This window comes from Alteromonas sp. ABH2_165, from assembly GCF_056159945.1.
The window spans coordinates 57,672-115,342 of sequence record NZ_JBSWWF010000007.1 but is presented as its reverse complement, the minus strand read 5'-3'; the positions used below and the strand labels follow the sequence as shown (position 1 = coordinate 115,342).

The window sequence follows — 57,671 nt, the reverse complement described above, 5'->3', positions numbered from 1 at the left end:
ACCGAGGTTGAAACAGCGCTTTGCGGTGGGTATTGGAAATTGCAATACACCCACCTGAAGCGGCACAACCGCACCTGACCAGGCGTTACCGCGGTCAGTCATCATGGAAAGTGGCGAGAACATGCCGTGATCAACGGGTTTGTTTTGAAAAAAAGACAAGTCAAATTCATCGGCAAACAAAGAGTGGCCAATATGCCTGGCCAATTCAGCATGTCCGGCTACAGGCGGATACTCGCGGGGACCACCACCCTCATCAGCGGTTTCGTATTTTGAGTCGACACCTAGAACAAAAGGCGAGTAGTGGTCGAAAAAGAAAGAGGTGATATGGTCGTTATAAATCACAAACAGGACGTCAGGCTGTTTCTCTTCCAGCCAGGCGGTGACGGGCTCAAAAATGTCAAATGTGCCGGTCCATTGAGCGTCTGCTTTGGTGTGTCTGTCTTTTGCGAAGCCAATGGTTGGCGTGTGAGAGGCACCGATGCCGCCAATAATTCTGGCCATGATTCAGTCCTTTTTAACGGGTTGATGATTAATTTTGAGAATGGTTGCTGTGGCGACCAGCAGGGGAATACTGAAGATAATGAACATCCATCCCACGGGAATGCCTGCGCCAATCAGAACACCGGCCAATGCAGGGCCACTGACGGCACCAACGCGTCCAGCCCCGATTGCCCAACCAACACCGGTGGTTCTGATCGACGTGGGATAGAGGCGGGCCGCCACAGCATATAAACCGGTGAAACCGCCTTGCACAAAAAACATCAGAACAAAAATGGCAACGATGGCGCCGGCCACATTCATGTCGACAGTGCCATACATCACAGACGCGATGGCACCTAAAATGAAGAACACTGAAATAACCCTGATAAGCCCCATTTTTGAAGACAGCCATCCCAGCAGTACAGAGCCAAAGAATGCGCCCAGGTTTAATGAGATCCCCGCCAGCATGGCATCTTCTACGGGGAGTCCGGCATCAACGGCAAGTTTCACAACCCAGCTCAACAGAAAGTAGAGGCTGGCGAATGCCATCATGAAGGCTAGCCATAGCAGGAGCGTAGCACTGCGCAAATTGCCAGTGAGCAGAGCGGATAGTCTGGCAGAGGTTGTAGCATCGGTTTCGACACGGGGCAGCCTGGATACAACGGTATGCTTCAGGCTCAGTAAAATGCGGTTCACTTTTTCCAATGCCTTAGTTGGTTGCCGTGAAACTAAGAAATCCAACGATTCAGGTAATAAAAACAGCGCCAGCGGTAACGCACACAGAGATATCAAAGCGGTCACTTCAAACAGTGGCTGCCAGCCCCAGTGCGGCAGAATATGTGCTGCCATAAAGCCAGCGATAATTGCCCCTATGGGATAGCCGGCGTGAAGGATGAGAATCGCCTGATTCCGGTATTTATCTGGTGCATATTCCGACACCATCGAGGTGAGGCTTGCCAACATTGAGCCAATGCCGAGACCAGCCACAAAGCGGAAGAAGGCCAGTTCGGTTACTGAGTCTGAAAGGGCTGTCAGCCACATGCCTGCAGTGATGGTGCAAATGCTGCCGACGATAATTTTCTTGCGGCCCAGCTTGTCAGAGTAGGGGGAAACGAACACGGCGCCCAGTGCCATCCCCACCAGAGCGGCACTGAACACGATGCCCAGCGCACCCGGTGACACATCCCAGGCATCAGAAATGAATGGCGCGGCGAATGAAATAACCAGCACATCCATGCCGTCTAACATGTTTAACAGGAAGCAAATTCCCAGCACTCGCAGATGGAGTCCTGTAAGCCGTGGTGTATTTATAATTTTATTCAGATTCATGGCTACAACTAATTACTTGCTTTCGAAGTAGAGTGGATGTTATTAGTGTTAAGATGTTGTAACAATCTGTTCAAAAGAAACGCATTGTTCGCATTTGGGAAACAATGAAAAGTAGGTGCTGGCAGTGGAAAGAAAGTGGAATATTGAACATTTACCCGTGTTTGTTCAGGTGGCTGAAACACTGGGGATCTCTGCCGCTGCCAATCAATTGGACTTGCCTAAATCTTCAGTCAGCAAAATCATCAGTCAGCTGGAAAAAGCCCTTGGTGTAAGGCTGCTGGAGCGAAATTCGCGAAACGTACGTCTGACTACAGAAGGCGAGGTGTTTTATCGCGAAAGCATCCGTATTCTGGAGCAGGTTGATGAAGCCTCACACACCATGCAGGGACTTGTGAGCCACCCATCTGGCCGCCTCACAGTGGCAATGCCCATCGCCTTTTCCAGAGAAATTATGGCACCGCGGTTAAGTGAGTTTGCCGCGCTTTATCCTGATATCGCTCTTGAAATCGTGGTCACGAATCAGGCGCTGGATATCATCAAAGAGCAAATCGATCTGGCGGTGGTGGTCGGTGCGCTTAACGACTCAGATTTGATTGTGAAAACGCTGTACCACAGCCGGTTGTGTTGTGTTGCTTCTCCTACATACGTACAGGCAGAGGGACTGCATGACGAAATGGTTAACCTGCAGTCTCACGTCCGAATTGCAGAGTCTCGATATGCCATGCGTCGTTTCCCGATAAGAATCGATCAAACCAAAAGTCAGATCGATTTATATTCAAAGGTGTTCCGGGTGAATGATCCACTTTCGGTAAGGGATGCGGTAATTAGCGGTTTTGGCGCTGGGCTAGTGCCTTATCAGTATTGTAAAAAACAACTGGCAGATGGCACGCTGAAAGAAGTGTTCCCCAAAGTGAACTTTGATGTGACCGCCGCGACACTCTCGGTGATTTACCCTACACGCAGGCTGCTGTCTAACAAATCCCGGGCATTTATCGATTTTCTTACCGATACCTGTAACGCCATTTAGCCTTTCTCTATTTATTATCGGTTTCTAGGGCATTCATGTCTTGCTCAATCGCATTGGAGATATGAACATACATCGCCAATCTTGCGCGGGAAGGATCTCGTGCTTTAAGTGCGTGATAAATTTTGCGATGTTCGTCAACGTACGGGTGAACGCCTAAATCACGGAGCCGCTGGTGAAAGGTGGAGCTGAGCGCTGATTGGTTGCGTAATCCCCACAACCATTTCACGTAAGATTCCAGTGCACTGTTGCCCGTCGCGCTGGCGATGGTGCTGTGAAAGCGCTCGTCAGCCTGCTCTTTTTGTTTTTCGCTGGCTTCACTGTTGTCCATTGTGCAAATCGCCTCTTCTAAATCAGCAAGCTGTTCATCGCTAATCCGAGCTGCGGCTAAACTCACCACTTCCGGTTCAACTAATAAACGGGCTTCAAGTACTTCGAAGGGGCCAGGGGCATCGTCGAGTTGCGCACCATTGAGTTCGTGTTGTTCAAGGGCGTAAATACCTGAACCTGTGCGAATTTCTACCAAACCAGCAATTTCAAGGGCGATCATGGCTTCGCGAATGGTGGGGCGACTTACTTCAAAGCGTACCGCAAGATCGCGCTCAGATGGCAGACGGTCACCCGGCTTTATACTTCCTGTGCGAAGCTGCGCTTCGATTTGCGTGGCGACTTCCATGTATAAACGACGGACTTTTACGGCTTCTACTTTCATTATTAAATGTGGTCAGTTAACTAACTAGATTAACTGACAACATTCAACGAGATAGGCCAGAGTGTCAAGCCAATTCCAGTATTGGTGACACATGATAGCTTTGAGGTGTCCATCGACCATTGTCGGTATCAACGCAGGCGGAAATGCCCCATGGTTTTGTCGAGTTCCTGATTATTTTGTCTTAACTCCTCAGCTAGCCGGTTTAATGCCTCTGCCATTTTTGCTTCGTGCGTGGCAGCTTCCTGCACACTTGTTACGTTTTTAGCGATGTCGCGAGCAGTAGTAGATTGTTCCTCTGTCGCTGCAGACATTGAATTTGCCTGTTGCTCCAATTCTTCTGCACGGCGTTGAACCTGTTCTGCTGCCTTTTCACCTTCTTCTGTGGTCGCCAGTGAAGCGGTCGCACGCTCGTTATTACTGTTAATGCCACTAATCACGGCGTTACTTACATTGGTCAGGTTATCAAGCAGATCGGATATTTTGTCGGTGGACTCACGACTGGCCGTGGCGAGTTGGCGCACTTCGTCAGCAACCACAGCAAAGCCACGCCCGTGTTCACCGGCTCTCGCTGCTTCAATGGCCGCATTCAGCGCAAGTAAGTTAGTCTGCTCTGAGAGTTTATTAATGGTATTGATAATACTGCCAATTTCGGACATTTGTTGCTCCATGGTTTGCGCTTGCGCAGACACCTCGTCCATCTCTTTGGTCAGCCCTTGCATGGCAGATTTGATATTGCGATTGGCTTGCAAAGAACTTTGCGCAATGTCCTTCAATTGTTGGCTGGCATCTAAGGTGTTAGAGGTCGCTCGGGCGATTTCTTCACTGGTGGCCGCCATTTCCTCTATAGCTGAAGAGATTGTCATTGCACGGCTCGAAGTATCGTCGGCATCATGCAAAATCACTTCCGTCGACCTATATAAATCATCGCCAATCCGATTCGAAACAATCAACGATTCTTTCAGATGCACAATGAGATCTTTAATATTGGAAATGGTCTTCTCAATGTAAACAGAAATGACACCCAGCTCGTTATCACTGTTCAGTTGCGGGCGGACGGTGAGATCGCCGTCACTGGCTTTATTCAGATTGTCAGACAGACTTTGAAGTTGTTTCGACAGCATTGAAATCATATAGAAATAAATACCGCCGATTAAAAGCGTAACAATAATAGAAAGCACGATGATAGTGATAAGCTGGAAATCCGCATCGCTGGCTTTCTTTTCTGCAGTGTTTCCAATGGTGCGCCACTGTTCGTCAAGCAGGCCTTTTACCGCGCCGATTTGTTGTGTGGAAGCTTTAAACCAATCGGCTGATGATGGCAGTACGGTGTAATCCACATTGCCTTTCTGAAGTGCCGTTACAACACTTTCCATAAGCCCGCTGTTAGACGAGTCGGAGACATTTGAAAACGCGGTAAGCTCCTGGCCGGATAAAATGTTCTTAAGCTGTCGGTGAATATAGCCAATGTCATTGCTATAACTGCTGATGTCAGATAGCGCAGCCTGACTTAGCGATTGCTTAGCTAATACTCCGTTTACTTTGCCACGTACTTGGCCAAGTCGCTCTTTTAGCCAGGCAAACTGCACCGCGTTGGCCAGTTCAGACGCGGCTTGAGCGCTGGAAATATTGAAGGTAAGGGAGGTTACCGCATCCAAGGCGGATTTATTCAGCAGGCTGTAATAGGTAAATGCATTACTGCCATTGCGGTTATTAACTTCGCCACGAACCTTTCCTTTCGATTGCAGAATTTTCGACAGCACCGCGGTTTTGCTGGACACCGCAAATTCAGCAGGCCAGTCTTCTTTTAATAGACCTTGAAGTTGCGATTCCGCAACATCGGCTTTGTCTCTTTGTGCAAGCATCTTTGCCCGCGCCTCATCACTGCCAGAGCCAAGAAAGCCCGCCGTCAAGCCACGTTCAACCGCATGGTGATGTGCTGTTTTTTCAAGCGCATCTAAAAGACGAATAAGCTGAATATCGTCATGGGCACCGTTAAGTTTGATAGTTGTGGTAAGAATGTTTTTTCCTACCAAAAACAAAGCGAATAAAAACAGTAATGCGGCACTAAGCAGTGTTAACTGCACAAGCGAAAATCGTTTTAGCAAATTCACGAAACTTTCCTTATCTGGCCTCCGGCCTGTATCGATATGCAACACCACTTAATTTGCTGAAAGGTGTTTTTAGCTAAGTATAGTAAGCGTCAGGAAATCAGCGAGTTTTGCTGAAAATAATAATTCTCCTTACCAGACCGGGTGCAGAAGCGTGCTGCAGCGGTGATCTTCAAAAGATGTTCGCGGGTAAATTATTTAGTATTATTTTTTCCGCGCGAAGCGCAATGAATCAATGAGTCAACCCAACAGCACTACGCAGCCGCTAAGACGAAGCGTCGCTTTCCCATTAAATCTGCTGAACAAACGCATTTTAGTACCAGCTTTGGTATTGGGCTTTTTGTTTTGGCCGCTTACCCGTGAAGTAACGACACAGGTGCTCGCTGACGCCTTTTTTCAAGTCGGCGCCTACGTTTACGCATCTTTAGCGGTATATTATTTTTGTACCCAGCGCGTTTCCACTGAAGCAATTAATCGGTTCATAAGTCGCCACCCGCTAACGGAAGTGTTTATTGCGGCGGTGCTTGGTGCGTTGCCGGGGTGCGGTGGAGCAATAATCGTCGTCACCCAATACACTCGTGGTGTAGCCAGCTTTGGAGCCGTGGTTGCCGTGCTAACAAGTACCATGGGCGACGCCGCGTTTTTATTGTTAGCGCAACGTCCGTTAGACGGGCTGAAAGTAATGGCAATTGGTATGGTAGTTGGCTCGATTACAGGGTTGCTGGTGAACCGGTTTCATAATTATCAACCAGAGTCCAACAAGCCCAATGGGAATAGTGGAGCTGATTTACCTGAAGAACAACGATTCCTGAGCAACCGTATTACACGCGTGTCTACCAAGTTTTGGCTCATAGTCTCACTGCCCGCTCTCGCTATTGCGGTGGCATTATCGCTGCAGATTAATCCGGCAGATTTTTTGCCTGTTGATGGTGCGCTGATCACCGCTGTTGGGGCGGGCATGGCGTTAATCAGTTTGCTGCTCTGGGCTATCGACGGCGAGGGGGAAGATTACGCCTCGATGACGAGCGAAGCGCCAACTTCTCAACCGCCAGACTGGAAGCGAAAAGCCGCTTTAGATACGCAGTTCGTACTAGTTTGGGTAACCCTGGCATTTATGCTTTTCGAAATCAGTATGCAGCTATTTGAGTTTGACCTGGTAGACAGTTTCCGTTCGCTGGGAGTGGGGGCTGTAATACTTGCGGTTCTGATTGGATTTATGCCAGGTTGCGGCCCACAAATTCTGGTCACCACGCTTTATCTCAACGGCGCGTTACCGTTTTCCGCCCAAATAGGGAATGCCATCAGTAACGATGGAGACGCCCTTTTTCCTGCCATTGCTTTGTCGCCAAAAGCGGCATTACTAGCAACGGTGTATTCGGGGATTCCAGCGTTTGTGGTGGGGCTGGGCTATTACTACCTGTTTGAAATGCGTTAGTGAACTAACTATGCCCGATAGGATGATGAAATTCATCACATAGTTTAGTTGTCATCCTAGTGAGAAACTCGGTAGCATGTCTATTCTTGCTGGTGTAAACCAGCGAAAAGTCGACCGGGCATCGGCTTTTTCACCACAAGTAAACCGTTCTAACCCGCGCCGACGTATCTACTGCAACCTGCACCCTTGTCTCTGACGCAGGCAATCATTATTTCGGCTTAAGTAAAGCGGGTGAAACCTATACACGAAAGTTAATGTTTGGTAAAACAACCACAATCTTATAAATGGGAAGTAAACGATGAAAAAACTAATTGTCGCCGCAACAGTACTGTTTAGTGGTTTTGCATTCGGTGAAGAGTGCGCCGCGACTATCGAAAGTAACGACATGATGCAATTCAACATGACTGAAATGTCAGTGCCTGCTAGCTGCTCAGAGTACACAGTTACCCTGAAGCACACTGGTACTCTGCCAAAAGAAGTAATGGGCCACAACTGGGTTCTGTCTAAGACAGCTGATGCCCAAGCCATTGCTGGTGACGGCGTTGGTGCTGGCCTGGCAGCAGATTACCTGAAAGCCGGTGACGATCGCGTTATTGCATATACTAAAGTGATCGGCGGCGGTGAAGAAACGTCAGTAACGTTTGACGTAAGCAAACTGTCTGCAAGTGAAGCGTACACGTTCTTCTGCTCTTTCCCTGGCCACATCGGCGTAATGAAAGGCACACTGTCTGTTAAGTAATACTTACTGTCTGTTAAGTAATATGTAACGACGAAAGAAAGGTCAGGTCACTCATGGTGTCTGACCTTTTTTGATCCTGAACCCATTTATTATTTCTTAACTAAGGCGCATACTCTACCCTGCTATCAGCCCTATGCCATCCACCAGGCAGCAACTGCCTGAAATCTGTACTAAGATAAAAGTCTGTTAGCAATCCCGGTTAGTATTACTTCTTAAAGGTTTTTCCATGTTGTCCCGTTTAGTTCTTATTAAAGGCGCACTCCTTTGCGCGTCTGCGTGGTTGGCTGCACCGTCTTACGCGTCTGATATCAACTTTGATTTCAGTGGTTCCTACCGGTTACGCTATGAAACGCTACAGAATCCGATTTTTCCCGTTGATGCCAGTACGCGAAGCCGGTCGAATGATCGAATATCGTCTCGGGTGTTACTGAAAGGGCAGGCGAAGTGGGAGCACTGGAATGCAACGGTGGAAATTCAGGATTCCCGTGCATTTCTCGATGACAATGACCCCAGTTTAACGTCGTCGCAGGTAAATACTCTTGAACCACTGCAGTTTTTCTTGCGTTACAGTGACGTAAATGAATATGTGAAGTCGGTAACCGTAGGGCGTATGACGCTGGATCACGGCAGCCGCCGTTTACTGGCCCGGGGTGTTTATCGTAATACACAAAATGCCTTTGACGGCATTTCTGTTGATACAGAATACCAAAAATGGGCAATTCGCGGTTTCTACTTGCTGCCGGTAAGTCGTTTGCCGTCAGCGTCTGCACTCATCGAGGACAATGAACGGGCATTCGATAAGAGCTACAGTGAGCGCAAGTTTTTCGGCTTCTACGCCACATCACCAGACAAAGCCTGGAACCTGCAAAGTTACTGGTTCAAAGAGCGTGACGGAGCGGATTTAGCCACTCGCAACCGCGATTTGTATACCTTAGCGGCGGAGTATTCTACAACCATCGGTAATGGTTGGAAGGCCAATGCTGAACTGATTGGTCAGACGGGCACGACCCGGCAAACTACGGCTGCAGACGATATGACAGATTTGGATGTGAGAGCCTGGATGGCCCATGGTCATATTGGTAGAAAAGTGAACGATTCGACCTTTGTACGCGCAGAAATAGACTTCGCCAGCGGTGACAACAACAGTGATGACGATACTGTTCATTCCCCAGATAGTTTGTACGGTGTACGCCGGTTCGATTTTGGCCCCACCGACGTTTATCAAGGGTTTCGTCGTAGCAATATTATCGCGCCTGGCCTGCGAAGCGTCACTAAAGTCGATAAACACGAAGTTATGGTGGGCTACAAAGCCGTTTGGTATGACAAGGTGGAAGCGGGTGCTGATGACTTTATGGGTCAGCAACTTGAAGTTCGCTGGCGTTATAAAGCGCTACCAGATTTAAGATTAGAATTTGGTGGCGCTTACTTGCATAAAGGCGATGCCCTGGAAGCAGGTGATTATGCCGACGACAGTCAATTTGCCTACACCGCTTTTCTCTACTCGTTCTAAATTTTGTTGAGCGCGCAGCATTTGCTGGTTGTCATGCAACTGGTAAACTGCGCGCTTCTTTCATTGACCTAGTTTTCACTTCGAGCACGTACCCTTTGGCTAATCCGACTTTGCATAATTCTGTAATGGCCTTGCGCCTGGATGAACTGTCACGTTCTACCCGTCCGTTTGTTACACGTGGGAGTCGGGTTGTTCGTTGTGATGGGTGTTTACTGCCACAGAAACAGTGTATTTGCTCGGTGCGTCCCGCGCCGGTTGCTGAAAGCGCCTTTCTTTTTCTGATGGCCAAAGGCGAGTCATACAAACCTTCCAACACCGGCCGATTAATTGCGGATGTGGCGAAACACAACTTTGCCTTCAGTTGGTCGCGAACCGAGCCGCAACCTGAATTATTGGCACTGCTAAACGACAAGCGATACATGCCAGTAATCATTTTTCCTCATGAAAACGCTGCACCTGAACGGTGTATTCATATTGCCCCTGAAGCGACAGGAAAAACCCCGCTTTTTATTATGCTCGATGGTACCTGGCGTGAGGCCGGACGCATGTTCCGTAAGAGCGCGTACCTTCAGAATTTGCCTGTTTTGGGTATACAGCCTCAGGCATTGTCAGATTACGCATTGCGGGAAGCCACAAGGGATTTTCAACTGTGTACTGCTGAAGTCGGCATTGAGGTGCTAAAGCTGGCGGGCGAGCCTGCCCCAGCAGCTATTTTGCAAGACTACTTTAGCCACTTCAGAGAAAAATATCTGGCGGGTAAACCGCATAGTAAGGCGCGAACGTAAAAATAGGCGTAGCCACAGTGAATTTTTGTGGCAAACTGAAATTGTTGTCGCAGCATGGAAGAAGTATATGACGTTATATCGCCCGTTGTTCAAGCATATTCGTAATCACACTGCACTTTTCAGTGAATTGCACCGGTACCGCGATCTGGCGGTAGAGGCGCAGGGTCTGAAAAACTATGTATTCAATAAAACCCCTAAGTTTATTGCTGCCGATGGTAGTCGTCTTACCATCGAGCCCGAGCGCAGTATTGTGATGCCTAATCTACATCACTTCAAAGGTGTTAGAAGCAAGCTCGCCAATGCCATTCCGGGCCTCTCTATGGTAGAGCACAGTGAAATTGGTTATCGCTATCCCACCGCTGCTTTGGCCGGTCTTGAAGCGCCATTTATTAAACGCATGCGCTCTGAGTATTTCCATAAAGTGGATGAAGATCGCAGTATTTGTCGTCCGGTAAACCTGTCTTACGGCATTAAAAGTCGGGGCAAGGGAGACAACCGTCAGGAGTATGAAGTGTGGATGCCCGAAGAGGCGCCTGATCAATCTCCACTGCCATTGCTCATCGACCGTTACGGTGAAGATTTACCCCATGACGTAAGAGAGTTCGTTGAACAGCCTTCACGTGTGCACGGTTGGATGGGTGTAAAACGGGCGGCATTTGAAGCCCTTTATCAGAACCCAGACGTTTGCGGCGACCTGGTTATTTGCGTAGCGCTGAGTGTTGATACGTACAACATTGGTGCGCGCCCGGATTTATCGTTTTCTCCCGAGGCGGAAAGCTCTATTGCAGTAAGCAACGCCGAACTGGAATGGGAAGTAGAAGGGTACTACGCACCGCGCAATGCTGCCTTCGACCATGATGCTGTGTGGGCCGCCATTAACCATACGTTGGAAGCCGTGAATGCGCCGCTTCGTGATATGTATGGCAACGACATTATTCCGCTCACAGAAAGTAAAACAGAGCGCATATTGTCTACCATTAAGGGATTGGGCGTAACTCGTGAGGAAATCGACGAGCTGGATTTACAGCCCTGGGAATTCCTCGCGACCGAAAGTGACCGTCTGAAAGGCCATGATCCTAGTCGTACGGTAAATCTGCTTGGTCGACTGAATCGTCTCTTCTATCAGCCAGACCGCCAATTGCCATCACTGAACTGGATGCATGATTTAATTTCCTAAGACTAGTGCTTTAGCATGCGTTGGGTGAACCAGGTTTTAAAAGCCGGCAGGTTTTCCCAGCGCAGTGCAGCATTTACCTTTACGCCGTTTTCGGCAGGCTGAGTGAAGCCGTCATCGGTCACCATGAGACTTACGCTTTCTGTGGGAAGCCATGGATGGTCGGGTAGGGCGAGATACACAGCAACGGTGTCGAAAAGCACAGACGTGCGCGCATCGAGGTAATCGGCTTTGTCCCAGGTAACTCGCTCGGCCCAAATGGGGTAAATGTCGAATAATGCAGAAAGCTGTGGGTCGTGACTGTTCTTAAGCGCTTGATACTGAATACCATCGACAAGCATGTCTCGGCATGTGTCTAGCGGCGCAATACTAATATCAGCAACATTGGCGTTTAGTACGTGTTGAAAAGCGGCTACGTCGCTCTGTACATTGTATTCTGCCACCGGTTTGTCATCGTAACCTTTGTAAATGCTGCCGTGCATGCCAACAAGTCGCATTTTTGTTGCCAGTTCTGGTGCGCGCTGTAAGACTTCGGCGATATTCGTCATGGGCCCGGCCACAATAATGGTAACAGGGTTTTCAGCGGCTTTTAGCAAACTGATAATTTCTGCGATACCGTCTTTTTTTATATGGCCTGGGTAGGTTGTCGTTGAAAAATCGTTTATCCACGGGCGAAGAAACTCCGCCGTAGCCTGCGCGGGGCGGCCGGGAGCAACAGGAATGTCTGTTCTTTTGGAAATTTGCAGAAATTTTGCCGCTACCTTCGCTCGGTAGTGTGTATCGCCAGACACCGTTGTAATGAGTTTAAGATCCAGTTCCGGGCTTTTAAGTATAAGAGAGAGTGCAAATACGTCGTCGATGTCGCTGCCAATGTCAGTGTCGAAAATAACGGGCAAGGGTTTAGCGCTAATCAATGCAGAAAATAAACATAACGATAAAGTAAGATAAGCCCGTATCGTAAATATTGGCAAAATCATGACGTTAGCCTTATAGGTAATTGATCCTTTCTGCCCTAGAATAACAATATTATTTAAGTTGATTCAGCTTTGTTTACCCGAAAAAGCACCGGGTTAGCAGCAAAGCCATTTATCCGGAGTTCCCGTGCTTAGCGAACTATCTTTCGGTGGTATGCTTTTCAGCCCAATGGTCGTTATGATCCCGCTGGCGTTTGTCCTGTCTTTGCTCACCCGCTACGCCTTGTATGCTACCGGACTTTATCAGAAATTGTGGAAACCACCCTGGTTCGAAGTGGCACTGTTTGTGTGCTATCTGGCCCTCACGGTGAAATTGCTGGCAGGTTAAAATGCAAAAAATCATCAGAGTTATTATTACGTTAGCGGTTATCGTTGCGGCCGTCGTGTCCGGTCGCTGGGTGTGGGATCATTACCTGTATTCACCCTGGACCCGAGATGGCAAAGTGCAGGCTGATATTATTACCATTGCGCCGGATGTGTCTGGCTGGGTGACAAAGCTCGCCGTTCAAGACAATCAGCAGGTGAAGAAAGGCGATGTGATTTTTCAGGTCGATGTTAAACGTTATCAGGCTGTGGTGGACGAATTACAGGCCCAGGTTCGAAACGAAACTCTGGCACTGGAGCTGGCTCGGCACGAATTCAGCCGGCGGGAAAAATTGCATCAAAGCAACAGTATCAGCGCAGAAGAATTAGAAAGTAGCCGCATCAGTGCTGACATGGCACAAGCCTCACTGGATTTAGCCAAAGCCAATCTGGCCAGTGCGCAAATCGACCTGGAACGGGCATCCATTACTTCACCGGTAGATGGCACGATTGTGAATCTGACCCTACGGGAAGGGAACTATGTGTCTCAGGGCTCGCCGGTACTTTCCGTGGTCGCAGCTAACTCCATCTATGTCACCGGCTATTTTGAAGAAACCAAGCTGCCTCTTATTCATGAAGGCCAGAAAGCGACGATTACGCTGATGAGTGGCGGTAAACCCATTACCGGTACGGTGAAAAGCATTGGTAATGCCATTGCCGATACAAATACCTCTGCCAACGGGCAGTTATTGCCTCAGGTGCAGCAAACCTTTAACTGGGTTCGCCTTGCGCAGCGTGTTCCCGTGGATATCGAACTTAAGGAAATTCCAAAGGATACCCGGCTGGTGGCGGGGATGACGGCATCAATCCGGTTAGCATCAGACGGAGAGTAAATCTTGTCTCCCATTCTGGCGACTTATCTTAAGCCAAGCCGTGCGTCGTTGATTTTTGCGCTGAAAGGCGTGATCTCCATGAGTATCTCACTCTACGTGGCCATGTGGATGGATCTCGACCGCCCGTACTGGGCACTGGTCTCTGCAGTATTTCTGCAAGTGCGCCCAGAAGCTGGCATGGTGCTGGAGAAAACGGTTTGCCAAATCCTCGGAACCCTTATCGGCGGCGCGTATGCCTTACTGGTGCTGCATTACTTCAGCGGCTTCCCTGAAGTAGCGTTAACCTGTTTAGCACTCTGGCTGCTGCTGAACTCCAGTCTTTCAGCGTTCATGCGACGGATAAACTTTATCTATTTCTTTGCCATGATGTGCGTGACGCCTTGCATCATCATCCTGCTCACCATGTCACAACCGGCCACGGTAAGCAGCCAGAGTATTTTTGATATCGCCCAGTCACGGGTTGCCGAGCTGATCATAGGTTCACTGTGCGCCATGGTAGTAGCGGTATTCCTGTGGCCTCAGCGGGTAGAAAACGTGCTGGTAGTGCATGCGAAAAATGCGATTAATCAGACTATGGATTATCTTACGCTGGAGTTAGACCCCAACGGTTCCCACGAAGAGCGCCATAAGAACATCGATAGTGTTTTGCAATCACTGACAGCGCTTAACGACGACTCAAGCGCGGTGAAATTTGAAGGGCCGACGGGGCCTGGTAAGTCTCGGGCGGCCACGGTAATTTGTAATAAGGTGTTGTCGTTGATTGCGGTCGTGCAGATTTTCGGACGACTACAGCGTAATAACCCTGAACTGCTATCTGACAGCATGCAGTCGTTGCTAGGACAATTGCGTGGCGACCTTGCCCTCATCGGCAGTTTGAAGAGCTTCGATGAATGCTATGAAATTGCGCAGAAACAGCGTCGGAACTGGAGCAAACTTTTTCAGTCTCAGCCGCTGACAACGCTGGAATTCAGGCTATGTAAAACCGCTCAGGAACTGGTTTCAGATTTGGTGCTTATTCTGCGTGCCTACCGGGCGCTAGAGCAAGGTAAGCCCACTAGCCTGCGAGCAGAAAGTTTAAAACCTCACCGCGATTGGCTGGTGGCGTTGACCACAGGGTTTCGGTCCTTTTTGGTATTTAGTCTGGGCGCGGTATTGTGGGTAGGAACCGGTTCACCCGCTTCCGTTATGCTAATGATTCTACCGGTTATCTTTTCTATCATGTTTGCGCGACTTGCGCCGGTCATTGTCACCAAAGCAATAAGAGGTATTTTAATTGGTGCCTGCGTGGCCGTGCCGGTGGCTATTTTCTATGCCCTTAACCTGATAGCGCAGAGCAGTGGCGACTTTCCCATGCTCATTCTCATTCTTGCGCCGCCCTTTTTCCTGGGTTTAATGCTGCTTGCAAACCGAACTACTATCACGCTGGGCATTGGTTTTTGCATCCCCTTTGTCATTCTTGTGCAGCCCGCCAATGACATGAGTAACTCACTGTCCATTGATTTCACTGCCAGCAGCGCGCTGGCCATTTTATCTGGCATCATGCTGTTATACTGGGTTTTCAAACTGTTTGCGGGCCCTGGTGCAGAGTGGATGCAGCGGCGTTTGCTGTCTGTCACCTACCAGGATTTGCTCAAATTAGGTAGCCCTGGTCATGATGAGGAATGGTTTAACTCGCGAATGTCAGATCGCTTATTACGATTAACCAGCTATGAGCAGAATATGACTTCCGGATATCGAACCCTAACCGATCTTGGTCTTACCGGGCTGAATCTGGGGCATGTCTCCATGCGTATGCAGCGACAGTTAACTGGCGTAAGTGAGCATTCGCTTACGCAGATGAAACGCCTTTGGCAGCAAGCGTTAGCAGAATCATTTCTGGCTGCATCGAAAGGGGATAAGCGTGACCACCTTGCTGGTATTAATCAGCGCATATTGGAAAAACTGCGCTCTGAAGGCGCGCCTCAAGAAAACTTGGCTCTATTACACGGTATTTTCACCCGCCTGCATTACACGTTCCAGCGCACTGCTGACATGATCAACGACGCCAAAACGTAAATTCATTCAGAACCAAAAATGCAATTTGGTAAGGCCAAAGTGGGTTTTAGATTTGTTGGTAGGGGATTTTTGTTGTATCTTAACTAAAATTGGCATGACCAAAATGGATTGAGATATGATTGAAACATGGCGCTGGTTTGGACCATCCGACAGCATTACTCTGGAAAAAATTCGTCAGGCGGGTGCCACCGGCATTGTTACTGCGTTGCACGAAATTCCCACCGGCGACGTGTGGCCTCTGGAACTGGTTAAAAGCCGCAAGGCTGAAATCGAAGCGGCAGGCATGAACTGGGATGTTATCGAAAGCATTCCTGTTCACAACGATATCAAGAGCCGTACTGGCGATTACAAACAGCTAATCGAAAACTACAAGCAGTCTATTCGCAATGTAGGCGCAGCAGGCGTGACTACCGTGTGTTACAACTTCATGCCGGTTGTGGACTGGACCCGCACAAACCTGACTTACCAGTTACCCGATAAAAGCTATGCGCTGCGTTTCGAGTACTCTGATTTTGCCGCCTACGACGTGTTCGTGATGCAGCGCAAAAATGCAGAGAAAGACTACACGCCGCAAATGCTGGAAAAAGCCAAAGCGCGCTTCGACGCCATGAGCGAAGAAGAGCGTGAAGGTCTTGAGAAGAACATCATTGCCGGTTTACCAGGTGGTGAGGGCTCTTACGACCGCGAAGGTATTCGCGATACCATTCAACAGTTTATCGACATGGGGGAAGACGGCCTGCGCACCAGCCTGTGCGAATTCCTCGAAGCTATCATCCCAATAGCGGAAGAAGCCGGTGTGAAAATGTGTATTCACCCTGATGATCCGCCGTTCTCACTATTTGGCCTGCCTCGCGTAGTGTCCACTCAAAGCGATGCAGAACGTTTACTTAAAGCCGTAGACAGCCCGGCAAATGGCCTGACCATGTGCGCCGGCTCTTACGGTGCCCGTGGTGACAACGACCTGATTGCCATGGTAAATGCGTTCAAAGACCGCATTTACTTTGTCCATCTGCGCAATGTGACCCGCGAGGAAGACGGTTCTTTCTACGAAGCCGCTCACCTCGACGGCGACAACGACATGGTAGGGCTGGTACAGGCACTGCTTAATTGTGAATCGTCCATTGGTTGCCAAATTCCTATGCGTCCTGACCACGGTCACACGTTATCTGATGAACAGGGAAAAGAAGGCTTGAAGCCGGGATATTCGTATCTTGGCCGTCTTAAAGGTTTAGCAGAGTTGCGGGGATTGATTAGGGCGGTTTCTTATATGTCGGCCCGCTAAGGGCTGATGGCTGATGAGCTGCTGCGCTCGAGATTACGGCATTAAAAATAAAAACGGCACCTTTCGGGGTGCCGTTGCAGTTTGGTCTGAATACTTATCTGGACACTACCATTTCGTCAGTCGGCATCCTTTAACAGCATAAAACAGAATGAAGGCGTAACAGGGAATGGTCATCCAGTAGGCGTTAAGCACGCCAGAGCCGTCGGCAATGGCGCCGAATACCATTGGCAGAATCGCACCACCGGCAATACCCATGATCAGCAGGGCTGAACCGCGCGCGGAAAAATGGCCCAGACCTTCCAGAGCCAGCGGCCATACTGCAGGCCATACAATTGCATTCGCCAAACCCATCAGGGCAATCAGCGTAATTGGGTCAGGCAATGTGCTTATGCCAGTCCAGCCCCATAAAATCGCTGCGAGGGTGTCGCTTTCAGGGCTGGTGAACGGGATCAACGCAGCCAGAATAATCCCCAGCGCCGCAGATAGTGTCAGTAATTGGTGTTGCGTGAGTACGCGGGGGATAAGCAGCAGACCCAAGGTATAACCAATCACCATAAAAAGCATCGTGTAGGACGTCAGGCCAATATGACCGTCGACGTTCAGCGCTGCACCAGCAAGACCAATCGTATCTCCGGCAATTACCTCAACGCCTACATAGCAGAACAGGGCAACTACACCTAGTACCAGTTGTGGGAACTGCAGAATAGAGCCCTCCGCTGCACCGGTTGCATCAAGCTTGTCGTCTTCTTTGTGCAAATCCAGTTCCGGCAGACCAGAGAAACGCAGTGCAACCGCTAGAATGAGCAGGGCAACGCCCATACCGATGTACGGTGATACCAGGCTGTCGGCGAGTTGCTGGATTTGTACCTGCTGTTCGGCAGCAGGCAGGGCAGCAATACTCTGTGCAGACACGTCGGCGAAACTACCCAGCACCAGTGCGGTAAACACGATTGGTGCCAGCCAGCCTGCACCTTTGTTCAGCAAACCCATAATTGATATGCGCGCTGCGGCGGTTTCAGCTGGGCCAATCTTTACCAGATAAGGGTTTGACGCTGTTTGAAGAATGGTCAGTCCCGAACCTACAATGAACTGGGCGGTTATGAACAGTAAGAAAGTCTGCGCTTCGGCGGCAGGTACAAACAGGAAGCAGCCAACGGCGATCATTACCAAACCCAGTGACATGGCATTCTTATAGCCAGTTTTATTGAGTACGAAGGACATTGGCAACGCCATCACCACGTAGGAAATGTAAAAACTGAACGAAATCAGCAGGGCTTCTGTACCGCTTAGCTGACAGACAATCTGCAGAAATGGAATAAGTGCACCGTTCAGCCAGGTGATAAAGCCGAATACAAAAAACAATGTACCGATGATGAACATGGGTAAAAGTGTGGAACTCTTTGGAGTCGCTTGCTCAGTTATTGTCATTATTTTTCCTTTGAACGTGTTATCGGGGCGACGCCCAGAGTGTTAAGACATGTCGTGGCCGTTACGCCAGTATCCGGTTACGCAGAGTTCATCGTCTACCGTAATGAAATTGGCTACTACACCGGCTTTCAGTGTGCCGAGTGAATCTGACATGCCGAGAAATCGAGCAGGGGTAGCGGTGGCCATTTTCAGCACGCTTTCCAGCGGGAAGCCTAAATCAAAATGAGTATGCTGAATGGCTTCTTCCATGGTCAGAACCGAACCGGCCAGCGTGCCGTCAGCAAGCTTCAGGGTAGGGCCCTGACGTAGTATTTTAATGCCTTGATACATGAAATGGTCTGCATCGCTGGCAGCCGGTGCCATAGCATCAGTGATCAGCATCAGCTTGTCATCGCCTTTCAGGCGAATTGCCAGCGAAGCGCTGATAGGGTGAACATGCTGATGATCTACAATCAGACCACAGTAAATATCGTCGCGGTAAAGGGCACTGCCGACAACGCCCGGCTCACGGCTGTTCAGCGCTGACATGGCGTTGTACAGGTGAGTGGCCGAGGTCGCGCCAGCGTCAAACGCACGCATGCAGGTTTCGGAATCCGCATTGGTATGACCCACAGATACGATCACTCCGGCTGCAACCAGGCGTGATATGTCTTCCGGGGAAACCATTTCAGGCGCTACCGTTACCAGCACTACGCCTAAATCCTTACGGGTAAAAACAGCAAACTCTTCGTCGCTTAGCGGACGAATAAAGCTGCTGCTGTGCATGCCTTTTTTAGCTTGCGACAGGTGCGGACCTTCAAAGTGCACGCCGGGAATCGCTGCAGGATTGTCGGCATGGGCAATGGCGATGGCATCAGCGCCGCGTTTCATCACTTCCAGATCGTCGGTAATAAGCGTTGGCATAATGCTGCCGGTACCAACAGTAAGGTAAGCCGCGGCCATTTGCTCCAGGGTTTCTGGCGTTGGTGCTTCGTTAAACTGAACGCCACCCCCACCGTTCACCTGAATATCCACCATTGCTGGCATTACTAACCCGTCGAGAACGGTGGCATCACCGGCTTCAGAATCCGGGGTCAGAGACGCTACCTTACCGCCTTCAATGTCAAAGCTGACATCGGAAATCAGTGTGGTGCCGTCGAACAACTGTGGAGCAAAATAGCGCATGATAATTAAACCGTTTCAGTCACTTTTTTCAGGCCAACTGGATTATCGGGGTCCATATCCAGTTTTCTGGCCGCGATTTCTATATCGAGATAAAAACGCTGCATGATAAGCAGTGGCGATACCAGCGGGTGAATATCACCCGGGGGAGTAAGCAGCGGAAACACAGTTGCACCGCGCTTTTTCACTTCGGCAATTTGCGCCTCGTGGACCGGGCTACTGGCGTCAGGGATATTCACATCCAGAATGGCCACACCACGGTTAAGCAGTGAAATAGGGCCGTGCAGGAATTCAGCACTACTGAATGCTTCTGCTTGGATGCCGCATACTTCTTTCATTTTTAACGCGATTTCTCGTGAAACAGCATAACCGAAAGCACGACCCAGCACTACGCATCTGTCCATCGGGCCGAGTGCTTCTGCGTTAAGTACCGGTGCTGCCGCAATAGTCTGTTCCATTTGAGCTGGTAAAGCCGCCAGCGCTTCAGCAAGCACTTTGTTGTCGGCATAGTTGGAAACAATGTGCAGCAGCGCAAAAAGGCTGGCCAGATAACTCTTGGTGGCGGCTACTGCCACTTCAGGACCTGCTTTGAGCGGAATGAAAAAATCAACTACATCAGCCAGCGGTGAACTTTCATCGTTTACCAGCGCCACACACAGCGCCCCCTGGGCTTTGGCCATTTTCGCCTGGGCAATAATGTCAGGACTGCGGCCAGACTGTGAAATCACAAACACCAGTGCTTCTTTCAAACGCAGTGATTTACCATAAACGCTGTTTACCGAAGGGGCAGCGGCAGCAACAGATAATCCCAGTTCGGTTTCAATCAGGTATTTACCAAATACACCGGCGTGATCAGAAGTGCCACGACCAATCATGTACACAAATGCGGGATCACGCTGTTTAATTGCTTCAGCAAGCTCAGTGACACGCGTGCTGTTCTCTTTCAGTTGGTTACGGAATACCTGAGGGGTTTCTGTGGCCTCGGTCGCCATTTTTGTTACAAGTGCCATTGTCAGGCCTCCTTAAATGCTTGTCTGGCTAACGCGACTGCACCGTACTCCGGTGAACAGAGCGCTGGACTCAGAAGGCGCTGTATATTATCGGGCAGATGGTCACTCCAGTATGAAGCCAGGCCGCCGATCATAGTCAGTCGATGTGGATTTAATTCAGAAAGACGCAGTAAAACTGCAGTCAGATAGGTAGCGCCGTCTTCAATAATCGATGTTGCGAGTGATTCGTTTTGTTTTGCCTGAGCTACCACTAAAGGGGCTAGAACGGCGTAATCAGATGAACGAAAATGAAGGGCCTTTGCAACAATGTCTACAGATTTATAGGCTTGTAGTTGTTCGCAAACTGCGTCTGTCAATGGTGTTGAAGGCACAAGGTTGTCCATGGATTCCAGCGTGGCTGAGAGCGCGCGCCATCCCAACCAGGCACCGCTGGCTTTGTCTCCCAGCGGAAAACCGTGACCGCCCATTATAGTATGCACGTTATCAACGCTGGCAAAGGCTGAACTCCCTGTGCCGGTGATCATAATTGCGCCTTCCTGGCCACCGTGAGCGCCTGTACAGGCGATATGTAAGTCGGTGGTCAGAAGTGTATTGGCGAAGGGCAGTTTCCAGGCTTCAGCTAAACCCCGGTAAGCGGGAATATTTACCCCGGCCAGACCAAGACACACATGTAGTGTCTTAATCGTTTCTGTTGGCAGATTTGCCGAGGCTACAGCCTGTGCAGCGGCATCAATAATGCTGTTGAAAGCGATGTCAGCAGACTGCGCAGGATTCGCCGGGCCAGCCAGGCCCTCGCCCAACAGCTCACCATTTTGTGACTCAAGTCGTGCCTTACACTTTGTTCCGCCACCGTCGATGCCGAGAAAATACTGTTGATGAATCAAAAACTATTCCTTACTGAATCTCTTAAAACACGTGAAAAAGTTAAAGTACAGCGTTAAATTTTGATGAAAATCTGCTTACGCCAGAGCCAGTAAACCGGAATGAAACACACGCCCACAAACATCAGTACCCAGATGGTTGCGCTGATAAATTCACTCATACCTGCCTGCAAAGACCAATCAACCCAGATCTGATGAACCGATGTTCCGTTTATTTCCCAGTCGAGGCATTTTTCGATAATGACATGCAGCACATAGGCGGTAATTGCGTTGGCGCCAAAAATAACCGGTAGCGTGGTGCCCGCCCGGTAGCCGCGTATATCGGTGTACCACACCATACAGGCCAGAATCATTGCGCCAACACCGCCGGTGGCGAGGACAAATGAACTTGACCAGATTTGTTTGATGAACGGAAAACCCAGGCTCCAGATACAGCCAAAAGCGAAGCACATAAAGCCAAACACAGAAAGGTGCATCACTGCTTCTTTCAAATCTTCTTTCGCACTAATGATAATCTGACCCATCAGCAGACCAATAATGCCGGTGACAATTGACGGGAAGGTGCTGAGCAGGCCTTCTGGATCCCACTCGCCACGCCACAACATGCCGGGCATGAATCGATCGAACCAGTTAATAATGTTTTCGCCGCGCTCAAGGTGACCCGCAGGTAAACCCGGTGCCGGGATAAACAGAATAAATAGCCAGTAAAGTACCAGAATTGCGATTCCCGTCTTAACAATGGTGCGAGGTGTGCAGTAAATAGCAAAGTAGCAACAGGCCAGATACACAAGCGCAATACGTTGCAGAACACCAAGAACACGCACTTGCTCGAAGTGGGTATAAAACAGATTTACTGCCATACCCAACGCGAACATGATAAATGTTCGCTTCCACACTTTTTGCAAAACCGCTGAGAGATTTGGTGAGTCTGGAGTGACGTTCTTAAAACCCAGCGCAATGGCCACACCAACGATAATGATGAAAAACGGAAAAATGAGATCGGCAAAGTAAATGCCTTCCCAGTACGCATGGGAAAGTTCGCCGTATGTGTTAGGACTGTTCACCACGATCATTGCCATCATGGTCAGGCCACGAAAAACGTCGAGGGACAGTAATCGCTTTTTGTTATTTTCAGCTGTCATCTGTGAACTGCTTCTTTTGTAATCATAGTTTTTACGTTAACCTTCTATTGTCAACGTTGTCAAATCTATTTTCATCGTTGAAAAAGACTAACGGCTTTTCTAAAGGACAGACAGGAAAGTTGCGGGGCCGTATTAATGTTATTATGCTGCTGAATGTCATACATTTTTTCATCGCCATAGGAAAATATGAAGAAACCAACCATAAAGGACGTCGCCAAGCTGGCAGGGGTGTCGTTCAAGACTGTTTCACGTGTTGTGAACAAAGAAGCCAGCGTAAGCGATGAAGTACGAGCAAAAGTGCTCGAATGTATCGAAAAGCTCAATTATCAGCCTAATCATACTGCCCGGGTTATGCGTAAGGCCCCGTTTTCTCTTGCATTTGTTTACGATAACCCAAACAGTCACTATGTGATTGAAATGCAGAACGGCATTATCTCTGAGTGCCGAGAGCGGGGTTTTGAATTAGTTATCCATCCTACTGACTCCCGTTCTGAGGACGTGGGTAAGGAGTTGGCGGCCATGATTGGTTCAAATCAGATTGGTGGTGTAATTCTCACTCCGCCATTATCTGAAAACCGCGAACTGGTTACCTTTCTTCTGAACCGCGACGCCAAGGTAGTTCGTATTCTTTCTGGCGCAGAAGCACCGGACACACTCGCGCCGGTTATTCACGTGGATGACGTGGGGGCAGCCCGCAAAATGACAGATTACCTTCTTGATCTCGGCCACAAAAAAATTGCATTCCTTGGTTATCATGCGTCTCACGAATCGAGTCTCGGCCGGTTAGAAGGTTTTCGAACTGCGTTGGAAAGCCGGGGATTACCGGTAGATAAAAATCTTATCATTGATGGTGAGTTTACCTTCGATTCAGGTATGGCCATGACTCGCGAAGCCCTGAAAGGCAAGCCCACCGCTATTTTTGCCTGTAACGATGAAATTGCCGCTGGTGCGGTATTCCAGTCTCGATTAAGTGGATTCAATGTGCCGGAGGATGTATCCATCGTAGGTTTCGAGAACAGCCCTTTCTCAGTTCAGACCTGGCCGCACCTGACAACGGTGAATCAACCTAATTTTGATATTGCTGCCAGCGCTGCCGCTATGGTAATAAAAATGATGCAGGAAAAGGATGTGCATTCCGTCGAATCTGAAGGGTTTTCACTGAATTTAGTAGTACGCGACTCGGCAATCAAACCTGCCTGATCCTCTGCTCCCGAATAGTTTTACTGTAATATTTTTTTAACCTTCATGTTTGACAACGTTGACAAGTGGTGATAGCGTCGAAAACAGAGTGATGAAAAATTCACCGTGAAAACGATTGGGTATTCTCTTTAATGTTTTCACTAAGAGCTGAAGGACATGAAAAAGTTGAACTGATAGATGCGAAATAACAAGTAAACGCATCTGTCTAAAACTTCTATTGCCAATTATACGCGCTGCAAAACCAATGCGGCGTTTAACTTCTCAAGTAGGAAATATTAATCGTATGAGCAAAGCGAAGATCGGATCTGTCAGTGCATTGTATTTTGCTGTGATGATGACGCTGAGCGGTTGTGATAAAGCTGTTGAAGCGCCGAAGACAGCCAGCTCTGAAAGCGAAAGTGCCGCTGTTTCAGATTCTGTCGCTAATCACTCTGCCGTTGAGGCCGTCCTGGCCCGCGTGACCAACAGTAAACTGACTAACCTGAGTGCCCGTAAGGTGTCTGACGAAAAGCCAGAGTGGTACGAAGTGGACGTTCGCAACGGTAAAGCGGAAATCAGCGGTAACAGCGATGCTGCCATGGCGTACGGTGCTTACCAGTTCCTTCGTGAACAGGGTGCGCTGTCGGTTAGCTGGGAAGGTAACCGTGTTGATTTACCTGCTTCATTTGCGGATTTCGACGGTGAACCTGTGGCGACATCGTTTGTTCAGCGTGCTTATCTCAACGTATGTGCTTATGGTTACACCACCCCATGGTGGAACTGGGAGCGCTGGGAACAGGAAATTGACTGGATGGCACTTCATGGGGTAAACAACCCGGTAGCCATGGAAGGTCAGGAATACGTCTGGCAGGCACTGTGGCGTGAGTTTAACGTCAGCGATGACGAGCTTTCCTCGTATTTCTCCGGTCCGGCTTTCACGCCTTGGCAGCGCATGGGTAATATTGAAGGTCATGCTGGTCCGCTGCCGCAAAGCTGGATCGATAAAAAGCACAGTTTGCAGAGGCAAATTCTTGCCCGTATGGATGAGCTCGGTATGAAGCCGGTGGTTCCTGCATTCAGCGGCTATGTACCCAAAGCATTTGTGGAACTGTTCCCAGATGCAAAAATCTATGAAATGCCTACCTGGTCCGGTTTCGAGCGTGAAACATACTGGCTGGACCCGGCTGATCCGCTGTTTAATAAAGTGGCCAAACGCTTTATTGAAATCTACAGCGAGACCTACGGCGAACAGGAATACTATCTGTCTGATGCCTTCAACGAAATGCTGCCGCCGGTATCAGAAGAAACCCGCTACGACGACTTAGCGTCGTACGGAAAACGTATTTACCAGTCAATTGAACAGGCAGCCCCCGAAGCGACCTGGGTAATGCAGGGCTGGATGTTCGGTGCTGATGAAGAATTCTGGGATCTACCGTCTATTGAAGCCTTCCTGCGGGACGTACCAGACGCCAAATCCATGATCCACGATATTGGCAACGACCGCTACCACGTATGGCAGCGTACTGAGGGCTTTAAAGGCAAGCCATGGATTTTCGGTTTTATTCATAACTACGGTGGCTCTGACCCTGTATATGCTGACTTTGGCAATTACGTAGAACAGCTCGACGTGGTAACCCATTCAGAAAACAAAGGCGCACTGTCTGGCTTCGGTGTATTCCCGGAAGGGATTAACAACAACTCGGTAGCTTATGAATTCCTGTTTGATCTGCCGTGGGAAGCCCAGCCGGATATGCAGAGCTGGGTGTCTGAATACACCAATGCCCGTTACGGTAAAACCTCTCCAGAGCTACAGGCAGCCTGGGACAGTCTGATTGACGGCGTATACTCGGTACGTTACTGGACTATGCGCTGGTGGGAAGGTTCTGCCGGTGCCTATGTGCTTTTCAAGCGTCCTACCTACAAACTCACTGAGTTTGAAGGCAGCCCCGGCGATCTGGAAAGTCTGGATTCTGGCATTGAGCAACTGCTGGCGGTAGCTGACGAATTCAAAGATGCGCCACTGTTTGTTTATGACTTAGTGGATATGACCAAACAATCGGTATCACTGCACGCAGATCTGAAACTGCAGGCCGCGATTCAGGCCTATCAGAACAAAGAGTTTGATAAGGGCGATGCGCTGGTAGCGGAAATTACCGATTTAGTTACCCGACTGGATGCGCTTATGGGCTGGCATCAGGAAACCCTGCATTCGTGGCTGAGCGATGCGTCTGCTTACGGTGAAAGTGCTGAAGAATCGGCGTTCTATATCACCAATGCCCGTCAGCAAATCACCCAGTGGGGCGGTTCCTCGCTGAAGGACTATGCTTCCAAGGCCTGGCAGGGCATGTATGCCGATTTTTATCTCCCGCGCTGGACACAGTATTTGTCTGCGTACCGCGATGCCATGCAGCGGGGTAAAACGTTTGACGACGAAGCCCAGCAGCAGGCACTGATCAAGTGGGAGCGTGAATGGATTGAACAAAGTGATATCCCGGCGCTGAATAAACCCGAAAACCCTGTGTCTCTCGTTAGCGAGCTAATGGCAACCATCAAGGCAGATGGAAACCGTTAATCGTTAGCAGACCCGTGTTCGCCTGTGGTTGGGCAGGCGAACACTCCCTCCACGTTTTAGCGCTTAGCTCGTGTTTCGTTCAAATCCTAAAGTTCTATCAGTCGAATAGACTCGTCAGGCGCTTATGGATCCGCAACATATTCCTGGAAATACTCGACACGACATCTTCTGAGAACTCTTTGGGTAACGCTCGTCTGGCCCTTTCCAGAGCGCCAGGAACGTTAGAGTAAAAATACTGAAGAATTTCAAGCATATCATCTTCAGAAAATCCGACTTCTTTTGCCGTCAGCAAAAAGTGCCGTGGTTGTATGTACTCACATTGATATTTCTTGCCTTTTGTTCCACTTACACCCATTGCGAGTTTCAGTTCCCGAATATTCAGCCCCTTACCACCGGTAATCGGGTGCGCGGAAATGATGTCGTAAAGTGGGGTTAACTGAAATCCACTATCCGCTTTAATGAAAAGTGAGAAATTCTTCGCGTGTCCGTCAGTTGCACCAAGCAGCCAGAATAAAACCTGAGCCCGCATGAAAGTATTTCTACCTTTCTGTGGCTCGGAAGAGCCGAGGAGGAAGGCCATAATTTGTCTGGTTCCAGGTCCTCCCTGGGATTCGTACTTATTACCAGGGCTAACACCGAGTGCCTGACAAAAGTCTTCCTGAGGTAACCGCATCAGTCAGCTTTTATCTGATGAAAATTTTCGGTCGAAGCGTTCTACAGCCAGAGCTTTGATTTCACCAACAACAATAATTCGGCTGTCAGGGACATCGAAGTCTAACTCTCTGGCAATGAGTAAGCAAAAGTGTTCATTCTCGACACTTTTTGATAGATCCAGTGTATTAAACGGAGTCTTGATTTCGCCAATTGGCAATTTGAATATATGGGTGGTCGGCGTTGTGCCTTTTGGCAGGCACCATTGGTTGTTCGCAAAAAGAAGTGCTGTCTTTTCCTGTGCTCCAGCGATAGAAATACGAAATTCTTCATCACCTTTATATACGCTATACCGGATATCTTTAAAATATACTCTGTAGCGTATAAAAGCAATTTTACCTGTTAAAGACGGTATTCACTATGAAAGATACAATTGTAGGCCTTCTCACACTACTGCTGCTGCATCAGCGCCGTATAAAACTGCGTTGCTCTTACTAAATTCTCAATACTTACCCGTTCATTGGTGCCATGAAAACCCGCTAAATCGTCGTTGTTGATCACCATTGGGTTGAACCGGTAAGCATTAGTGATATCGCCATAAAAGCGGCTGTCGGTGGCAGCAATAGTTAGTCCAGGAGTGATAATTGCCTCGGGATAGACCGCGCGGGTGGTTTGTACCAACTGGGTGAATCCGGCGTTGTCGGTGGCGGCAACGGGTGAGGCTTCGATGAATTCGCCTACCTCTAATTTTACACGCTCGTCGTCAATCGCGGCAGTAACCCAGTTCACTACATCCTGAACCGTATCACGGGGATGCAGGCGGAAGTTAATAGTGGCGGTTGCTGTTGCCGGTAACACGTTAGATTTCACGCTACCAGAGAGCATGGTAGGGGCTGTTGTGGTGCGCATCATAGCGTTACCGCTTTTAGTATCGTCAAGCACGCTGCTCAGCAACGGTTTAAATAGCCATAGATTTGCAAAGAGTAAGCGCTTACTAAAGTCCATATTACGGGCGATATCGCCGTACATTTTTTCGCTGATCCCTTCAAGGCCGCCGGGTAACGGGGCGCTTTTCAGCTTCACCAATGCTTCTGCAAGTACCGTTACTGCCGTATCTACCGGCGGCATAGAACTGTGTCCACCTTCACCGTGGGCGGTAAGCTTCAGCGTCAGATAGCCTTTTTCAGAAACATTAATGCTCGCAATACCTTTATCTACACCGGGCACAATGCCATCGAGTACAAACGAACCTTCATCCAGCGACCACGCTGGGCTGATATTGTTATCACGGAACCATTGCGTCACCGCCACCGCGCCGTCCTCGCTGCCGAGTTCTTCATCATGGGTGAGGGTGATATAAATATCCTGTTTCGGCGTAAAGCCGGTTTTCAGTAGGCCAGATACCGACGCCATCAGAGAAATTACTGCACTTTTGTCGTCGAGAGCACCACGGCCCCATATGTACCCTTCGGCAATATCACCGGCGAATGGGGAATGAGACCATTCATTCTCGGTACCAGGATTCACCGGCACCACATCATAGTGAGCGGAAAACAGAACCGGCTGCGCGTTTCCTTCTTTTCCGTTCCAGCGAAGTAATAAGGTGTGAGTGTTGATACGGGTAAGGCTGAGCTGTTCAAACACATCAGGGTAAGTATGCTCGAGCCACTGCTGAAATGCCCTGAAGCCAGCGTAATCATCCGGGTTACCGTTTTCCCAGGAAATAGTTTTAAAGGTAATGGCTTCGGAAAGCTGCTTTGCCAGCGTGTCGGCGTCAGGCTGAATGAGCGCCATTGGCTTTAACGGCGCGTTCTCAACGGGAGTATATCGCACGGCATTGAAGATAAGAATGCCAAGCAGGCCAACCAGCAAAACCCCGACAATTTTAAAAAAACGCAGCATAAATAAATCCTTTCAATGGCGTCCTGCAAGTTACGTCATTCAATAGTAAATGTTTTGAAAAAAGCCGTTAACGCAGTCATTCAGCGCGCCATATTCGTTACAAGAGTGAATCAATAACCATTTTCACAGCCTGCCGCAGAGAAGGAAAGGCAATATCCTGTAGCTTAACCTGCTCAGGTTGCAACCACTTTACAGCGGCAATTTCTGCTGCCTGTAGCATAAACTCAGGCTTTTTATCCAGCTGCGCAATATAGAAGCCATCACACGTGTGATAGCGCACTCCGGCATAATCGTAGACGTTTGGCGCTGACATCAGATATTTCCAGTCAGTAATATGAATACCCAGTTCTTCGCGGGTTTCGCGTACTAAGGCTTGTTCAAGCGACTCGTCAAAATCGACAAAACCTCCGGGTAAGCCCAGTTTTCCTTTGCCCGGTGCTTTTCCTCGCACAGTGAACAAAAGTTTGCCGTCGTGAACCAGAACTCCTGCCACCGCTGTTGCTGCATTAATAAAATAGGTGAAGTCACAGTGGTCGCAGTTATAGCGGTTTTCGGTTAGCCGAAACGCATCACTGGCACAGGAAGGGCAGAACGTAAAAGGCTTTGGATTCATCGAGCAGGAATATCGGAAAATAATTTCCGATAGCATGCCATAAAAGGGTACCCGAGCGCCAAAAAACGACAAAACACCCGGGTACCAACGGAGACTGGTCGGAAATGAGCGGCGTTGCACCGCGCCATCCGATTAGTTTGATATAGCGCTAAATGCTGGTTTAAGCAGTGATGAGCCAGTGGATACCGGGCCAATCACAAAGCTAAACGAGTAAGCAGTGTCATTCAGTAGGTAGGCGTCGTAAGGTTTTTCCCCCCAGCTATTATCGCCGCCCACACCCATTTGTCTGTAGTCGATGTTCAGATCCACAAAGTCCTGCTTCCTCACGTCAATAGTGTGTCGCTGCTGCTTGGTTTCACCGGGATCAAGCTGGTCGATACCATAGTGGTGCGCGGAGAATTCAAACACCGGGGCGCCGTGAATCAGCAAACCCTGTACATCGTTGGTTAGTGTGAGCCAGCGGGTGTCGGTACGATTACCGTTTTCCTGAGGACGGGTGTAGGCGTATCCCAAATCTTCCACGTCACCTGCAAACAGACCAATGAACGCTGAAGCTTTGCGGTCTGCATAGTTCTCGTGTGGACCACGACCATAGTAATGCACGTTGGAATAGGCCAGTGGCAGGCGGGTGTTAAAACCGATACGCGGAATTTCCAGTGTTTCGTCAGTCGGTGACACATTTAATTGCGTGTCTACGGTGAGTGTACAGTCTGATGCCACCGAATAAGTAATATCAGCCAGCGCGCCGGTTTCAGCCAGCGTTACGTGCTGCTTAATCACTACAGATTGTCCGCTCTTGTTCACTTCTTGCAGCTCGCCATGCTGATTGCGGGTCGCCGCTTTCCAGCTTTTACTGCGCACCGGCATCTTGTTGCCAAAGTCATTATCCGTAGGCGCACGCCAGAAGTTAAGTTTCAGCGGCGATGACAGAATGGCATCACCATCGCGACTCAGCGCAGTTACATAGCCCTGTTCGTCAAAGCTCACTTCACACTGCTTGCCGGAAACCGTGGTGCTGTCTGCCGATTTGAGCACTTTCAGCGAGCCGGTGGCTACCGGAGTGTAGCTGGCGAAACTGCCTTTTAGCGCTATCTGATCGGCAGCCATCACGTTACTTTTATCGGTGAATGCAAAGTCGTGGGCAGGTGACACGGTGAAATTTATCAGATACTCGCTGTCCCCCTTCAGTGAAGACGCCAGCTGTGGCAGTGTAAACGCACTGGTTTGCTGGGCATCAACGCCAATGTCCAGTTCACCGGTTTTTACCACGGCGCCGTCTTTCAGCAGCGACCAGCTGAAATCGTAGTCGTCACTGCCGGTGAAGAAATTCTCGTTATAAACCGAGAAACCGTCTTCCATGTTGCCGCTGAAATGGAAGTTCTGATAAATATGCTTCACTTCATGCAGCCCGGGATGGGCTGTGCGGTCGGCGTTAATCAGTCCGTTCAGCAGGAAGTTGCTGTCATTGTGCACGCCTTCCGGCTCGAAGTCGCCGCCGTAACCCCAGTAGCTTTCGCCGTTTTCGTTTTCAATCAGTAAGCCCTGATCCACCCAGTCCCAGATAAAGCCACCCTGAACCCGTGGCTCGCTGCGCACCATGTCCCACAGCTCTGTGAGATTGCCGGTACTGTTTCCCATAGCGTGAGCGTACTCTGCCCAGATGAAGGGGCGGGTTTGGTCTTTTGAAAGGTGGCGCTGTTTAATCTCATCAATCGATGCATACATCCAGGTCACAATATCGGTGTGTCGTTCGGTAAAGACATCATCACGGCGCTCAGCTTTGTCGTACAGCGTTACCCGTGAGTCATCAAAATCTTTTACCCACTTGTAAGCATCAATAAAAGTAGGGCCATCACCGGCCTCATTACCTAGTGACCAGAACACTACCGATGCATGGTTTTTGTCTCGCTCGACAACGCGCTTAATACGGTCGTGATGCATCCCGGCAAACTCATGCATGTTCGCCGGTGTGGCATCCGGTTCAAAACCGAAGCCGTGAGATTCAATATTGGCTTCATCCACTACATATAAACCGTATTCGTCAGTGAGCTTGTAGAAATGCGGGTCGTTGGGATAGTGAGAGGTGCGGACTGCGTTTATGTTGTTCTGCTTCATCAGCAGCACGTCCTGAAGCATACTTTCCCGTGATACCACGTGGCCGGTACGCTCATCATGCTCAATACGGTTCACGCCCTTGATCAGAATGGGCTGGCCGTTAACGTGCAGCTGTCCATCTTTAATCCGCACATCGCGGAAACCAATGCGGGTGGAATAAAATACCGGTTTATCGCCATCTTTCGCAGCAAATACCAAGGTGTACAGATTCGGGGTTTCTGCTGTCCAGGCTTGTACGTCCGGCACGGTCAGCGAAATAGCATCCTGCGGCGAATAATCACCGGATACAGAATAGGTGTTTTTACCCTGTTTAATCAGTTTGTTTTCCGGCGAATATAGTGAGTAACTGAATTCAGTTTTTGCCGGCATATCAGTCACATTGCGGAAAGTAGTGCTCAGAGAAAGCGTTCCGTTGGTGAAATTGTCGGTCAGGCCGGTTTTGGCAAAAACGTCATATAGGTAGGTTTTCGGTGACGCCACCAGATAAACATCCCGCTCAATACCGGCAAGGCGCCAGAAATCCTGATCTTCCAGGTAGCTGCCATCAGAGAAACGAATAACTTCGGCAACAAGGGTATTCTCTCCGTCTTGCAGATACGGCGTGAGATCGAATTCCGCTGGTGTTTTGCTGTCTTCGCTGTAGCCGACTTTCTTACCATTCACATAAAGATAAAAGGCAGATTTCACCGCACCAAAATGAACCGTGATTTGTTTGTCTTTCCAGTCATCCGGCACGCTGAAGGTTTTCAGGTACACGCCGGTAGGGTTGTAATCTGGTGTAATTGGTGGCTTGCGCGAGTAAGGATAATCAATGTTAGTGTATATAGGGAAATCATAGCCATCGAGCTGCCAGTTCGATGGCACTGGCATATCGTTCCAGCCTTTCTCGCTGCCGGTTTCAGAAAAATCGGTAGCAGCAACATGCAACGGGTTTTCGTAGTACTTGAAACGCCAGGTGCCGTTAAGGCTTTGATAATAAGGCGAAGCCGTTTGCTCATCAGTTTTAGCTTCAGTTATTGTACCGTAAGGATAAAGCGTGCTGTGTGGTGGCAGGGTATTAACTTTGAAAACGCTGAGATCCTGCCACTCGGGCTTATCTGCCGCCACAGCAGGAACAGCAAACGCGAGGCCAATACAGTACGACAGTGCTGTCAGGCCGCTTTTAAACGGAAAACGGAATTGGTTCATAGAAAGCCTGGATTAAAGAAGAGATAAAAAAAGGCAGAAATCATGAAGTAACGATTTCTGCCTTAGAGTGTCTACATCAGAACGTATAGAGTGCGCTCAGGTAGTAGCTGCTGCCAATAGCCGTGGAGGTCTGCCAGATTGGTGTACTTTCAGAGTAGTACGCATCTTCATCGTTGCCGTTGATGTTCAGGGCACCGAAGCGCAGGTTCAGGTTATCAGTCACGTTGTAGCCCAGCAGAATGTCAATCTGGTTTCTGCCGTCTACCACACGTCCCTGACGGGCAAAGAAGGAGTCTGACTGCGTTTGAACATAAGGGCTGCGGTGGTTAAGCATTACACGGGCAGTGAAGGTTTCGTTTTCCCAGTAACCGATAAGGTTCCAGGTTTCCTCTGACGAATTAGACAATACGTAACCATCTGAGTCATCCGCGTCAATGTAGGTGTAGTTCGCACTGAAACCAAAACCTTCAACCGGTAACCACGCATCCAGGCCCTGATTCCAGCCTAGCTCGTAGCCGCGTAAACCCAGTTTGCTATCATCATTGTAGGAGCTGATAATTTCATAGTAGTTGCCATCTGCATCTATGCAGTCTGAACCGCTTAAAGAAAGCTCAATACCTTCATAACTCGTTGGGCAAACGTACTCTGAAACAGTACCGTTCTTGATATCTTTCCAGAACAGAGCCAGCGTTACACTGTCACCTTCACCATAGTAATACTCCAGCCCCAGGTCGATTTGGTCAGCGGTCATTGCCTCCATATAAGGCTGTCCCAGATTGATCGAGTAAGACGTTGTACCGAAAGAATTATTTGAAGACTCCTGAGATGGTGCGATTTGCGAACTCGAAGTCAGGATTGGACGAACCAGCACTTTCGCAGCGGCAAATCGAGCTTGCAGACTATCGTTAATTTCCAGAACCATATTCAGGTTTGGCAGGAAGTTATTATAGTCAAAGCTGGTGGTGTACTCGCCAATTGCGATTTTCACATCCCCATTTCGAGGGTCGGTATCGCCGGTCAGGTAGGTATTTACGTCGCGGTCAGTGGTTTCATACCGTGCACCAAGATTTCCGCGTAACACCATGTCACCAATGTCTGTTTCGAAGTCAGCCTGCGCATATACCGACATGATGTCGCGTTCCAGTCCATAGCTCGATTGTGGGCTGAACAGTGCAGGAATCGAAATACCTTCCGATTCAAGCGCATTAATATATGCCTGAATGTCAGGTGCTATCCACTCACTAGGAATAGACATGTCGCCATCAAGGAAATCAGTCACAAGGAAGGAATAATCTGCTAACTGTGGTTGGTCGGCAGGATCGGCTTCGCCTACAGTTTGTCGGTCTACACGATAGACTTCGCGGTCGAAGGTTTCCTGACGAAATTTAGCTCCCAGTGAAAACTGAGTAATGAAGCTATTTTCTATAAAGCGCACAGCATCAAACTGAACAGAGTTTTCTTCCGACGCCATATTGCGAATAGCGCCGTTTGGAAAAGTATTCCGAATCGTTCTGTCTGGTGTATAAATTGATGCGTCCGTCAGCTCATCCAGTGTGGTGAAGACAACATTGTTACTGTCTGATAAATCGAGGGTAGCACCACTGATCATCGATTCAATAATGGCTGCTTCTTCACTGCTGTCCAGTGTGCCTTTGGTGTGATGCAGCACGCCACTTAACTTCCAGTTATCGGTATCATATGTGGTTTCAAATGTCAGAGCTTCAGTTTTCGCAGTTTGGTCTTCTAACTGACGGTTGTTACCAATAACAAATTCTCCAACAGAGGTGTTGTAATATGCGCCGTTAACAGCCTCTCCAACCGGAGTGAGGTCGTCGCTCATCCAGTTCATTGAAAATACTTGCTGCAGAAGGTCGTTATAGGTCTGATCTTCGACGTAAATACCAGTTAGTACCATTTCCAGTTCATCAGTAGGACGATACTGGAACGTACCGTTAGCCATATAACGTTTGGTTTCGCGATCTATACGTCGATAACGTGGTTGCTCTCCATAAATATTCCCTTCGTCATCTGTTAGCCACTTATCCATGAACATAACGTCAACGCGGTCGTCCAGCTCCTGATAACCAGCGTTCAAAAATACACCAAAGGTTTCATCAGCAAACTGATCGACATAAGTTACGTTTGCCTTTGGAGTAACACTATCTGTAGGTGACAGCTCAGAATACTGGCCTTTTACCGACATCAATACTTTACGCTCATCGTAAGACAGAGGGCGGGTAGTATTAATATTTATAGTACCGGACAAGCCGCCGGAATCCATATCCGCCGTAGGCGATTTCACCACTTCAATGGCAGAAGCAAGTTCCGACTGAATAATGTCGAAGCGGAAACCGCTGGTGAAGTCGGCGCTGGCCATTGACTGGTTGTTCACAGTAGTGCGGGCATACTGCGCACCCAGACCACGAACACTGATCGTGGAACCACGACCGTTAATGTTAGAAATCTGTACACCCGGGATACGCTGAATTGCTTCAGCGATGTTTTCCGTCGGGAATTTACCAATATCTTCTGAAGTGATGATATCGGTAACCTTGGTTTCTTCCTTTTTCAGTGCTGCGGCTTCCGCGAGACTGGAGCGGTAAGTTACCCCTATCCGTTCAATATCTTCCGGTGCGGCACCTGCCTGCTCTTGAGCGAATGCAGCTGTGTTAAGTGCGCAAAGCACAGAGGTTGCCAGAACAGATCTGGCCAACAACTTAATGTGGCTTTTTTTAGTCATGATGAATTCCCTGGTTTTAAGTGTACATCTCAGTGTTTTAACTTTTCCGGCTAATGGCTTTACTGGCATTGGCGAACATCGTATGAATTTTACGCTAACAACTGTTGTCAACGTTGTCAAACTAAAATGTTGAAATTTTATGACAGTGACAAAATTGCTCTTTCACTGTGCAGAAAAGCGTTTTTTTGGTGCTTGCAGGGTTTTATTGCGATGAATATCCTAATTGAACTTATTTGTTGTCATCTTGCGTCAAAAGCTTGAGTCAGACTTTCAACCCGTATCTTCCAGTAAAATCATTGTAAAAATAATGTTCAAATTCTCCTGTTGACAACGTTGACTCATGCTGGTTTTTAGTTTATTGGTATAAAAGGTAATCAATTTGCCGCAGTCACCCTGTATGGAGAATTTATAAAATGAAAGGTATCAGAGAATTTCGCTTAGCAATGTTGCTGGCAGGACTGACGGCGAGTTCCGCTCAGGCTACTCATGAAATAACTGTCGACGCTGATCCTTCAGTGACTGGCCCTGTAATCAGCAAAAACATATATGGCCAGTTTGCTGAGCATCTCGGCTACGGGATTTATGAGGGTCTCTGGGTTGGTAAAGATTCCACAATCCCAAACACAGAAGGTTTCCGGAATGACGTTGTCGGTGCGCTAAAAGAGTTGCATGTCCCGGTTATTCGATGGCCTGGTGGATGTTTTGCCGATGAATATCATTGGCGCGACGGCATCGGACCGCAAAAAGACAGGCCGGTTAAGGTGAACACTAATTGGGGCGGCGTGGAAGAAGATAATCAGGTTGGCACTCACGAAATATTCACACTAACTGAAATGCTGGGCGCAGATTTGTATCTCAACATTAATCTTGGAAGCGGCACAGTGAAAGAAATGGCCGACTGGGTGGAGTACATTACTGCCGATAACAATTCAACACTGGCTCAGGAAAGACGTAAAAATGGCAGGGACAAACCATGGAGTCTGCCGTTCATCGGTATCGGGAATGAAGCGTGGGGTTGCGGTGGGCACATGAGCCCGGAGTACTATGTTGACCTCTATCGACAGTTTGGAACTTTCGTAAAAACGTCACAAAAGCCTTATCCCACACTGGTGGCTAGTGGTGGTACTGATGGTAAATCTGAGTGGACCGACATCCTGAGCAAAAAGTTGGGTGAGCGCACTGATGCCATCAGCTTCCACTACTACACACTCCCAACCGGCGACTGGAACGATAAAGGTGAGGCAACTGGTTTCGACAGCGATATGTGGTTTAAAACCATGGACCGCACATACAAGATGAAAGGATATCTGGAAGAGAATCTGGCCTTCCTGGAAAAGAATGATCCAGACAATAAGATCGCGTTCTACGTTGATGAGTGGGGTACCTGGTACAACGCACATGAAGGCACGAATCCGGGCTTTCTCATTCAGCAAAACTCCCTTCGTGATGCAGTAATTACTGCCGTTAATCTGAATCTGTTTCACGACCACGCCGATCGCGTGAAAATGACGAATATCGCGCAAATGGTGAACGTGCTTCAGGCCATGATCCTCACTGATGAAGACAAAATGTTACTTACGCCAACCTATCATGTATTCAGGATGTACCGGGTGTTTCAGGATGCTGTCTCTGTGCCGGCCGAAGTATCAGAAGGAGAATATCGACAGGGTGACGTATCACTGCCTGCCACCACGGTGTCTGTGGCGAATGGAGAAGATGGCGGGGTGTACGTGGCCATGGTGAATATGGATCCTGAAGAAGCGTCAAGTGTTACGCTTAATATCGATGGCGTAAAAGGTGGCGATCTTGAATTGCTTACCGCAAACGCTATGGATGCGCACAATACCTTCAGCAAACCTGAGCTTGTAAAGCCGGTACGAGTTTCATTTTCCGGTACCACGGTAAAACTGCCGCCCAAAGCCGTAGCGGTTGCGAAGCTAAAATTCTGACAAGGAACGTTTCATGAAAGTTATCTGTGCAGGGCTGCTTTTTGTAGCCGCAAACCTCGCCGCCGCTGAGGTGCCTTTTTCAGCAAATTTAGCGGTGAAAACAGCTGGTAATCCGGCGCAGAACATCCAGCACCAGTGGCAGGCTGAAAGTGAAGCCGACTGGCGTTTGAAGTCTCAGGAGTTCGATGGCGCAAGTATTCTTGTACATAAAGAGGGTGAAACGTTAGCGGTGACTATTGAAGCCCTCGCCGATGTGAACATCAATCTGCAACTGCACATTCCAATCGCTTACGACTTCAGCGACAGCGATTTGTTTCTGCCGGGGTTCTGGTACAAGAAGAACCTCAAGGTATCAGATGGTGCACCGTCGGCCGATGTCAGTCACCACTGGTCGTTTCGCGAAGACCGGTTAAGTATTCCGCTTACCAGTGTGTTCAGCCTGGCTAGCGAGCAGGGCATGATGGTGATGCGTACCGACAAACATCAGAAGGACGCCGTTTCTCTGCCCGGAAAGGGTGAAATGATCCTGTCCGGTCAGAGCGATATTGGCAGTGCTGGCTTTGCCGATATCGGGGGCAAAGTCGCTCTGCAGGTGGGTTTCCCGTTCTTGGAAGCGCCTTACACATACACTAAAAAACTAAATCTGGCACCGCTTTCTCAGGCTTTCCTGCCAATGAAAAAGGGCCAGACGGTAACGCTGAACTATGAAATCAGCACCGTAGACGCAGGGGATTTCTCGTCCTTTGTGGCCGCCGTGTGAGAACGGGCATATGATGAATTCAAGCCGCAGCCGGTTAGCAATTCCCTGCCAACCGAACAAGTAAAAAGCATTCTGTCGCAGTTTTATCAGCAGAGCTTTACTGACGACTATGAACTCGCGGGCTTCTCGGGTCAGAACATTACAGTGGAGAACGCAGAAATCCGCCCTAACTTCGAGGTGGGCTTTATTGGCCGGGTACTGCTGAACGCCTTTAACGCCATTGAATATGGCCGTGCGCACAACGAATCAGCACTGGTGGAAAAAGGTGAAGCAGTAATTGGCAGCTATACCGAAACGGGCTTCAACAGCGGCGGTTTCCTTCGTGAAGAAGTGAATTTTGAAAAGGGCAGGGAAACTCAGGACTATTCTATTCGTCGTCAATCCGAAGGGTTATACGCACTGTTTCTGTATTTGCAGTATGAAAATCAGCGGGGTGAATCTCATCCCCAGCTGGAAACCAAAATTCGCCGTTTACTCAGCAATATGCTGACGTTGCAGAAAAACAACGGCAGTTTCCCACGCAAGTTCGACATTAATATGAAAGTGGTGGATGAGGCCGAAGGTAGCAGCGCTTCAGCGGTACTGGCGCTGACTTTTGCTCATCGCTATTTCGGTGAGGACATTTATCTTAAGGCAGCACGCCACACCGACGACGAGCAGCAATACCAACGCTACGTAGATGCCGCAGCGGAAGCGAATTACTTTGTGATGTCGTGGTTCTATTTATGGGATGTGCCGTTCGCACCGGGTCAGATGCTGGGCGATATCGGCCTGAAAACCCGCGGCTGGGGTAATGTGTCGGCAGAAAACAATCACATCGATGCCTATATCTTCGGTTACCTCAATGTGATGCGTTGGGTGGCAGCAGAGAAGCAGGATAAGCGTGCGGCCAATATGGCTGATGTGATCCAGACCTCCCTAACCAGCCAGCTGTTGCCGCGCCCCGGCCACATGGCAGGTATGGCGAAAGTAGGTTATCACCCGGAAGTGGTACAGCACACTAACTGGCAGTATCACCATAATGGGAAAGGCTTCTACAACGATGATTTTGCCCCGGGCTGGGTAGTCGCTTCTATCTGGGAAATGCTTTCTGAGGATCGGGCGAAACAGTTTTTGAAGGCGAAGCAATAATGCGAACGGCTGTCCGAAAATTTCCGATCACGGCGATTATCGCCACACTGAGTGCATCTTTGGTCGCCCATGCAGAAATTCCGGCACAAATCGTCGCCACTGTCAGCAGCCCTGACAAACATCTTGTGGTAGAACTGCAACTCAATAACAACAAGCCAGAATACCGGGTGAAGTATCACAATAAGCCGTTTCTCGAATGGTCGTCTCTGGGGCTCAATACTTCTGCGGGCGATATCTCCGGCAATATTAGGTTTTCTGGTAGTTCGCAAGGGAAGGTGAATACTACTTATCAGATGGATCGGGCGAAAGTAAGCGAGGTGCATTACGAGGCGAACACGCTCACAGCTTCCTTCGGCGACGTGCAGGAGCTGCAGGTCGAGTTTCAGGTATCTGACAACAACATTGCCTTTCGCTACATTCTTGATTCTGAGGAAAAGGTCACCCGGGTGAAAGTGTTCAGCGAAGCCACCACCTTCAATCTGCCAGACGATGCTACTACTCTCCTGTCGCCCCAGGCGCTGCCGGAAACCGGATGGATGCAGACAAAACCCAGCTACGAAGAGCCTTACACCTTTGAAGAGCCGGTAAGTACTGCGTCGGCCAATGGTGCAGGCTATACGTTTCCTGGCTTATTCCGTATAAAAGACGGCGGCTATCTGCTTATCAGCGAAACCGGCGTAGACAGCAAGTATGTGGGATCCCGTCTTGGCGAGAGTAAAGCCAATGGGGTATATCCACTGGCGTTCCCGCAACAAGGCGAAAACGGCGGCATTGGTGAAACCTTTCCAACTATGGCTACACCGGCCATCACGCCCTGGCGCACCATCACAGTGGGTCACGATTTAGCACCCATTGTGGAAAGTAACATCAGTCACGATGTGGTGCAGCCGAAATATAAGCCGTCTCAGCATTACGAACCCGGGCGAGCTACCTGGAGCTGGATTGTGTGGCAGGACGACAGCATTAACTATGATGATCAGATTACATATATCGATCTGGCAGCCAGCCTGAACTTCGAATACGTGCTGATTGATAACTGGTGGGACGTCAACATCGGCCGGGCGCGTATGGCGGAGCTAGTGGAATACGCCGCGACTAGAAATGTCGGCGTGGTGTTGTGGTACAACTCTAACGGCTGGTGGAACGATGCGCCACAAACGCCGCAGGACAGAATGAACACCGCACCGGCACGACGTAACGAAATGGCATGGTTGCTATCTATTGGTGTAAAGGGCATTAAAGTAGATTTCTTCGGCGGCGATAAGCAGGATACCATGCGCTTATATGAAGATATTTTCACAGATGCTAACGATTACGGTATTGCTGTTACTGTTCATGGCAGCACGCTGCCCCGGGGCTGGGAGCGCATGTATCCCAATTTTGTGACCTCTGAAGCGGTGCTGGCGTCAGAGAACCTGGTGTTCTTTCAGCCCTCGCTGGATGCACATGCCCGTAACGCCACAATACTACCTTTCACCCGAAATCCTCTGGCCTCCATGGACTTTGCCCCCGTTTTCCTTAACCAGCGCCTGTCCCGCGAACAAAACAAAGGTACCACCCGCAGCACCACCGATGCGTTTGAGCTGGCCACCGGCGTACTTTACTTCTCACCTGTTCAGCATTTCGGGGGTAACGCCGAACAATCTCAGCGAACAGCCGGATTTCGTTATTGATGCGTTAAAAGCCATGCCCGCCACCTGGGATGAAACCCGTTTGATCAGCGGCGATATTGGTAAACATGTCGCTATAGCACGCAGAAAAGGCTATACCTGGTACATTGCGGTGGTAAACGGGGAAGATCAGGCCAAAACCTTACCTCTCACTATTCCCCCTGCTATGCAGGGGAGTTTTCGCCTGATTGGCGATACAACAGGTCCTGAGGGTAATTTTACCGGCAAGGCTGAGCTACATCAGGTGAAGCTTAACCACTCGTTCTCATTAAAGCTGGCGCCGCAGGGCGGGGCGCTGCTGATTTCACAGTAAATACTGACCTGCTTTCTGTGCTTACTTCGGCCTTAAAGCAGGTGCTAATATCATCATTTCGCTAGAATTTTCCCTTTCATGCGCACATTGCTGCAATTCGCATAAAGTATTTTCGTTCATAAACCCCATGAACAATATGCCCAAAATCACCCTTTCGATTTAATCGTTAATTACATCCATTACATGGTGTTAACTGTCGGTTAACAATATTCTTGCCGCGTTAATATCTGAGTGTGAAGCGAACAAATGAAAAAATTATCACTTGGGCTGTTATGCCTGGCAGCAGTATCACAAGCTAACGCGCAATCTGATGAAGTGTCGTCGGCAAACCAGAACACCACTTCGTTGGAAGAAAGAATTACTTCGTTGGAAAGCGAACTGGCTTCTTTAAAAGCCGACACCGAAGCTGACAATAAATGGCTGAATGTGGGTGGTCGACTACAGATCGACTTTAACGCCTTTGATGGTGCCTATAATGCCGAAAACGATGGCGCTACGGCGACCAAATTATTTCCCCGTCGTGCACGTATTTCTGTCGACGGCGAACGTGGCGACTTTGAATACAAAATGATTCTGGAGTTTGCTGATGAAACCGCAGAAATCCTGTTGTTGCGTTTCGAGTATCACGGATTCGAGAACGGCCCGACCATTAAGTTCGGTAAAATTCGTGAAGATATCTCTTTAGCGGCGTTATCGAGTTCAAAGCACCTGGCGCTGATTGAGCGTTCAAGTGTGGCGAATACCATGTCACCGTACTTCCGCTGGGGTGTGGCGGCAAGTCAGTACTTTGAAAGTACCGGTTTGCGCTATGCCTTCGGTGTGCATAAGAACGATGCGTTCAGCGCCAGTGGTAGCGATGAAGATGGTGCTATGACACTGGCTTACACCGGCCGTTTAACCTGGAACACGCCTCTGGCGGATGGTCAGCTTGTTCACCTGGGCGGCTGGGGTTCATACCGTGAATTCGGCGGTGACGAACTGGGTGCGCGATTTGCCCGCGCTGGCATTCGCGAACCTAATACCCGTTTGGTGGACTATGCCGCTGGCGGAGAACAGGTCGCGCTGGATCACTTAAGCCAATACGGCCTTGAAGCCGCATACCAGCACGACAGTCTGCTGGTGCAAAGTGAATACGCGGTGCGTGACATTGCGACGCAGGACCCAGCTTCAATTCTCGATGGTGAAAGCTACCAAGGCTACTACGTAGAAGCCAGTTATATGCTCACTGGTGAAACCAAAGAATATAAAGCTGGCGCAGGTCGCTTTAACCAGCCGAAAGGAGTCGCTGATGCGTGGGAAATCGCCGCCCGTGCATCGTCGATGGACGCCACCAGCGAGTTTCAGGGAACTAAAGCTGAAAGTTACACGCTGGGGGTGTCCTACTACATCGATACAGACACCAAGATCATGCTGAATGGTGTTCATAGCAAGGTATCCGGTCCGGGTACAGCCGCTCTGGTTGGCAATGAAACCAGCGGCAACGCGTTAACAGCGCGCTTCCATTACGATTTCTAAGGAGGATTGTGTGCGATTATTTCTGATTAGCTTATTTACACTGCTTTGCCTCAGCAACACTGCGATGGCCAAAGATCATTTTTTGATCCCAGGTGGGCCAGGCGGCGGCTGGGACACCACAGCCCGTGGTATTGGTGAAGCGTTGATGAAATCAGGCTTATCAGATAACGCCTCATTCCAGAATATGTCAGGGGGCGGTGGCGGTCGTGCTATCGCTTACTTGATTGAAATCGCTGACCGTCAGGGCGATATGTTAATGGTGAATTCAACGCCTATCGTTATTCGTGCCCTTACCGGTCAGGTGCCATACAGCTACCGCGATGTAAAGCCCATCGCCAGCATCATTGCGGACTACGGCGCGTTTATTGTGCGTGCTGATTCACCACTGAAAACCTGGGACGATGCAGTAGCAGAACTGCGTAAAAACGTGCGTTCACTCACCATCGCTGGCGGCTCTGCCCGTGGCAGTATGGACCATTTGGTTGCTGCGCTGGCGGTAAACGCGGCGGGTCTTGAAGGTTCACGCATTCGCTACATCCCTTACGATGCCGGCGGTCAGGCAAAAGCCGGTCTGCTTTCCGGTGAAGTGCAAATGCTGTCTACCGGTTTAAGTGAAGCGTTGGAAATTGCTGAAAGCGGTCAGGCCCGGATTCTGGCCATCACCGCGCCGGACACCATTCCTGCTTATCCTGAACTGCCTACGCTAAAGTCTCTTGGCTATGACACCAGTTTTGTAAACTGGCGTGGCTTATTTGCCTATCCGGATGTACCTGACGAAAAAGTGCAGGAATACATCGACTTATATAGCAAGCTGCTGAAAACCCCGCAGTGGGCAGCAGTACGCGATCGTAACGGCTGGATGGACTTATTCCGTACCACCGACGACTTTGAAGCCGATCTACAGGCCCAGGAAAAGCAGCTCAGGGAGCTGATGACCGAACTCGGCTTCATTCAATAGGAGAACACCATGTTATTAAGATTCGTATTAGGGCCTTTGTTGTTCCTGATGTTCTTCACTGTTTACGGCATTTATGCGTGGCAAATTCCATTGCTGCCGTTTGAGCAGTACGAAGCGGTGGATTCGTCCACGCTGCCAAAAATTTACGCCGGACTCGGCGTTATTTTCAGTTTTCTGGGGGGTATCGCGCAGTACATTAAGTACCGCGATGAAGGCGACGACCATGCGCCGCTGGGTCTGAAAAAAGAAAATATTAAAACCATTGCGTTGGTCATCTTGTTGATGGTGATTTACAGCGCACTGCTGGAGCCGCTGGGCTTCATCGTTTCTACCTTACTGTTCCTGATTGCAGGTTTCTGGGTCATGGGTGAACGCCGGGGACGCATCCTGTTGCTCTCCTCAGTGCCTATGGTTGTCATATTCTGGCTCGTCATGACCCAACTTCTTGATATCTATCTCGCCACCGGCACTTTCTGGAGTTAATGATGTTTGATGCACTCATGGTCGGCGTAGACGCGGCCTTTCAATGGAATAACGTGATGTACGTGGTGGTGGGCTGTCTGGTGGGTACCTTCATTGGTATGCTACCGGGCTTAGGGCCTATTACTGCAATTGCCCTGATGATCCCTATCACTTACAGCATCGGCCCCAGCTCGGGTATGATCTTAATGGCCGGGGTTTACTATGGCGCCATTTTCGGTGGCTCAACCAGTTCTATTCTGATTAACGCGCCAGGTGTTGCCGGTACCGTGGCCTCGTCATTCGATGGTTATCCCATGGCCCGCAAAGGCATGGCCGGTAAGGCACTTGCCATTGCCGCCTGGTCGTCGTTTACCGGTGGTACTATCGGTGCAGTAATGCTGATGGTGGCTGCACCTACGCTGGCTGAAGTTTCACTCAGCTTTTATTCTGGCGACTACGTAATGCTGATGTTTGTGGGCTTAACCGCTATCGCCGCGTTCTCCAGTAACGGTGAATTCCTCAAAGCCATGATGATGACCATCTTTGGTTTGGCGCTGTCGACCATTGGTATCGACCCGTCTTCCGGTACCGAGCGTTTTACTTTTGGTCAGCCTGATTTACTCGATGGTTTAAGCTTCCTGCTGATTGCGATGGCCACGTTTGCACTGTCTGAAGCGCTGATGAATGTGATCAAGCCCGACAAACAGAAAGACGAAGACATGGGCAAAGGCAACCTCGGTAGCTTTAAGCTCACCAAAGGCGACGTAAAAGAAATCGCACCGTCGGTGGGACGCTCCTCTGTACTTGGCTTCCTGATTGGCGTACTGCCAGGTGCAGGCGCCACTATTGCCAGCTTCATGGCTTACGCAGCAGAGCGTAACCTGGCACCAGCGAAGTACAAGAAAGACTTCGGTGAAGGTGCCAAGCGTGGTCTGGCTGCGCCGGAAGCGGCGAACAACGCTGCCTGTACGGGCTCATTCGTACCGCTGCTAACGTTAGGTATTCCAGGTTCTGGTACTACGGCAATCATGCTGGGTGCGCTTATCGCTTACGGCCTGCAACCTGGTCCGCTGTTGATGCAAGACAATCCGGACGTATTCTGGTCGGTTATTGTTTCCATGTACTTCGGTAACATCGTACTGCTTATTCTGAACTTGCCGCTCATTCCGTATCTGGCCAAAGTGTTGGTGTTGCCGAAGCCGTTGCTCACCATTTTCATTCTGTTCTTCAGTTTGATTGGTGTGTATCTGGTATCGTTCAATACCTTCGACTTGTTCATGATGATTGGTTTCGCCTGTATTGCCTTGTTGCTTCGCCTGTTGTCGTTCCCCATGGCACCGCTGTTGTTAGGTTTCATCTTAGGCGATATGATTGAGCGCAATTTCCGCCGTGCAATGTTGATTTCAGACGGTTCTATGAACTGGCTGTGGGAACGTCCGCTTACGCTGACCATTTTCATCATTGCTATCGTGGTGTTGTTTGTTCCACTGTTTGGCTTTATGAAAGGTCGCTTAAACAAAACAACAGCGACACCTGATTAAATAAGACAATCACAACCGAGGCCACCTGTTGAAACTGAAACTCTCTCTTAAGGGGAAACTGGAAACCTGGCTGGTGGCCTGTATCGCTTTACTGAGTATGTCAGCGTTACTGGTGCTTACACTGGTCAGTAAATATCAGGTGGCTTCGGTTATTCGTGAAAAAACGGGTCAGCAAGCATTGGCTATTGCCCGCTCTCTGGCTAGTCGACCCGACCTTACCGCCGCAGTAGAAAAAGAGTATTTTCCTCCCGCGCTACGCAAAGAACTCGCATTGCTACAGCACGGTTACGGTGCCAGCTTTGTGGTGGTAGGAAACGAAGATCAAATTCGTTTGTTTCATCCTATCGAGCAAAAAATTGGTGACCCAATGATAGGTGGCGACAGCGACGAAGCATTGCAGGGCAATTACTATATTTCACAGGCTACGGGTTCGTTAGGGCCGTCTATTCGCGGTAAAGCTCCCGTACGCAATGCCAGTGGTGAGATCATCGGGCTGGTGTCGGTGGGTTATCTCGATGCCTCTGTCGATATGGCTGTAGGCAAGCGCACTCTACTCATCATTGTGATTGCCGTTGCTATACTCATTCTTTCTATCGTGGCTGCCATGTGGATAGGCCGTCAGGTGCGCAGTAAACTCTTTGGCCTGCAGCCGGAAGAGATTGGCCGCTTGTATGCCGAGCAGAATGCTATTTTCAACACTGTGCGAACCGGGATTATTGCGGTGAGTACCGACGGTAAAATCCAGCGTATTAATCAACGGGCGAAAGACCTGCTTTATCCGGCCGACAGCGCCGAACCCGAGATGCTGCAAGATATCTTTTCTCAGCATGCCGAGTTTTTACTTCGAGATCCCGAGCCGAATATTACGGGGTTTGAACTGTTCGCCAATCAGCAATCGCTGGTGTTATCGCGACTGCCCATGAGAGTAGACAATCAGACCACCGGCATACTCATCACACTGCGTCCGGCCGATGAAGTAGAGCACCTCTCACGGCAATTGGCCCGAGTCGAAGCTTTCGCTGAACTGCTGCGGGTACAAACCCATGATTATTCAAACAAGCTGAATACCCTGGCGGCATTACTGCAGATGGGGAATACCGACAAAGCTATGGAGTTGATTAATGCGGAAAGCCAAGGCGTGCAGGCTCAGGTTCAGCAATTACTGCAACAGGTGCATACGCCGCTGATTGCCGCGTTATTGTTTGGCAAGTACCACAAGGCAAGGGAATGTAACGTACCGTTTGAAATCAATGAAGACGTTCACCTCGACAATTACGAGAACGAACAGCTGCTGGAGTGTCTGGTTTCTATTTTCGGTAACTTGATCGATAATGCCATCGAAGCTGCTCAGCGCTCTGACAAACCCGAAAAGCAAGTAACGGTTACTTTAGAGGAAATGGGGAGCAACATTGTATTTGATGTGGAAGACAGCGGCGACGGTATTGATCCCGCCAATGCAGAGCGTATTTTTGCGCCGTCTTACAGCAGTAAAAGTGATGCCCGGCATGGCGTGGGCATGTATCTGGTAAAAACCTATCTTGAAGCCTGTAACGGTACCATTGAAATAGGTGAATCCGAACTGGGAGGTGCACGCTTTTCGGTGTACATACCCAAACCCGAAGGTCAGAGTTAGTTATGCCGTATTCCTGCGTTATCGTTGAAGATCAGCCCGAAGTTGCCCAGTTTCTGGCACAGCAGTTAATTGCCAGTGGCCGCTATACAATTATGGGAATGGCCAACGATACACGCACAGCCAAAGCGTTGCTTAGCGCCATGCAACCAGATTTGTTGCTCATGGATGTGTATCTGCCCGACGGTAACGGCTTGGATATTCTCCGTGATTTCCGCGATCAAATGCAAAAATGCGAAGTCTTTCTGCTTACTGCAGCCAAAGAAGTACAAGTACTGGAACAGGCCATGAAGCTTGGCGTCACCGATTTTCTGGTAAAGCCTATTTTGCTACCTCGCCTCGAACAGGCGCTGAAAAACTTCGAGAACCGTCAGCAGCAGCTTTCCCACGCGCCAGAACTCACCCAATCGGTGGTTGATCAGTTCTTCAGTCGACAGCACAGCCATAGCGTACAGCGTTTACCCAAAGGCGTAGACGGCCTAACGCTGCAAAAAATTCAGGACGTATTTAAGTCAGATCCTAAAGCCGCTCTCAGTGCTCAGCAGGTGGGCGATAAAATTGGTGTAAGCCGTTCCACCGCCCGCCGTTATTTAGAGTACTTGTTGGAAACGGAAGATCTTATCGCTGAGCAAATTTATGGTTCAGTCGGCCGACCAGAGCGCTGTTACAGACTGAAGCCGTAGCGTTCGCTCATCACTGGCGTATCCTGAAATTATCTCTGCTGCGCCATGAACTCCAATTGTTAACAAAACGTACAACCTTCATGTAATGTACACTTTGTGAACAATAAAGGGAGTTTGCTATGTCTGCGTTAACCCGTCGTCGCTTTATCCAGTTGACCGGTTCCGGTTTACTTATCGCCAGCTCACCCACTGTGTTTGCCCGCTCGCCCGGCAAGAAAATTGGCGTTGCGTTACTTGGGCTAGGCAATTACAGCGGTACTCAGCTTGCCCCTTCCCTGCAGATGACCGAACACTGCGAACTGCGCGGTATCATCACCGGTACCGAAAGCAAAATCCCGCAGTGGCAGCAAAAGTACGGCATCAAAGACAGCAACGTATATACCTACGACACCATGGATGCTATCGCCAACAACGATGACATTAATGTGATTTACGTGGTCACGCCCCCCAGTACGCACAAAGATTTTGCTGTGAAAGCGGCGAATACCGGTAAACACGTGTGGTGCGAAAAGCCCATGGCAATGGATGAAGCTGAATGCCAGGCAATTATTGATGCCTGCAACAAGAATAACGTGAAACTGGCGATTGGTTACCGCATGCAGCACGAACCTAATACCGGCCGCTTCCAGGATTATTTAACGTTGAAGCCTTACGGCAATATACAGAGCATAGAAAGCTTTTCCGGTTACGCCGGGCAGGGGCGCGAGGCAGACAACTGGCGCATGAAAAAAGCCATGGGCGGCGGGGCGCTTTACGACATGGGCGTGTATGCCATTAACGGCGCCCGGTTTCTAACTGGCAGAGAACCACTTTCTGTTACGGCCTACCATCCAGAGAAAATGTATCCCGAGCGATTTACCGAAGTGGACGAAACCACCATGTTCACCATGGATTTTGGTAATGGCCTGAAAGCCGATTGCGGTACCAGCGTGGTGAAAGGTTTTAATCACTTCAAAGCGAACTGCGAGAATGGCTGGTATCAGCTTAAACCCATGCAGAGCTATAGCGGTGTAACCGGAACCACCAGTGATGGCAAAGCCTTCCCGCCTATCGATGGCAAGCAGCAAACACTGCAGATGGATAATGATGCATTGGCCATTCTCCAGAACCGGTCAGTCGCGGTACCCGGAGAAGAAGGCTTGAAAGATATCCGCATTGTGAATGCGATTTTTGAGGCCGCTCGCACCGGGAAAGCAGTCTCTTTAGGCTAGTTAGAACACCATACTCAGCAACCCGGCGAAGATAAATGCGATGGTGCCGAGCAAAGTTTCCATCACTGTCCAGGTTTTGAGGGTGGTTTTCTCGTCCATATCCAGCAAACGGGAAACCAGCCAGAAGCCAGAGTCGTTAAAGTGTGAGAGTACCGTTGCACCACCAGCGATGGCGATGACAATAAAGCAGTAATCGGCGTCTGAAAGGCCTGGCGTTGCTGCTACTATCGGGGCCATTAGCGCGGCAGTGGTGGTGAGAGCCACCGTGGCAGAACCTTGAGCTACTCGTAAACAGGTGGAAATCACAAACGCCGCGACGATTACCGGTAGGCCGGTATCCTGAAGCAGGCCCGCCAGCGCTTCACCAATGCCGCTGCTGCGCAGTACACCACCAAACATGCCGCCTGCGCCGGTAACCAGAATCACGCTGCAAATGGGTGCCAGCGAATCACCGCACAGCTTTTCCACGTTTTCCTTGCCCAGACTTTTTGTGAATAGCGCCAAACACAACAAAAGGGTGATAAGCAGCGCAATCGGTGTCTTACCCAGCGTGCGCAGAATGTGAACCCAGGTCTGGTCACCATTAATCACACCGGATACCTGCAGAGTGTTTAAACCGGTATCCATGAATATCAGCAGAACCGGGGTCAGCAGCACCAGCAGTACTGTGGCGAAAGAGGGTGGAGTACTCTGAAACGAGTCACCTGCCGGAGAATTAATATTCTTAAACATCTCTGGCAGCGGCAGCACGGTTTTTTCACCCGCATACAACGCAAATAGATAAGCGCCGAGATACCAGGTAGGAATAGCTATCACCAAGCCAATAAACAGCAGTAAACCAATGTTCGCGCCCAGTAAATCAGCTGCGGCTACCGGGCCGGGGTGAGGTGGTACAAAGGCGTGCATCACGGCAAACGCACCGGCTGCCGGAAAGGCATATTTAATGGTAGAGCCGCCGAACCGTGCAGCAACACTCAGCAGAATGGGAAACATCACAATGAGTCCGGCATCAAAGAAAATCGGAAAGCCAAACAGTAAAGACGCAACACCAATGGCAAAGGGCGCGCGTTTCTCCCCAAAGCGGTTTATCAGGCCGTCGGCTAACACTTGGGCGCCACCTGTGACTTCCAGTAACTTACCTATCATGCAGCCCAAGCCAACCAGCAATGCCACCGACGCCAGTGTGCCGCCAAAGCCACCAATCATTACCGGCACAATGTCCTCACTCGCAATACCCGCTATAGCTGCAGTAAGTACACTTACCAGGATAAGTGCTACGAACGCATGTACACGCAGGCGGATAATTAAAATGACGAGCAATATCACCGCACCTAAACCAGTGAGCAGTAGGTGAGTCGGGTTTGAAATCATAGTTGCATCCATCGTGAACTCTCTTTTATGTAATTCGTTATTCACAACTCTTTAAGTTACCGGTAACATGTTACCTGTTCACCGCCAAAGGTAAACAAATTTTTAACACCGAAATGTCAATTGCGGAGCAAAAGTCGGCATGAGCGAATCGAGCAAAACACTGAAATCATCCGGGTTTTCCATTGTAGTGATGGGCGTGAGCGGCTCAGGTAAAAGTACAGTGGGCGAAATGTTGGCATCAGCGTTATCTGCGACTTTCATTGATGGTGACGATTTGCACCCTAGAGCCAATGTGCAGAAAATGGCGAAAGGCGAGCCTCTCAACGATGACGACCGTGCTCCTTGGTTAACGCGTATCAACGATGCGGTGTACAACTTAGAGCAACGTAGCCGCAAAGGTGTCATTGTATGTTCGGCGCTGAAAAAGCGCTATCGAGACAAAATTCGTGAAGATAACCAAAACTTACTGTTTGTATTTTTAGACGGTCCTAAACACGTGATCCTCGACCGCATGGCTACCAGAGCGGGGCATTTCATGAAACCAGACATGCTTGATAGCCAATTTGCTGCGCTTGAACGGCCTGGTATCAACGAGCACGACGTTCTCACTGTAACCATCGATACCGCGCCCGATGCGATTGTAGAGCGGGTGATCGGTTTGCTCCGTGAACGAGGCGTAAGCGTAGCTAACTCCTAAGTGGCATTGGAATTTGTGAAAGTGTCGAAGTGAGTACTTACTTTTACTAAAGTGTTCTTCCAGGCGTAAGGCTGTGAGGTAGCGTAATCACCGTTTCCTTTGGCGTTTCCCCTTGTAACACCGTCATGATGAGTGATGCTGCCTGCTCGCCCATCTTGTCTCGGGGCGTGATCACACTGGTAAGTGGCGGTGTCATTGCGGCACCAATATTCAGTGCGTTGTAGCCGACTACCGCCAAATCGTCTGGAATACGGAGTTTGTTTTGCTGGCAATACAGCATTACGCCTATAGCTACGTCGTCGTTGGTGCAGAATACGGCATCCGTTTTCGGATAGTTAGCCAGCGCACGGGCGAGTAATTCTGAGCCCAAGGTAAAGCTCGAATGTTCAGAGGTAGATACCGTCACTGGCGTTTTGCCCGCTTCCATCATGGCCTTTTCATAACCGCGCTGACGCAGCATGGTGCGTGTATCCATCCGTGCAGCCAGGTAAACCGGGTGTTGTTTACCACTGGCTAGTATTCTGTTCACCACATCATAACCGGCCTGCTCGTGGTCGAGGCCTACCGCCATATCCACCGGAGATGATGGTACTTCCATGGTTTCTACCACAGGAATCGCAGCCTGCTTCAGCATTTGTAGCGTACGGGCAGTGTGACCGCTTTCGGTAAGAATAAGCCCGTCTACCTGATACGACAGCATCATGTCTATCTTATCTTGCTCTACTTCAGCGCTGTAGCCAGTGTGAGCAATCAGCGTATCGTAACCGTGCTGGGCAGTTGTGGTTTCTACTCCTTGCACTAAATCGGCAAATACCTGGTTCGACAGCGAGGGAATAATAATCCCTAAAGTTTTACTGGAGGATTTCGACAGAATGGCCGGAACACGGTTACGAATGTAGCCTGATGTTTCAAGCACTGCCGCGATTTTCTCGCCCGTTGCCGTCGCCACCGAATCAGGCGCGCGCAGATAACGGCTTACCGTCATTTTGGTAACGCCAACAATGTCGGCAATATCCTGCAATGTGGGGCGTCTGGCAGGCATAAAATTCTCAATCAGGCTTATATTATGAGGGTAATGTTACATGTAACATTGAATGGATGAAATGATACTTGGGGAGGAAATATATTTCTATTTGGAAAAGAAATTGAATCGTGCTTTGACAAAGTTATATATGAATAAAAGTACTGGCGAAGCTATTCGAACTCTCGAATGTATTCAAATACTAAAAATTCTCACGTTTCTGTGTTGTAGGTTGCCCCTTGTCATCCATAAAATTCTCAAAGGTTTGAGCATCAAACCAGTCAAACCAATCACACCAGGCATATTCTCCCTAAACAATATTTCGTCTCTAAAATGCAGACATACCGGGCTTAGACTACTCTGAGTACTGTTTATTCAGCTCTGAAAAATCGATTTTTTTGGCTGCTTCAGCAATGTCTTGCCGAAAATCATCAAGCAGTGCACGACGTTCTACATCTTCGTGCATGTCGAGCGCGTCTAGTAATGATTCCATGATTAATCTCCTGAGAAAGTTTGAAAATAGTACAACAAATTTCTGGAAAGCGCTACGGTGATTGAATTTTGCGCATACTCTTGCTAAGTGGTTTCAGCGCATCGCCTCGTAAATGAACCATCGAATTATAAGCTCTTAGTAAGGTAGCTCCTTGTCTTGTTAACGGGCGCACAAGTTGCACGAATAACTTAAAATGTTCATCGTTACTTCTGAACATACCGGGTTTGTCACAGTAAATATTAAGTACACCCCGCAATGTCTCTGTAGGATGATTATCTGTGTAGTGATTCGACATTATTGGCAAAGACACAATAGACCGGGTTTTTGAAACATTGGTAAAGTACTTGAGCCCTTCCTTTTGCAAAGTGCCGGGTAGGTAAGTTGCGCTTTTTATAGCCTGATGCGTGTCAGGTATAAACTGCTGTATCTGCGTACCTGCTGCCATTGGAGCGCCAATCATATTGCAATCTATTTTTGAATTATCGTCATTCATGTAAAACGCCGGCAGCAAGAAATTTTTTGTATCTGTATCTAAACTATCAACGGAATTTACTTTAAAATCAGTGTTCGCAGGAACAGTTACATTCAGTTGTTTACTGTTGACAAGGTATGTCGAGGGCTTCGGAACTGGCCCGGAAAATCTGGGTGTTTTCTCAATATCGTTCTTTAAAGCTGCAATCAGCATGTCTTTTTCATTTGGCGAAACCATATAAAGAATATTGGCGCGATACGAAACATTATGGTCGGCTATATTAAAATTTCTTGCCAGGCCACCTACTCCAATCGCAAGTGTTCTCAGTGCGTCTTCAAGTTCCTTGCGTATGTCGCCAAATTCTTTTTCGATTTCATCTAAAGCGTTTTGATCGAGTTCCTCTAAAGAAGCGAGTTTCTTGAATTCAGTGACTTTGGCACCAGCTTGCTTTTCGAGTTTTGTTGCCAGGGGAAGAATGTGCTCATAACATTTATCCAGATCATCAGCGAATTTGGGATGTACAAACGATTGCAACGCGTCTAATAATCTGTCTTGTTTTTTCTCTATGGTTGCCGCGCTACCACGCTCCCTCAGCCTGTAGGCAAATGCATGTGAAACCAGAGCGGTAAACAAGCTGAATGTTATAGCGGTTCCAACTAATGTTTCAAATGAGATTGCTACAGGGGGCCGTGCTTCCTGTTCAATGTTACCAGAATCATTTTCATTATTAGCGGTAAGGGTTGGTGAGCTATCTGTTCTGCTGTTAGCCGCAATGTGGCGTAATTCATTTAAGGCAGTAAGTTCTTCATGAAAAGAAGTAGCTTGAATAGATGTGATAAGGCCAATCATAGTTAACAGGCCTACGGATAATTGCAGGGTTAGTGCGTCTGCAAGAGCACTGGTGAGTCTCGAGTTGTGCTTAATAGCGGACATAGTAAGCCTGGCAGCAAATAACAGACATACTTGAGCAAATATGAAAATAAAGAAGTCTTCAGCACCGGTAAAGCCATTCTGGTATCTCAGCGCCAATTGGAAGAGGCTGAAATAAAATGCTGACACTAGAAGAATACCAAGCACTGAAATCATTAGGCCAATGAAAATCGGTGAACGGGCCCGCTGCCATTTATGCCTCAATGCGTTTCTGATACTTGTATTGCTTTCCATTGCAAAATTCCATCCTTAAAAACCATGAGTATGCTAAATATCAAACAGTTATACAATTGAGTAACACAATTACCGTCAATGCTCTTGTACGCAGTAATGGTGACGCTAGCCAGCTCACTAGAGTTTGATTAGAGGTTAATAATAGTGAGCTGAACCGTGGTTAACTAAAACTGACTGAAAGTGCAGTTCGGATTTGTATCCAAATGTGACAATCGCTTTTAAATTCACCTGCTATCCCCATATCATGGTAAGACACCGTGAGTACACAACCGATACAGGTATGAATGAAGAGCTTTCTTAAGAATGTGTTGTCACCCTTAGAGCCGTTGCTTGAGAGCATGAACTCGGCGGGGGACTGGTTTACCCGCGAGCATCATCGCTTCACTATCACCGGCCTAAGCCGCAGTGGTAAATCTATGCTGTTTACCAGCCTGATGACTATTCTTAAGTATCGCAGTGAACAGCAGTACCAGTGTCTGCCGCTACTCAAGTACCTGCCCATGGAATTGGTCGACAGCATGTGGCTGGAACCTATCGACAATTTCCCTTTGTTTCCCATCGACGAGCACACCGCCTCCCTTGAAGCAGGTAATTGGCCAAGTCCCACAGAAAATGTGTACGGGTTCAAAATGGTGGTGCGTTTAAAGCAAACTCATCAACTGAAGCGCTATTTGTTCCCACACACTCACGTGGTGTTCGAGTTTATTGATTATCCCGGCGAGTGGATCACAGATTTGCCCATGCTAGGGCGCGAGTATGCCCAGTGGTCCGATTCGGCGCTGGCACAGCAGATGACCGATCCACAGCGATTCTACGCCAAAGCGTGGCATGCATTGCTGGAAAGTGTGGATTTTGATGCCGAGCCAACGCCCGAAGCCATGCAGACCCTTACTGAGGGTTACAGAGAATATCTTCTCAACGCGAAGAAAGCGGGTATTGCGATGTTGCAGCCCGGTAGCTTTTTGCTCGACGGCAGTGGATTTAATTGGGGGGAAAGTGGCTTTACACCCTTACCGGCCAAAATTACCAGCGATATTACCCACCCCTGGACGAAAGCTTTTACCCGAAACTTCACTCTGTTCCAGAAAGAATGGTTACAGCCACTGCGCAAAAGCACCTTTCGCGAGGCCGACCGGCAAATCATTCTTATCGATTTGTTCGAGGGTTTAAATCATAGCAAGCAACATTTGGCGCAACTGAAAGAAACGTTGAGTCATTTGGCAGATGTGTTTGTATATGGCGAACCTGACTGGTTCAGCAAACACGTGCTGCGTAAGAATGAAATTGGTCGGGTGGCTTTTGTGGCAACAAAAACCGATTTAGTACCGGAATCTGAAAAGCAGCATTTACTGAGTTTGTTGAAAGATGTCTCTGGCGGCGCCACGGCAAAACTCGCTCGGGATGGTGTGGATTTTGAACATTTTTTAGTGTCAGCCATGCAGGTTACCGACGAAGGCAGTAAGCCTGCGTCGCTGCGTTATACCAACGAACATAAGCAGTATGTGGAAGTGCAGTTCGAGCCGGTACCTGATGCCATTAAAGGCATGTCGGCAGATGAACATTATCCTGCACTTAAGCCACCCGTTCCAGCTGACTATTTGCCACGCATGCTAAATGGCCGTGGACTGGATAAGTTACTGCAATTTCTTTTACATAGAAATGGGTAAAGCACCATGAGTGATACCGATTATGAAGCGCCGCAATACCGTTCGCGAATTATAGAAACGCCGCTGGAGCAGTCTGCTCCCAGTCAGAATATGCCAGCAAAGCTGGACACCACAGAGTGGGATGTCGACGGACAGCGTGGCCTTTCGTTAAAAGTGATCACTGCCATTTTAGGTGGCCTCACGTTCGTGGGTTTTATGGTGTTCGATGCCATTCAATCTATCGCGACAAATTTTGCCGATCATCCTATTAGCTCCGTCGCTTTAGGATCGCTACTCGGTGCGTTTGTGCTGGCTCTGCTTGCGCTTATCGCTGGAGAGTGGCGCGGTTTTAGAGCCGTGGAAGCCTACATTGACGTGCCACTGGATTTACCCACGCTAAAACAGGTCGATGACAAACCTGCGGTGTTAAAGACTATCCATTCTCATGCGAGCAGATTCGGTAAAGACAGCTTCGCCGCCCGAAGCTACAAACAGTTCCAGCAAGCACTGCACGCTGAGATGAATGCCGCCGATGTGGTGGGGTTGTATGAAAGCATGGTGGCGGTGCCGGTAACAAAAAAGGCAGAAGAGATCTTACGAAAAGAGTCCGTTACCAGTGGCAGTCTGGCATTTATCAGCCCAAACCACCTTATTCAGACGCTGGCCATTTCGTGGATAAGCTTTCGTACCATCCGCCGCATTGCCCGAGTGTTCGGGTTACGTCCCGGCACGGCAGGCAGTTGGCGCTTATTCAAAGTACTTGCACAAAATCTGGCAGCACAAAGTCTGTTTGATATTGCCACCGACGAACTGGCTAACCAAATTGGCGGTTCGCTGGCGGCAAGGGTCGCGGAGAATTCTGCTGAAGCGGTGGCAGCCGGTGCGTTGAATGTACGTTTAGGACGCACATTGATTAAGTTACTGCGTTAGCATTTTCGCGTGCGCTAGCAACAGTCCCTCAGGTCTGATTGGCTCATCTTTCAGACCTTTACCCGTGTCAGCTCGATTTGAGTTTGTACACGGGTTTTTTATTTGAAAATTACTTCGTTCACTTCGGTTACAATGCTTTTTTGGTTGGCGCGACAACATTCGCAAATATCAAACCTGCAATCAGCGACATAAAAATCAAAAACACTTCCTGACCCACATGCTCTGCTGCCACAAAATCCTGCCCCGAAATAAAGGAATTCAATCCGATATAGGTTTTAGAGCCCGGTACCAGCACGATTAAGCCGTGCATACCAACGATCGTGTGAGGCTGACGCGCGATGCGGGTAAAAAGGTTAGCGAATACACCCAGCGCGAATGCACCCACGAAGGTATTCATGCCTGCACCCATAAAATCGGCACTCCATACTGACGCACCGTAAGCGATGAAAGCGGCGGCGACTCCCCACGGAATATGTTTTGGTCGTGTACGGAAAATAGCAACGAGCGAAAGGCTTAGCAGGAATACCGCAAGCCAGGTTCCCCATTCTGGTAATGACTCTGCTGGCACATAGATGTTTTCACCAAACAGAGAAAATCCAACAGTAACCCCAAGGAAGGCGCCGAAATACAGCTTAAACAATTGCATTAGTGCATCCATCACCCTGGCAG

Annotated in this window: 46 protein-coding genes and 1 pseudogene (2 of these 47 cut by a window edge); 27 read left to right on the top strand and 20 right to left on the bottom strand. The window is 49.1% G+C overall.

Translation table 11 applies throughout. From position 1 onward, the window contains the following. Positions 1-501 carry the 5' end (the start) of a gallate dioxygenase gene (locus tag ACXAFQ_RS14585; protein WP_474823868.1) on the bottom strand. The gene continues 756 nt to the left of window position 1, outside the view, so the window shows 501 of its 1,257 coding nt (coding positions 1-501); its start codon is at positions 499-501; its stop codon lies beyond the left edge, outside the window. Positions 502-504: 3 nt separating this feature from the next. Further along, positions 505-1,755: an MFS transporter gene (locus ACXAFQ_RS14580; protein ID WP_474823866.1), complete on the bottom strand. Its 1,251-nt coding sequence runs from the start codon at positions 1,753-1,755 to the stop codon at positions 505-507. A gap of 178 nt (positions 1,756-1,933) precedes the next feature. Here ACXAFQ_RS14580 and ACXAFQ_RS14575 point away from each other — a divergent pair, with 178 nt between their 5' ends. Next, positions 1,934-2,836 (top strand): LysR family transcriptional regulator, encoded by a 903-nt coding sequence (locus ACXAFQ_RS14575; protein WP_474823864.1) that lies wholly within the window; start codon positions 1,934-1,936, stop codon positions 2,834-2,836. 7 nt (positions 2,837-2,843) lie between these two features. Here ACXAFQ_RS14575 and ACXAFQ_RS14570 read toward each other — a convergent pair whose 3' ends face one another. Both ACXAFQ_RS14570 and ACXAFQ_RS14565 read right to left on the bottom strand, forming a co-directional pair. After that, positions 2,844-3,545, bottom strand: coding sequence for a FadR/GntR family transcriptional regulator (locus ACXAFQ_RS14570; protein ID WP_474823862.1), 702 nt, complete (start codon positions 3,543-3,545; stop codon positions 2,844-2,846). A gap of 128 nt (positions 3,546-3,673) precedes the next feature. After that, positions 3,674-5,656 (bottom strand): methyl-accepting chemotaxis protein, encoded by a 1,983-nt coding sequence (locus tag ACXAFQ_RS14565; protein WP_474823860.1) that lies wholly within the window; start codon positions 5,654-5,656, stop codon positions 3,674-3,676. Between the two features lie 232 nt (positions 5,657-5,888). On the opposite strand from ACXAFQ_RS14565, the gene ACXAFQ_RS14560 reads away from it, so the two are divergent. From ACXAFQ_RS14560 to ACXAFQ_RS14540, 5 genes are all read left to right on the top strand, one after another. After that, complete coding sequence (locus tag ACXAFQ_RS14560) at positions 5,889-7,088, top strand: putative manganese transporter (protein ID WP_474823858.1); 1,200 nt, start codon at positions 5,889-5,891, stop codon at positions 7,086-7,088. Between the two features lie 298 nt (positions 7,089-7,386). Further along, the gene (gene azu / locus ACXAFQ_RS14555; protein WP_474823856.1) at positions 7,387-7,827 is read left to right on the top strand and encodes an azurin; all 441 of its coding nucleotides are present in this window, start codon (positions 7,387-7,389) and stop codon (positions 7,825-7,827) included. Positions 7,828-8,053: 226 nt separating this feature from the next. After that, positions 8,054-9,337 (top strand): alginate export family protein, encoded by a 1,284-nt coding sequence (locus tag ACXAFQ_RS14550; protein WP_474823854.1) that lies wholly within the window; start codon positions 8,054-8,056, stop codon positions 9,335-9,337. A 125-nt stretch (positions 9,338-9,462) separates the two neighbouring features. Continuing rightward, a complete protein-coding gene (locus tag ACXAFQ_RS14545) occupies positions 9,463-10,122 on the top strand; it encodes a tRNA-uridine aminocarboxypropyltransferase (protein WP_474824174.1) in 660 nt (219 codons plus the stop codon). Positions 10,123-10,189: 67 nt separating this feature from the next. After that, positions 10,190-11,299 carry a hypothetical protein gene (locus tag ACXAFQ_RS14540; RefSeq protein WP_474823852.1) on the top strand — a complete coding sequence of 370 codons (1,110 nt, stop codon included), beginning with the start codon at positions 10,190-10,192 and terminating at the stop codon, positions 11,297-11,299. A 2-nt stretch (positions 11,300-11,301) separates the two neighbouring features. Here ACXAFQ_RS14540 and ACXAFQ_RS14535 read toward each other — a convergent pair whose 3' ends face one another. Next, complete coding sequence (locus tag ACXAFQ_RS14535) at positions 11,302-12,273, bottom strand: nucleoside hydrolase (protein ID WP_474823850.1); 972 nt, start codon at positions 12,271-12,273, stop codon at positions 11,302-11,304. A 124-nt stretch (positions 12,274-12,397) separates the two neighbouring features. On the opposite strand from ACXAFQ_RS14535, the gene ACXAFQ_RS14530 reads away from it, so the two are divergent. The 4 genes from ACXAFQ_RS14530 to uxuA all read left to right on the top strand — a co-directional run bounded on the left by ACXAFQ_RS14530 (position 12,398) and on the right by uxuA (position 16,803). Further along, positions 12,398-12,598, top strand: a complete 201-nt coding sequence (locus ACXAFQ_RS14530; RefSeq protein ID WP_070125951.1) for a DUF1656 domain-containing protein — start codon at positions 12,398-12,400, stop codon at positions 12,596-12,598. A 1-nt stretch (position 12,599) separates the two neighbouring features. Further along, complete coding sequence (locus tag ACXAFQ_RS14525) at positions 12,600-13,466, top strand: efflux RND transporter periplasmic adaptor subunit (RefSeq protein ID WP_474823847.1); 867 nt, start codon at positions 12,600-12,602, stop codon at positions 13,464-13,466. 3 nt (positions 13,467-13,469) lie between these two features. Further along, positions 13,470-15,521, top strand: coding sequence for an FUSC family protein (locus tag ACXAFQ_RS14520; RefSeq protein WP_474823845.1), 2,052 nt, complete (start codon positions 13,470-13,472; stop codon positions 15,519-15,521). Between the two features lie 115 nt (positions 15,522-15,636). After that, a complete protein-coding gene (gene uxuA, locus ACXAFQ_RS14515) occupies positions 15,637-16,803 on the top strand; it encodes a mannonate dehydratase (protein ID WP_474823843.1) in 1,167 nt (388 codons plus the stop codon). Positions 16,804-16,908: 105 nt separating this feature from the next. On the opposite strand, the gene ACXAFQ_RS14510 is transcribed toward uxuA, so the two are convergent. From ACXAFQ_RS14510 to ACXAFQ_RS14490, 5 genes are read right to left on the bottom strand one after another with little or no spacing between them, the layout of a single operon-like run. Further along, positions 16,909-18,231, bottom strand: coding sequence for a sugar MFS transporter (locus tag ACXAFQ_RS14510; RefSeq protein ID WP_474823841.1), 1,323 nt, complete (start codon positions 18,229-18,231; stop codon positions 16,909-16,911). 42 nt (positions 18,232-18,273) lie between these two features. Continuing rightward, positions 18,274-19,395 carry an N-acetylglucosamine-6-phosphate deacetylase gene (gene nagA, locus ACXAFQ_RS14505; RefSeq protein WP_474823839.1) on the bottom strand — a complete coding sequence of 374 codons (1,122 nt, stop codon included), beginning with the start codon at positions 19,393-19,395 and terminating at the stop codon, positions 18,274-18,276. Positions 19,396-19,400: 5 nt separating this feature from the next. Next, a complete protein-coding gene (gene nagB-II / locus ACXAFQ_RS14500; protein ID WP_474823837.1) occupies positions 19,401-20,402 on the bottom strand; it encodes a glucosamine-6-phosphate deaminase NagB-II in 1,002 nt (333 codons plus the stop codon). A gap of 2 nt (positions 20,403-20,404) precedes the next feature. Next, complete coding sequence (locus ACXAFQ_RS14495) at positions 20,405-21,286, bottom strand: glucosamine kinase nucleotide-binding domain-containing protein (RefSeq protein WP_474823835.1); 882 nt, start codon at positions 21,284-21,286, stop codon at positions 20,405-20,407. A gap of 53 nt (positions 21,287-21,339) precedes the next feature. Beyond that, a complete protein-coding gene (locus tag ACXAFQ_RS14490) occupies positions 21,340-22,425 on the bottom strand; it encodes an acyltransferase family protein (protein WP_474823833.1) in 1,086 nt (361 codons plus the stop codon). Between the two features lie 186 nt (positions 22,426-22,611). Between ACXAFQ_RS14490 and ACXAFQ_RS14485 the strand changes: the two genes are divergently transcribed. Together ACXAFQ_RS14485 and ACXAFQ_RS14480 are read left to right on the top strand one after the other, a co-directional pair. Beyond that, positions 22,612-23,625, top strand: coding sequence for a LacI family DNA-binding transcriptional regulator (locus ACXAFQ_RS14485; RefSeq protein ID WP_474823831.1), 1,014 nt, complete (start codon positions 22,612-22,614; stop codon positions 23,623-23,625). 283 nt (positions 23,626-23,908) lie between these two features. Further along, the gene (locus ACXAFQ_RS14480; RefSeq protein WP_474823828.1) at positions 23,909-26,176 is read left to right on the top strand and encodes an alpha-N-acetylglucosaminidase; all 2,268 of its coding nucleotides are present in this window, start codon (positions 23,909-23,911) and stop codon (positions 26,174-26,176) included. 97 nt (positions 26,177-26,273) lie between these two features. Here ACXAFQ_RS14480 and ACXAFQ_RS14475 read toward each other — a convergent pair. The 5 genes and pseudogenes from ACXAFQ_RS14475 to ACXAFQ_RS14455 form a co-directional block, all read right to left on the bottom strand. After that, a pseudogene (locus ACXAFQ_RS14475) lies at positions 26,274-27,140 on the bottom strand (HipA domain-containing protein). 137 nt (positions 27,141-27,277) lie between these two features. After that, positions 27,278-28,729: a M20 family peptidase gene (locus tag ACXAFQ_RS14470; protein ID WP_474823826.1), complete on the bottom strand. Its 1,452-nt coding sequence runs from the start codon at positions 28,727-28,729 to the stop codon at positions 27,278-27,280. A gap of 97 nt (positions 28,730-28,826) precedes the next feature. Further along, on the bottom strand, positions 28,827-29,342 hold the full coding sequence (locus tag ACXAFQ_RS14465; protein ID WP_474823824.1) for an NUDIX hydrolase: 516 nt from the start codon (positions 29,340-29,342) through the stop codon (positions 28,827-28,829). A 132-nt stretch (positions 29,343-29,474) separates the two neighbouring features. Further along, on the bottom strand, positions 29,475-32,645 hold the full coding sequence (gene lacZ / locus ACXAFQ_RS14460; RefSeq protein WP_474823822.1) for a beta-galactosidase, LacZ type: 3,171 nt from the start codon (positions 32,643-32,645) through the stop codon (positions 29,475-29,477). A gap of 76 nt (positions 32,646-32,721) precedes the next feature. Continuing rightward, positions 32,722-35,385: a TonB-dependent receptor gene (locus tag ACXAFQ_RS14455; RefSeq protein WP_474823820.1), complete on the bottom strand. Its 2,664-nt coding sequence runs from the start codon at positions 35,383-35,385 to the stop codon at positions 32,722-32,724. A gap of 413 nt (positions 35,386-35,798) precedes the next feature. On the opposite strand from ACXAFQ_RS14455, the gene ACXAFQ_RS14450 reads away from it, so the two are divergent. The 12 genes from ACXAFQ_RS14450 (at position 35,799) to ACXAFQ_RS14395 (ending at position 49,208) form a co-directional block, all read left to right on the top strand. Continuing rightward, entirely contained in the window at positions 35,799-37,334 is a 1,536-nt protein-coding gene (locus ACXAFQ_RS14450; protein WP_474823818.1) for an alpha-N-arabinofuranosidase, read from the top strand. Positions 37,335-37,347: 13 nt separating this feature from the next. Further along, positions 37,348-38,094 (top strand): hypothetical protein, encoded by a 747-nt coding sequence (locus tag ACXAFQ_RS14445; protein ID WP_474823816.1) that lies wholly within the window; start codon positions 37,348-37,350, stop codon positions 38,092-38,094. Between the two features lie 144 nt (positions 38,095-38,238). Further along, the gene (locus tag ACXAFQ_RS14440) at positions 38,239-39,225 is read left to right on the top strand and encodes a hypothetical protein (protein ID WP_474823814.1); all 987 of its coding nucleotides are present in this window, start codon (positions 38,239-38,241) and stop codon (positions 39,223-39,225) included. Then, positions 39,225-40,898, top strand: coding sequence for a glycoside hydrolase family 97 N-terminal domain-containing protein (locus ACXAFQ_RS14435; RefSeq protein ID WP_474823812.1), 1,674 nt, complete (start codon positions 39,225-39,227; stop codon positions 40,896-40,898). Before ACXAFQ_RS14440 ends, ACXAFQ_RS14435 begins: the two co-directional genes overlap by 1 nt. Beyond that, positions 40,798-41,208 carry a glycoside hydrolase family 97 C-terminal domain-containing protein gene (locus ACXAFQ_RS14430; RefSeq protein WP_474823810.1) on the top strand — a complete coding sequence of 137 codons (411 nt, stop codon included), beginning with the start codon at positions 40,798-40,800 and terminating at the stop codon, positions 41,206-41,208. The genes ACXAFQ_RS14435 and ACXAFQ_RS14430 overlap by 101 nt, the downstream gene beginning before the upstream one ends. A 246-nt stretch (positions 41,209-41,454) precedes the next feature. Further along, the gene (locus ACXAFQ_RS14425) at positions 41,455-42,723 is read left to right on the top strand and encodes an OprO/OprP family phosphate-selective porin (RefSeq protein ID WP_474823808.1); all 1,269 of its coding nucleotides are present in this window, start codon (positions 41,455-41,457) and stop codon (positions 42,721-42,723) included. 64 nt (positions 42,724-42,787) lie between these two features. Beyond that, positions 42,788-43,681: a Bug family tripartite tricarboxylate transporter substrate binding protein gene (locus ACXAFQ_RS14420; RefSeq protein ID WP_474824172.1), complete on the top strand. Its 894-nt coding sequence runs from the start codon at positions 42,788-42,790 to the stop codon at positions 43,679-43,681. 9 nt (positions 43,682-43,690) lie between these two features. Continuing rightward, a complete protein-coding gene (locus ACXAFQ_RS14415) occupies positions 43,691-44,164 on the top strand; it encodes a tripartite tricarboxylate transporter TctB family protein (protein WP_474823806.1) in 474 nt (157 codons plus the stop codon). Positions 44,165-44,166: 2 nt separating this feature from the next. Continuing rightward, on the top strand, positions 44,167-45,684 hold the full coding sequence (locus tag ACXAFQ_RS14410) for a tripartite tricarboxylate transporter permease (RefSeq protein WP_474823804.1): 1,518 nt from the start codon (positions 44,167-44,169) through the stop codon (positions 45,682-45,684). A 28-nt stretch (positions 45,685-45,712) separates the two neighbouring features. Then, positions 45,713-47,317, top strand: coding sequence for a sensor histidine kinase (locus ACXAFQ_RS14405; protein WP_474823802.1), 1,605 nt, complete (start codon positions 45,713-45,715; stop codon positions 47,315-47,317). Positions 47,318-47,319: 2 nt separating this feature from the next. Further along, positions 47,320-47,997: a response regulator gene (locus ACXAFQ_RS14400; RefSeq protein WP_474823800.1), complete on the top strand. Its 678-nt coding sequence runs from the start codon at positions 47,320-47,322 to the stop codon at positions 47,995-47,997. A gap of 119 nt (positions 47,998-48,116) precedes the next feature. Further along, the gene (locus ACXAFQ_RS14395) at positions 48,117-49,208 is read left to right on the top strand and encodes a Gfo/Idh/MocA family protein (protein ID WP_474823798.1); all 1,092 of its coding nucleotides are present in this window, start codon (positions 48,117-48,119) and stop codon (positions 49,206-49,208) included. On the opposite strand, the gene ACXAFQ_RS14390 is transcribed toward ACXAFQ_RS14395, so the two are convergent. Beyond that, entirely contained in the window at positions 49,209-50,579 is a 1,371-nt protein-coding gene (locus ACXAFQ_RS14390) for a GntP family permease (protein WP_474823796.1), read from the bottom strand. It lies immediately after the preceding gene. 139 nt (positions 50,580-50,718) lie between these two features. Between ACXAFQ_RS14390 and ACXAFQ_RS14385 the strand changes: the two genes are divergently transcribed. Then, a complete protein-coding gene (locus ACXAFQ_RS14385; protein WP_474823794.1) occupies positions 50,719-51,276 on the top strand; it encodes a gluconokinase in 558 nt (185 codons plus the stop codon). 46 nt (positions 51,277-51,322) lie between these two features. On the opposite strand, the gene ACXAFQ_RS14380 is transcribed toward ACXAFQ_RS14385, so the two are convergent. The 3 genes from ACXAFQ_RS14380 to ACXAFQ_RS14370 form a co-directional block, all read right to left on the bottom strand. Continuing rightward, positions 51,323-52,318 (bottom strand): substrate-binding domain-containing protein, encoded by a 996-nt coding sequence (locus tag ACXAFQ_RS14380; protein ID WP_474823792.1) that lies wholly within the window; start codon positions 52,316-52,318, stop codon positions 51,323-51,325. A gap of 334 nt (positions 52,319-52,652) precedes the next feature. Beyond that, positions 52,653-52,790, bottom strand: a complete 138-nt coding sequence (locus ACXAFQ_RS14375) for a hypothetical protein (protein ID WP_474823790.1) — start codon at positions 52,788-52,790, stop codon at positions 52,653-52,655. A gap of 52 nt (positions 52,791-52,842) precedes the next feature. Continuing rightward, positions 52,843-54,426: a hypothetical protein gene (locus ACXAFQ_RS14370; RefSeq protein ID WP_474823788.1), complete on the bottom strand. Its 1,584-nt coding sequence runs from the start codon at positions 54,424-54,426 to the stop codon at positions 52,843-52,845. Positions 54,427-54,710: 284 nt separating this feature from the next. Here ACXAFQ_RS14370 and ACXAFQ_RS14365 point away from each other — a divergent pair, with 284 nt between their 5' ends. Both ACXAFQ_RS14365 and ACXAFQ_RS14360 read left to right on the top strand, forming a co-directional pair. Next, entirely contained in the window at positions 54,711-56,093 is a 1,383-nt protein-coding gene (locus ACXAFQ_RS14365) for a YcjX family protein (protein ID WP_474823786.1), read from the top strand. A gap of 6 nt (positions 56,094-56,099) precedes the next feature. Further along, complete coding sequence (locus tag ACXAFQ_RS14360) at positions 56,100-57,002, top strand: DUF697 domain-containing protein (protein WP_474823783.1); 903 nt, start codon at positions 56,100-56,102, stop codon at positions 57,000-57,002. Positions 57,003-57,129: 127 nt separating this feature from the next. On the opposite strand, the gene ACXAFQ_RS14355 is transcribed toward ACXAFQ_RS14360, so the two are convergent. Next, a protein-coding gene (locus ACXAFQ_RS14355; RefSeq protein ID WP_474823781.1) for a threonine/serine exporter family protein crosses the window boundary here: on the bottom strand, positions 57,130-57,671 show its end. 685 nt of this gene lie beyond the right edge of the window; the window shows 542 of its 1,227 coding nt (coding positions 686-1,227); the start codon falls outside the window, past its right edge; its stop codon occupies positions 57,130-57,132.

Coding starts and splice junctions, on each gene's coding strand:
- ACXAFQ_RS14570 (WP_474823862.1), bottom strand. CDS start 3,545: ATGAAAGTAGAAGCCGTAAAAGTCCGTCGTTTATACATGGAAGTCGCC.
- ACXAFQ_RS14560 (WP_474823858.1), top strand. CDS start 5,889: ATGAGTCAACCCAACAGCACTACGCAGCCGCTAAGACGAAGCGTCGCT.
- azu (WP_474823856.1), top strand. CDS start 7,387: ATGAAAAAACTAATTGTCGCCGCAACAGTACTGTTTAGTGGTTTTGCA.
- ACXAFQ_RS14550 (WP_474823854.1), top strand. CDS start 8,054: ATGTTGTCCCGTTTAGTTCTTATTAAAGGCGCACTCCTTTGCGCGTCT.
- ACXAFQ_RS14545 (WP_474824174.1), top strand. CDS start 9,463: ATGGCCTTGCGCCTGGATGAACTGTCACGTTCTACCCGTCCGTTTGTT.
- ACXAFQ_RS14540 (WP_474823852.1), top strand. CDS start 10,190: ATGACGTTATATCGCCCGTTGTTCAAGCATATTCGTAATCACACTGCA.
- ACXAFQ_RS14535 (WP_474823850.1), bottom strand. CDS start 12,273: ATGATTTTGCCAATATTTACGATACGGGCTTATCTTACTTTATCGTTA.
- ACXAFQ_RS14525 (WP_474823847.1), top strand. CDS start 12,600: ATGCAAAAAATCATCAGAGTTATTATTACGTTAGCGGTTATCGTTGCG.
- uxuA (WP_474823843.1), top strand. CDS start 15,637: ATGATTGAAACATGGCGCTGGTTTGGACCATCCGACAGCATTACTCTG.
- ACXAFQ_RS14510 (WP_474823841.1), bottom strand. CDS start 18,231: ATGACAATAACTGAGCAAGCGACTCCAAAGAGTTCCACACTTTTACCC.
- nagA (WP_474823839.1), bottom strand. CDS start 19,395: ATGCGCTATTTTGCTCCACAGTTGTTCGACGGCACCACACTGATTTCC.
- nagB-II (WP_474823837.1), bottom strand. CDS start 20,402: ATGGCACTTGTAACAAAAATGGCGACCGAGGCCACAGAAACCCCTCAG.
- ACXAFQ_RS14490 (WP_474823833.1), bottom strand. CDS start 22,425: ATGACAGCTGAAAATAACAAAAAGCGATTACTGTCCCTCGACGTTTTT.
- ACXAFQ_RS14485 (WP_474823831.1), top strand. CDS start 22,612: ATGAAGAAACCAACCATAAAGGACGTCGCCAAGCTGGCAGGGGTGTCG.
- ACXAFQ_RS14480 (WP_474823828.1), top strand. CDS start 23,909: ATGAGCAAAGCGAAGATCGGATCTGTCAGTGCATTGTATTTTGCTGTG.
- ACXAFQ_RS14470 (WP_474823826.1), bottom strand. CDS start 28,729: ATGCTGCGTTTTTTTAAAATTGTCGGGGTTTTGCTGGTTGGCCTGCTT.
- ACXAFQ_RS14465 (WP_474823824.1), bottom strand. CDS start 29,342: ATGAATCCAAAGCCTTTTACGTTCTGCCCTTCCTGTGCCAGTGATGCG.
- lacZ (WP_474823822.1), bottom strand. CDS start 32,645: ATGAACCAATTCCGTTTTCCGTTTAAAAGCGGCCTGACAGCACTGTCG.
- ACXAFQ_RS14455 (WP_474823820.1), bottom strand. CDS start 35,385: ATGACTAAAAAAAGCCACATTAAGTTGTTGGCCAGATCTGTTCTGGCA.
- ACXAFQ_RS14450 (WP_474823818.1), top strand. CDS start 35,799: ATGAAAGGTATCAGAGAATTTCGCTTAGCAATGTTGCTGGCAGGACTG.
- ACXAFQ_RS14445 (WP_474823816.1), top strand. CDS start 37,348: ATGAAAGTTATCTGTGCAGGGCTGCTTTTTGTAGCCGCAAACCTCGCC.
- ACXAFQ_RS14435 (WP_474823812.1), top strand. CDS start 39,225: ATGCGAACGGCTGTCCGAAAATTTCCGATCACGGCGATTATCGCCACA.
- ACXAFQ_RS14430 (WP_474823810.1), top strand. CDS start 40,798: ATGCGTTTGAGCTGGCCACCGGCGTACTTTACTTCTCACCTGTTCAGC.
- ACXAFQ_RS14425 (WP_474823808.1), top strand. CDS start 41,455: ATGAAAAAATTATCACTTGGGCTGTTATGCCTGGCAGCAGTATCACAA.
- ACXAFQ_RS14420 (WP_474824172.1), top strand. CDS start 42,788: ATGGCCAAAGATCATTTTTTGATCCCAGGTGGGCCAGGCGGCGGCTGG.
- ACXAFQ_RS14415 (WP_474823806.1), top strand. CDS start 43,691: ATGTTATTAAGATTCGTATTAGGGCCTTTGTTGTTCCTGATGTTCTTC.
- ACXAFQ_RS14410 (WP_474823804.1), top strand. CDS start 44,167: ATGTTTGATGCACTCATGGTCGGCGTAGACGCGGCCTTTCAATGGAAT.
- ACXAFQ_RS14400 (WP_474823800.1), top strand. CDS start 47,320: ATGCCGTATTCCTGCGTTATCGTTGAAGATCAGCCCGAAGTTGCCCAG.
- ACXAFQ_RS14395 (WP_474823798.1), top strand. CDS start 48,117: ATGTCTGCGTTAACCCGTCGTCGCTTTATCCAGTTGACCGGTTCCGGT.
- ACXAFQ_RS14390 (WP_474823796.1), bottom strand. CDS start 50,579: ATGATTTCAAACCCGACTCACCTACTGCTCACTGGTTTAGGTGCGGTG.
- ACXAFQ_RS14385 (WP_474823794.1), top strand. CDS start 50,719: ATGAGCGAATCGAGCAAAACACTGAAATCATCCGGGTTTTCCATTGTA.
- ACXAFQ_RS14380 (WP_474823792.1), bottom strand. CDS start 52,318: ATGCCTGCCAGACGCCCCACATTGCAGGATATTGCCGACATTGTTGGC.
- ACXAFQ_RS14375 (WP_474823790.1), bottom strand. CDS start 52,790: ATGGAATCATTACTAGACGCGCTCGACATGCACGAAGATGTAGAACGT.
- ACXAFQ_RS14370 (WP_474823788.1), bottom strand. CDS start 54,426: ATGGAAAGCAATACAAGTATCAGAAACGCATTGAGGCATAAATGGCAG.
- ACXAFQ_RS14365 (WP_474823786.1), top strand. CDS start 54,711: ATGAAGAGCTTTCTTAAGAATGTGTTGTCACCCTTAGAGCCGTTGCTT.
- ACXAFQ_RS14360 (WP_474823783.1), top strand. CDS start 56,100: ATGAGTGATACCGATTATGAAGCGCCGCAATACCGTTCGCGAATTATA.